We start from the raw sequence: 57,320 nt of genomic DNA, 5'->3' as shown, positions 1-57,320 counted from the left end.
ATGGGTGACATGCAGACGGAGTCCATTCGCCAGGTCAGGGACCACAGCGCCGATGTGGTGGACCGTGCGGACAGAGAGGACGAGCCCACCGTCATCACACGGAAGGGGAAAGAGGTCGTGGCGGTCGTGCCGATCGAGATGCTCCGCCATGACAAGCGCCTCGAAGAACAGGAGATCCTCGCTCTGGTCGAGGAGCGGATGTCGAGCAAGGCGCCCGGCATCCCGATGGAGGACGTCATGGCCGAGGTCCTGGCGGAGGGCGGGTGAGCTACCGCACCGTTTTCCGTCCGGAAGCCAGGGCCGAGATCCGCAGACTTCCCCGGAACGTGGTCATGAAGCTGACCGAGTCGGAGAACGATCCCTGGGCGTTCGGTGTCACGGTTCTGGTGGGAAACCCCGCGGTGCGACGCTTGCGTGTGCTCGACTACCGGGTGATCTACACGGTGGAACAGGGGCGGATGATCATCTGGGTCGTCCACGTGGGACACCGTTCGGACGTCTACGGCTGAATCGGGGCCGACTTACGGCGAATGCAGGCGCAGCACGGCGTGCTCGGCCCACTCGGGCGGCCGGGTGAACCGGGAAATGACCATCATCGTGGTGAACGCCAGCGGGATCGTCCACGCGGCGGGCTGGGCGAGCAGCACGTCGATCAGGCCGCCGGGGGTGGGCAGCAGCACCGACCAGCCCACCGCGCCGGTCGCGGTCACGGCGCCCACGACCAGGCCGGTGGCCGCACCGGGCAGGGTCAGGCGCCGCCACCAGATGCCGAGCACCAGCAGCGGGCAGAACGTCGAGGCCGCCACGGTGAAGGCCCACACCACAAGCACGTTGATGTCGGTCATCTGCGCGGGCAACGCGAGCAGCACCGCCACACACGCGCCCACCGCCACACCCAGGCGCAGCCGGGGCACATTGCTCTGGAACAGGTCGTGCGAGAGGCCCCCGGCCAGGGCCAGCAGCAGCCCCGAGGAGGTCGACAGGAACGCACCGAAGGCGCCGGCCGCCACCAACGCGGTCAGGAAGGTCCCGACCGACCCCGACACCGCGTGGTCGGGGAGCACCACCGCGACGGTGTCGGTGCCCTGCAACAGCACCAGTTGGGGCGTCAGCACCCGGCCGAGCAATCCGTAGACCGTCGGGAACAGGTAGAACATGCCCAGGAGCGCGATCACCACCACCGCCACCCGGCGTGCCACCCGCGCCGTCGGGCTGGTGTGGAACCGCATGATGACGTGCGGCAGCCCCATACACCCGAACGTCAGGGCCAGCAGCGTCGACCACGTCTCGAACAACGGGTACCCGCCCTGGTTCAGCAGGGGTGTGCCCCACCGTTCCCCGCCCAGCTCGGGAAGGCCCTCCGGCCGGGGCACCGACGCTCCCTCGGGGAACACGTACTCGGTGCCCTCGGTGACGGTGTGCGACCCCTCGCCCAGAACGACCTCCTCCCCGGAGGTGTCGGTGACCGTGACGGGCTCCTCCAGGGTGAAGCGGGTGTCGACGGCGAACTCCACCGGGACCGTGTCCGGGAAGTGTGTGCCCCACTCCGGGTGCAGGACCTCGGCGCGGGTGTCGGCGCCCGCGTGTACGACCAGGTAGATCGCCGGTACCGCCAGGAACACCAGCTTCACCACGTAGTGGAAGGCCTGGACGTAGGTGGCCGAGCGCATCCCGCCGGCCGCGATGGACCCGCTGACCACGAGGCCGGCCAGCACGACCCCCACCCAGTACGGGGTTCCGCTGACCAGGCTCAGCACCACACCGGCGCCCTTGAACTGGGGCACCAGGTACAGCAGCATGATCAGCAGCACCACACAGCCGCACAGTTTGCGCAGGCGGGGCGCGCCCAACCGGTACTCGGCGAAATCGGGGACGGTGTAGGCGCCCGAACGCCGCATCGGACCGGCCACGAGCGCGACGACGGCCACGTATCCCGCGGTGAACCCGACCGCGTACCAGATGGTGCCCAGACCGTTCTTGAGCAGCAGCCCGGCCAGGCCCAACACCGATGCGGCCGACAGGTACTCACCGGCGATCGCCAGGGCGTTCCAGTTGGGGGAGACCCGGCGGGAGGCCACCAGGAAGTCGGAGGCCGAACGCGCCGCGCGCACACCGTAGACACCGATGAGGAGGCTGATGACCAGGAGCAGCCCGATGGCCGCGACCGAGGTCACGGCCCCACGTCCCGTTCCTGTCCCGGGTCGCCGGACACCCCGGAGCGCTCCTTCACCGGCTTCGAGCCCCGCTCCCGCTCGGCACGCTCCTCCACCCGCTCGGCCGAGCGCATGTGCCAGAGCGCGAGACCGAACAGCAACGGGTAGAGCGCCGCCGTCAGCAGCAGCCACGACAGCGGGACCCCGGCCACCCGTACTTCACCCAGCTGCGGGAAGGCCACGAAGGCTCCGCTCACCCCGAACAGCAGCAGCGACAGCAGCACGATCGTGCGCAGCGCCCTCCACCGCTGTGCACGGAACACCCGCCGTGCCGCCTCGGTGTCGACGGGGCCGGGGATCGGCAACAGGTGTTGGGCGGGCCGGTTGCCGCGTGCCAGGGCGACCCGGGTCTGGGGGCTGGTGAGTTTCTCGCGGCGCGGGCTCATGAGGCCTGCCGCGGATCGTGCTCTCCGTCCCTGGGCCGGGCCGCACGCCCCAGCTGGTCGCGTTTGGCCGCCTCCAGGAGCTGTTGGCGCAGGTGGCGGCCGTGGCGGCGGCTCACCGGGACGTCACCGGCCGGGGTGCCGGCGACCAGCCCGGAGGAGGAGGTCACCCGCAGGTCCCGCACCCAGGGGATGGCGACGAGGAAACCCCGGTGCGCACGCACGAACCCGGCCGAGGCCCATACCTCCTCCAAGTAGGACAGCGGCAGCCGGATCAGGTGGCCGCCCTCGGCAGTGTGCAGGCGCACGTAGTCGCCCTGGGCCTCCACGAACTGCACCTCGTCGCGTTTGACGAACACGGTGCGCCGCCCGGTGTCGATCTGCACCACGTGCAGGTCCTCGGCCGGCGACCCGCCGTTCTCCGGGCGCCGCAGTTGCGCGATGCGTCCCACCGAGTCCGACAGGCGTTCGGGCCGGATGGGTTTGAGCAGGTAGTCGACGGCACCGATCCCGAAGGCCTCCACCGCGTGCGCCTCGGAGGCGGTCACGAACACGATCGAGGGCGGCTCCGACAACACACTCAGCACCCGGGCCACGTCCATGCCGTCCAGCCCGGGCATGAGGATGTCGAGGAAGGCCGCGTCGATGGTGGTCGTACCGAGGAGCCGCACCGCTTCGGCCCCGTTGTCGGCCGAGTGCACCTCGGCGACCTCGGGCATGTCCGACAGCAGCGCCGCCATCTCCTCGCGGGTCGACGACTCGTCCTCCACGACCAGGACTCGGAGATCACCGCTCACTGGGCCACCACCCCCCTCATGAATCTGGGAATCCGTACGGTCACCTTGGTGCCCTCACCGAGGCCCGTCTCGATCACCAGACCGTACTCGGGCCCGTACACGGCACGGAGACGCTGGTCCACGTTGGCCAGCCCCACACCCCGGGCCTCGGGCCCGGTCCCGGCCAGCAGAGACCGCGCCAGATCGGGATGCATACCGACCCCGTCGTCCTCGACCTCGATGACACACAGCGGGCCCTCGCCGTACCCGGACACCCCGATGTGGCCCTGCCCTTCCTTGCGCTCCAGCCCGTGCCGGACCGCGTTCTCCACGAGGGGTTGCACGACCAGGAACGGGACCGCCACCGGAAGCACCTCCGGCGCCATCTGCACGGTGATGTCGAGGCGGTCGTGGAAACGGGCGCGCTGCAGCTCCAGGTAGGTCTGCACGGCCTCCAGCTCGTCGGCGACCGTGGCGTAGTCGCCCTTCTCGGAGAACCCGTAACGCAGGTAGTCGGCGAAGTCCGACAGCAGGTGGCGGGCCCGGTCGGGGTCGGTGCGCACCAGGGCGGAGATGACCGCGAGCGCGTTGTGCACGAAGTGGGGGGAGATCTGTGCGCGCAGGGTCCGCAGGTCGGCGGAGGCGATCCGGGCGCGCGCCCGGCGCAGGGTGGCGTGGTCGAGGCAGTCCGAGACCAGCGACGCCGAGGCCTCCACGTCGGCCTCGGCGGGGTCGCCGATGGCGATCAGCGCGCCGGAGAGTTCGTCGGCCACGGTCAGGGGGCAGGCGTAGACCTCGGCGCCGTCCGGGAGCCGGGTGCGGGAGCAGGCGCCGTACTCGAAGACCTGGGAGAGCACCGTCCCGACCTCCTCGGCGGTGGGTCTGCGCCCGTGGGAGGCCACACAGCCGTCGAGGTCGGCGAGCACGACCCCGTCCACGCCGAGCATCCGGCGCAGGCGTTTGGCCGCGGTCCGTACGGTCCGGCCGTGCAGACCGTCGCGGAGGTCGAGCCCGAGCGCGTGCACCTGGCGCATCAACTCGGCGCTCGCCCGATGGTCGCAAGAGCCCGGGCGCCGGGTGGGGAGGATCCACGACAGCCACCGATTCGACACGAAACGACACTATCCCAGCTGGGTGTGTCGCCGATCACGCGTGGATCACCTTTCGGTTCGGACCGGAAACGGGCTTCCGGACACTCCGCCGCCCTCTTTGCGGGGCGGACACGGGCCGGGCCCGCCCTCCCCAGCGGCAGGGAGGACGGGCCCGGTCGCGGTGCGGGCCGCCGGCGGTGGACGGACGGGGACCATCGCCGGCGGGCGCGCACCGAACAGGCCCTAGTGCTTGGCCGCCGTCTCCGCGCCCGCGCCGGTGAGGGCACGGACCTGGAGCATCGCGAACTTCTCGAAGTCGCGCTCCTTGGACGCGTAGGTACCGACGATCGCGCAGAGCAGACCCAGCGGAACCGACACCAGGGCCGGGTTCGGCAGCGGGAACCAGGAGAAGTCCGCGTTCGGGAACAGGGCCGTCTCCGAACCCGAGACCACCGGGGAGAAGAGCACCAGGACCACGGCGCTGACCAGACCGCCGTAGATACCCGCGAGCGCACCGGCCGTGTTGAACCTCTTCCAGAAGAGGCTGAGCAGCAGGGTAGGCAGGTTCGCGGACGCAGCCATGGCGAACGCCAACGAGACCAGGAAGGCCACGTTGAGGTTCTGGGCGAAGACCGCGAGGACGATCGCGACGATGCCGACCCCGAAAGCGGCGAACTTGGCGAACCGGACCTCTTCGGTTCCGGTGGCCTTCCCCCGGCGCAGCACCGAGTTGTAGAAGTCGTGGGCCAGGGACGAGGACGAGGCGATGACCAGACCCGCGACCGTGGACAGGATCGCCGCGAAGGCGGCGGAGGCGATGACGGCGAGCAGGACCGCGCCGGCCATCTCACCGCCGATGCTCGTGCCGACGGTCTGTGCCAGTTGCGGCGCCGCGGTGTTGCCCGCCGCGTCCTGGTTCGTGATCGCTTCGTGCCCCACCAGAGCAGCGGCACCGAAGCCCAGGACCAGGGTCAGCAGGTAGAAGACGCCGATGAGGCCGATGCCCCAGTTGACGGACTTCCGTGCGCTCTGGGAGTCCGGGACGGTGTAGAAGCGGATCAGGATGTGCGGCAGGCCCGCGGTACCCAGCACGAGCGCCATGCCCAGGCTGATGAGGTCCAGCTTGTTCCACAGCGTCTGGAGGGGATCGCCGGCCACCTCGACACCGTAGTTCAGGCCGGGCTCCAGGAAGGCCCTGCCTTCCCCGCTCGCCTGGGCGGCGTCCTCCATGAGGGCACCGAAGTTGAACCCGTAGATGGACAGGGTCAGAACGGTGAGCAGCGCGGCGCCGCCGAGGAGGATGGAGGCCTTGACGATCTGGACCCAGGTGGTGCCCTTCATGCCGCCGAAGGCGACGTAGACCGTCATGAGGAGGCCGATGACCACGATGCCGACGATCTTGGCCGTGTCGGCGTCCATGCCCAGGAAGGTCTCCCCGGGTTGGATACCGAGGAGCAAGGCGATGAGGGCGCCGGCGCCGACCATCTGCGCCAGCAGGTAGAAGATCGAGACCACGACCGTGGAGACCGCGGCGGCCGTCCGTACCGGGCGCTGGTTCATCCGGTAGGAGAGGACGTCGCCCATCGTGTAGCGGCCCGAGTTCCTCAGGAGCTCGGCGACGAGCATGAGTGCGACCAGCCAGGCCACGAGGAAGCCGATGGAATAGAGGAACCCGTCGTAGCCGAACAGGGCGATGGTCCCGGCGATCCCCAGGAAGGACGCGGCGGACATGTAGTCACTGCCGATCGCCAGCCCGTTCTGCATGGGGGAGAAGCTGCGTCCGCCGGAGTGGAAGTCGGTGGCGGAGTGGGTGTTGCGGCTCGCCCAGACGGTGATGCCCAGTGTCGCGGCGACCATGAGGACGAACAGCGCGATGGTGACGAAACGGCTGCTCTCGTTGACCGCTTCCTGTGCGAGGATCATCGGTCACCTCCGCCGTTGCCGTTCTGCAGTTCCTCACGCAGTGCGACGGCGTTCCCGTCGAGCTTCTTGCGTGCGTAGCGCGTGTAGAGGATCGCGATCCCGAACGTGGAGACGAACTGGAGGAGGCCGAACACCAGGGCGACGTTGATGTTGCCGAACAGCACCGTGCCCATGATGTCGCGGCCGAAGGCGGACATGAAGACGTACAGCACGTACCAGGCCATGAAGGCGATGCTCATCGGCACGATGAACGCGAAGAGCCGCCTCTTCAGTTCGACGAACCGCGGGTCGCCGTGCATGGCGACGTAGGCCGAGTCCGGGGCCTGCCGGCCTCCCTCGTTCGCGGGGTCCGGTGGTGCACCGGATCCGCCGCCGGCGGAGCTGTCCTCTGGCATGGTGATTCCTCCGGGGGATGGACGGGACGGGACATGGCCGCTGGGGCACGCCCTACGGGGGCCGGGCAGGGCGGGGCCCGTCATGTGAGATGCGTTACTCGGAACTGTAAGGAGCGACACTCCCCACAGGCAGGGGTGGCGCATCCACGCGCGCCGAACGCTGGAGGGAAGCGGCGAACGGACGCTCACCGTGCGGTGAACGGTCCTCTCACACGACGAACGGACGCCCGATGGTCGGGGTCGCTCCGTCCCGTTCGGCAGGGGACGCGCCGGACCGTTCGGCACGGGGCGTACAGGCCCGTTGGGCAGGCGGTACGTCGTCCCGTTCGGCAGGGGCCGTGCGGTTCCGCTCGGCGCGGGTACGCCGTTCGGTCCTGGAGGGCGTCAACGGCACCGCCCTCGCCGGCACGGTCTTTCTCGGCGAGGGGCTCAGCGGGTCCGGGGCTCTGGGCCCGCTGCTGATCGTCTCGGGCGCGGACGCCTCAAGGCCTGGGGGCGAGGCTGCCCGCGGGGAGTTCCACCCGTTCCGCGACCGAGTAGACGTTCATCGACGCCCCGCGCAGGAAACCCACCAACGTGACACCGGCCTCCTGCGCCAGCTCCGCCGCCAGGGACGAGGGCGCCGAGACCGCGGTCACCACCGGGATCCCCGCCATCCACGCCTTCTGCACCAGCTCGAAGGAGGCCCGCCCCGACAGCGCCAGCACGGTGCCGCGCAACGGAAGCGCGCCCGTGCGCTGGGCCCACCCGAGCACCTTGTCGACGGCGTTGTGCCGTCCGACGTCCTCGCGCACCACCAGCGCCCGGCCCGAGGGGTCGAAGAGCCCGGCCGCGTGCAGCCCGCCGGTGCGGTCGAAGACCCGCTGGGACTCGCGCAGCCGGTCCGGCAGGGAGGACAGCAGTGAGGTGTCCACACGCAGCGGGTCGTCGGCCACCGTCCACCGGGCCCGGGTGCGTACCGCGTCCAGGCTCGCCTTCCCGCACAGGCCGCACGAGGACGTGGTGTAGAAGTTGCGCTCCAGCGAGGTGTCCGGGGGCGGCACGTGCGCGGCCAGGGACACGTCCACGACGTTGAAGGTGTTGCGGCCCTCCTCGTCGGTGCCGGCGCAGTACCGCGTGGACAGCACGTCCTCGGTCTCGGTGATCACGCCCTCGCTGACCAGGAACCCGGCGGCCATGTCGAAGTCGTGGCCCGGCGTACGCATGGTGACCGTCAGGGGAGAACCGTCCAGCCGGATCTCCAGCGGTTCCTCCACCGCGAGGGTGTCAGGGCGTTCGTCGACCACGCCGTCCCTGATCCGCAGGACCTTCTGCCGCGCCGTGACCCGTCCCACCGACACCACCGTCCTGTGCCCGAAGTGCTCTGTTCTCGGGTCCAACGCTATCTTGACATGGGCCTTTCCGCCCCGCCTGCCCCTCCGGCCGACACGATCGGTGCTCTGTTCACGCGCGGTCGAGGATCTCCTCGACCATCCGGGCCACACCGTCCTCGGCGTGCGACGGGGCGCTCAGCAGCCCCGCGGCCGGGTCGGTCAGGGCCGGGTGGCCATTGGCCATCGCGTACCCCGCCCCCGCCCAGGTCAGCGACGACAGATCGTTGGGCATGTCCCCGAAGGCGACCACGTCCTCGGCGGCCACGTCCCATTCCCCGCACAGCAACGCCAGGGTGCTGCCCTTGTTCACACCCGCGGCGCTCATGTCCAGCAGCCCGGCCCGGCCCGCGAAAGTGATCTCGGCGAGTGAAGCGGCCGCATCCACGGCCGCGCGGTGCATCTCCTCGACCGGCACCGTCGTCGAACGCGCCACCAACTGGGTCACGGGCGCCGCGTGGGCGAGCAGGGCATCGGGGGTGTCCAGGACCCCCTGGACGTACGCGGGGCTCAGCCAGGGCTCCAGCTCGTAGGAGCGCTCGTGGAAGAAATGGGTGCCGGTCTCCACGGCGAACCCGACCTCGGGGATGGAGGCCCGCAACCGCTCCACGACCTCGGTCCCGGTGGCGCGGTCCATGGCGCGCACCAGGGGATCGGGGCGGCCGTCGACGTGTGCGACGGCGCCGTTGCCGCACACGACGGCCGAGCAGGGGAACTGTTCGGCGTAGGCGGCCGCGGTACGCAGCGGGCGCGCGGTCACCACGACTACACGCACGCCCGCGCGAGCGGCGGAGTGCAGGGCCTGGCGGTTGCGGGGGCTGATACGGCCTTCGGCGTCGAGGAGGGTGCCGTCCAGGTCGGTGGCGATGACACGGGGAAGAGGCATGTGTCGGATTATGTCCTCGCGGCCGTCATGGGGGAAGGGAGGGCCTCCCGCGGCCCGGGCGCGGTCGAGGCCGAGGGCCCGGCCCTCCCTCAGTCCGAGGGGAGCGCCTGCCGGTGCGCCGGGGGCGGCGACGGGTCCGCTTCGGCACCGCAGGGCTGTTCCCAGCGGCGCTCGTGCGGGCAGACCATGCCTTCCTCGACGATCTGCCGGGCCTCCCGCAACCGGGCCATGCGTTCCTCCAGTTCCGCGAGGTGGGAGGTGAGGAGAGCCCGACGCTCCTCCACCCGCGGGCTGTCCATGACCTCGCGGATCTGCTGCAGGCGCATCCCGGCACGCTGGGCCAGCAGGACCACCGCGACACGGTGCCGTTGCTCCTGCGTGTAACGGCGTTGCCCGCCCCGTCGGCGCGCGGGGACGAGTACTCCGACGTCCTCCCAGTGCCGCAACACGTGTGTTGCGAGGCCGTACTCGGCGGCCAGATCTCCGATGGACAGTTCGCCGCGCTGCTCCGCTCTTGACCTCATGTCCACATGAAGTTCGAGACTGGCAACGATGTCAAGGGTTGGGAGCCGGCATGGACGAACGGACCGATCGTGTGCGCGGTGAGTGGGACCGCGCGGCGGCCTTCTACGACCGGCAGGAACGGCTGCAACGCCTCCTCCTCGGACGGACCCGCGCCCGGTTGAGCGCCCGGGCACGGGGCTCGGTGCTGGAGGTGGCCGTGGGCACCGGGCACAACCTTGCCTATTATCCGGACGGGGTGGAGCTGACCGGTGTCGACCTGAGCGCGGGCATGCTCGGCCGGGCCCGGGAACGTGCGTCCCGGCTCGGGCTCCGCGTGGACCTGGTCGAGGGTGACGCCCAGGCACTGGGGTTCGCCGATGCCGCCTTCGACACGGTGGTGTGCGCCATGTCACTCTGTGTCATCCCCGGCCAGCGCCGAGCGCTCACGGAGATGCGGCGAGTGCTGCGCGAGGGCGGGTCGCTCCTGCTCGTCGACCACATCGAGTACACCCGTCGGCCCTTCCGGGGGCGGGAGTCGCGCAAGCCCCGGCCCCGCCGACTGCCCCGGGCCGTGGCCGAGGAGGTGGGTTTCACGGTCCTGGAGCACGGGCGGGTCGGCTTCGGTCTGGTGGAGTACGTGGTGGCCCGCAGGTGAACCGGGACGCGGGAGAAACACGGGCCCGGCGCGCGAGAGAGCCTCACCACTGAGCTCCTCACCTGCCGACTGCGCGCCTGAGGCCTCTGCCGCACCCGTATCCTCACTCGGGCAACGGGAGGCAAATACGCAGGGCGGCGGCCGCCGTCACGGTACGGTTGTCGTTCGAGCTGCCCCGGAAGCCAGGATTGTGGGGACCTGCCCCTTCCGGAACGGCGCACGTCTGGAGGGGACTTTGCGACGCTCCACCATCGTCAGGGCCACCAAGTGGGGGCTGGCCGGTGTGCTGGCCACCCAGGTGGCCGTGGCCGCCGCGCTCACCGGCATCAACCGCTGGCGCCGACGCGTACGCCCGAGCCGGAGTGTCTTTCCGCGCACACCCCCCGAAAAGCTGACGGTCGGCGACAACGAAGCCATGGTCTACACCTACGGCGTCGATCTCTACGACGACATGCTCACGGCGATCCGGGGCGCCCGGAAACGGGTGCTCTTCGAGTCCTACATCGTCAAGGACGACCGGGTCGGCCACCAGTTCAAACGCGCCCTCATCGACGCCGCCGAACGCGGGGTCGAGGTCTACGTCGTCTACGACGGGTTCGCGAACCTGGTCGTTCCCCGTTCCTTCTTCGACTTTCCCGACAGCGTGCACGTGCTGCGCTATCCCGCGTTCCGGCCCGGGGTGCTGCTGTTCAACATCCGCAAGTCCGGGCGCGACCACCGCAAGATCCTCACGGTCGACGGGGAGGTCGGCTTCGTCGGCGGGTACAACATCGGCCTCATGTACGCGACCGAGTGGCGCGACACCCACCTCAAGGTCTCCGGACCCGCCGTGTGGGAACTGGAGAACGCCTTCGTCGACTTCTGGAACATGAATCGCGCGGCCGGGCGGCCCGAGATCGACAACATCGGCGACGCGGAGTGGGACGCCCGGTTCCGGGTGCACCGCAACGTGCCCGAGCTCATCATCTATCCGATCCGGGCGATGTTCCTGGAGGCGATCGACCGCGCCAAGGAAAGTATCTGCATCACGCAGGCCTACTTCATCCCCGACCGGGAGCTCGTCAACGCGCTTATCACCGCAGCCCGACAGGGCGTGGACGTCAACGTGCTGGTGCCCGAACGTTCCAACCACATCATCGCCGACTGGCTGGCCCGCGGACAGTACTCGTACCTCCTGCAGGGCGGTGTGCGGCTGTGGCTTTACCAGGACGCCATGGTGCACGCCAAGACCGCGACCGTCGACGGGCGCTGGAGCACGATCGGGACCGCGAACATGGACCGGCTCAGCCTGACCGGCAACTACGAGATCAACGCCGAGATCTTCGACGAGGGTGTGGCCGAGCACCTGGAGAAGGTCTTCGACAACGACCTCTCCAACGCGCGCGAACTCACCGAGCACGAATGGCAGGGCCGGCCGGTCGCCGCCAAGTTCAGCGAGATCGTCCTCGCCCCGTGGCGGGGGATCCTCTGAGCCCGTTCAGCCTCAGCGCACGGTGCACGGTGCACGGTGCAGATTCTCCTGAGCCGCAAGAAATCTGGATGCTCAGCCACGTGAGGGGCAGAGCCCCAGCGCAGGTGCCTTGGGGTTGAGCCCTTCGTGTGGTGGAGCGACCCCCTTGGAACGGGGCTCGTGTCTGGCCTCTTCCCTCCCCTCAGCGGTCCGGGTCGAGCTTGGGCCTGCGGGCACCCGGAGGCGGTGTCAGTTTGCTGGTGAAGCCGGAGAAGAACGGGTCGGGGTCCGTTTTCCGGGGACGGGGCCCGCCCCAGTGCTGCGGTCCGGGGTGCGGTGTGCGGTGCAGCGCACCGGCGATGGCCGATGGCGACGCGCCGCCCTTCGAACGTCCGCGACTGCCGGGGTCCGTGTGCTCCCCGGATCGGTTCTCCTCCGCCATGGTTCTCCCCCATAGTTCTTGACCTGCGCTTTCCCATGATCCTGCGCAGTCGGGGGAGTTGTCATCACGACACGGCGCCGCCCGGGGTGGGACGCCGTACGCGGAAGGAACCTCAGACCTCCCGTCCGTCGCGGCTCAGGGGGCCGAAGCGGGCCACGACCGCGCCCAGGACGAAGTGTGCGGCCTGGTGCTCGTCCAGGGAGACCACGCCTGCGGGCAGGGTCACCCTGTAGGGGAGTTCGTCCTCGTGGCGGATCTCGAAGTCGTCGATGACCTCCTGACTCAGCAGCAAGGTCAGACCCTCGCGCACCCGCGCGCCCCTGGAATCCGATGCCCACATGACCATGGGGGCACAGTAGCCCGCCCTCGAAGGGCCCGGTGGCCGAACCCCCGATCGGGCCGGCGTGGCACCGTGGTCCGTCCCGGTTCCGTTCCGGGTTTGCAGGCCGGGCGCGACGGTTCTTCTGGTGGGTCCGCAAATAGGGGATCGAGTACCCGGAGAAACCAACATCGAAGTTCTCGAATCCGACACTCGCCCCCATTTCCTCAGTTGGATCGAGAAAGGAGCCGGTCGATCGTCCGACTTTGTCATGGTTCGGTCGACTCGACCGACCTGTCGTGCGTGTCCGTCTCGGGGTTCCGGTCGTGTGGGCAGGTGGCGAGCAGGGTAGGACAGCGCGAATATCACGAACCCTGCCGTATTCCGAGAAACCCCATTCTCGTTGCGAGCGCCGGAGCCGTGTGGTCTCTTTGTTCGGGGCCGGAGAGCGGGGGTTCTTCAGGGGCTTTCTTCTCGTTCCGGTTCCGCTGCACACATGCATTGACTGCGTTCGAAAATGGTGGTGTTTTCGGTGACGGAAACGGTCGGGTCGAACCCTGCGCAGCAGGACGGACAACAGCCGATGAGCCTGGGGACCTCGGCAGCACGGAATCTGACGACGACGACGAAGTCGTCCCCGCAGATGCAGGGGATCACGTCGAGGTGGCTGCTGCGCATGCTGCCGTGGGTCCAGGCGCGGGGCGGTGCCTACCGGGTGAACCGTCGCCTGGTGTACACGGTGGGCGATGGCCGTGTGACCTGTGTGAACACCGGCGCCGACGTGAGCGTGGTGCCGGCCGAACTGCGTGAACTCCCCACCCTGCGCCACTTCGGTGACGACTCGGTACTGGAGGCGCTGGCCTCCCGGTTCGAGCAGCGCGAGTTCGAGCCCGGCGAGACCATCGTGGAGGCCGGCCGCGCCCGCGACGGCGTGTACATCCTCGCGCACGGCAAGGTCAACCGCATCGGGCAGGGCAAGTACGGCGACCCCGTCGTCCTCGACGTCCTCGCCGGCGGAGCCCACTTCGGCGAGGACGTCCTGTCGGGTTCGGAGGAACCCTGGGACTTCACCGCCAAGGCGGTGACCCGGTGCACGGTGCTCACCCTCCCGCACCGGGCACTGGGCGAACTCAACGGGCAGGCCGAGACCCTGCGCGAGCACGCCCGGAATGTCCGAGACCGGCTCCACGACCCGGACGGCGGGCACGGCGAGTCCGCCATCGACCTCTCCTCCGGCCACGCGGGTGAACCCACCCTCCCCGGCACCTTCGTCGACTACGAGCGCTCACCCCGCGAGTACGAGCTGAGTGTGGCCCAGACGGTGCTGCGGGTGCACAGCCGCGTGGCCGACCTCTACAACGAACCCATGAACCAGGTGGAGCAGCAGCTCCGGTTGACCATCGAGGCCCTGCGCGAGCGCCAGGAGCACGAGATGGTCAACAACCGCGAGTTCGGGCTCCTCCACAACGCCGACCTGAGCCAGCGCATTCAGCCCCGCAGCGGTCCTCCCGGCCCGGACGACCTCGACCAGCTCCTGGCCACGGTGTGGAAGGAGCCCGGGTTCATGCTGGCCCACCCGCGCACCATCGCCGCCTTCGGACGTGAGTGCAGCCGCCGCGGCATCTACCCGCAGAGCGTCGACATGTCCGGGCACCAGGTCCCCTCCTGGCGCGGTGTGCCGATGCTTCCCTGCAACAAGATCCCCGTCACCAAGGACCGCACCAGCTCGATCCTGCTCATGCGCACCGGCGAGCAGAACCGCGGTGTCATCGGCCTGCACCAGACCGGCATCCCCGACGAGTACCAGCCGGGCCTCTCCGTGCGGTTCATGGGGATCAACGAGCAGGCGATCATCTCCTACCTGGTCAGTACCTACTACTCCGCCGCCGTCCTCGTCCCCGATGCACTCGGGGTCCTGGAGGACGTCGAGCTCGGCCGAGAGGACTGAGTAGGACCGTCGGACGACCGATGGGGCCGGGGACGCCGAGGCGGACCGGCTCCGACACCGGGGCCGGGCGGCTCGGGACAGCCCCTCGGCCCCGCAGCGCCCAGCAGGATTGGTGACTCTTCCATGACAGTGACCGAAACCGAGACGCCCGAGGCCCCAGAGGACCACAGGACCCCGCCCGCCCCGCTCAGCCTGGGGACACCGGCGGCCCGGAACCTGGCAACGACGACGAAGTCCGCGCCGCAGATGCAGGCGATCAGCCCGCGGTGGCTGCTGCGGATGCTGCCGTGGGCCGAGACGCGGGGCGGCACCTACAGGGTGAACCGCCGCCTGGTCTGCACGATCGGCGACGGCCGTGTGACCTGTGTGAACACCGGTGCCGACGTGAGTGTGGTGCCGGCCGAGCTGCACGAACTCCCGGCCCTCCGGGGCTTCGGTGACGACTCCGTGCTGGAGGGACTGGCCTCCCGGTTCGAGCAGCGCGAGTTCGAGCCCGGCGAGACCATCGTGGAAGCCGGACACGACCAGGACGGCGTGCACGTCCTCGCGCACGGCAAGGCCGACCGGATCGGCCGGGGCAAGTACGGCGACCCCGTCGTCCTCGACGTCCTGGCCGACGGGCAGTTCGTCGGCTCCGAGATCTTCGCCGAGGCCCCCGGGGCCTGGCAGAGCACCCTCCGGGCCCGCACCCCGTGCATCGTCATGACCCTGCCGCGGGAAACGGCCGAGCGCGCCGTCCGCGACTCGCCCGGGCTGCGCGCCCACGTCCGTGACCGGCTCGCCGACCCCGGCCCCCACAACAAACACGGCGAGGCCGACATCGGCCTGGCCTCGGGCCACACCGGTGAACCGGCGCTCGGGGGCACGTTCGTCGACTACGAGCGCTCACCCCGCGAGTACGAGCTGAGTGTGGCCCAGACCGTGCTGCGGGTACGCACACGGGTGGCCGACCTCTACAACGAACCCATGGACCAGGTGGAGCAGCAGCTCCGTCTCACCGTCGAGGCCCTGCGCGAGCGCCAGGAGCACGAGATGGTCAACAACCGCGACTTCGGCCTGCTCCACAACGCCGACCTGAGCCAGCGCATCCACGGCCGCGCCGGGCCACCCGCCCCCGACGACCTCGACGAACTCCTCGCACGCCGCCGCAGGACCCAGCTCCTCCTCGCCCACCCGCGCACCATCGCCGCCTTCGGACGCGAGTGCAACCGCCGCGGCCTGTACCCCGAACCCGTCGAGGTCGAAGGACGTCCGGTCACGGCGTGGCGGGGCGTACCGCTCCTGCCCTGCGACAAGATCCCGATCACCCCGGCCCGCACCTCGTCCGTCCTCGCCCTGCGTACCGGCGAGGAGGCCCACGGTGTGGTCGGCCTGCACCAGACCGGGATCCCCGACGAGTACGAGCCCGGCCTCAACGTCCGCTTCATGGGCACCAGCGCCCGGGCCGTCACCTCCTACCTGGTCAGCACCTACTACTCCGCCGCCGTCCTCGTACCCGACGCGCTGGGGGTCCTCGAGAACGTCGAAATCACCCGCTGAGGAGGAGACCCATGTCCGTCACCGAGGACACCGAACACGACCGACGGCCCGACGCGGTCCTGGACCGGGGCCGCACGCTCTTCGAACCCGCCGTCCGCGCCGCGGTCGACAGCCTCTCACCCGCCGTGCGGCCCGTCGCCGCCTACCACTTCGGCTGGTGCGACGAGAACGGGAACCCCGCGCGGGCCGACTCCGGCAAGGCGATCCGGCCCACGCTGGCGTTGCTGTCCGCGGAAGCGGTGGGCAGCGATCCCGCCTCGGCCGTGCCCGCCGCGGTCGCCGTCGAGCTGGTGCACAATTTCTCCCTGCTGCACGACGACGTCATGGACGGCGACACCACACGGCGCCACCGACCCACCGCGTGGACGGTGTTCGGGACCAACACCGCGATCCTCGCCGGCGACGCCCTGCTCACCCTGGCCCTGGACGTGCTCGCCTCCAGCCGGGGCGACGCCGCCCAGGACGGGTTGCGGATGCTCAGCGCCGCGGTGCTCGCCCTCATCAACGGCCAGAGCGCCGACCTCGACTTCGAGGAACGCCGCGACGTCGGCCTGGAGGAGTGCGTGCGCATGGCCGAAGGCAAGACCAGCGCGCTGCTCGGGAGCGCGTGTGCGATGGGCGCCGCGTTCGGCGGTGGGGGCGAACGCGTGGAGGCGTTGCGCGAGTTCGGCCGTTCCTTCGGGACCGCCTTCCAACACGCAGACGACCTCCTCGGGATCTGGGGCCACCCCGACACCACCGGCAAACCGGCCCACTCCGACCTGCGCAGCCGCAAGAAGACCTTGCCGGTGGTGGCCGCCCTGAGATCCGGCACCCCCGCAGGGCGGGAACTGGCCGACTTCTATCTGGACGACCGAGAACTCTCCGCCACCGAGATCGCCCGCGCCGCGGACCTGATCGAGGCGGCCGGGGGACGCCGGTGGAGCCGGGAACAGGCCGACACCCTGCTCGACCGGGCCCTGAGCGCCCTGCGCTCCGCAGACCTGGCCCCGCGCCCGGCCGAGGAACTCGCGGGGCTGGCCCGGTTCGCGGTCGACCGCACCCACTGATCCAGGAGACCCGAGACCACCGCCCGACCAGAACAGGCGCCCTCATGGAAGCGTTCACCCTGCCCGTCTTCTACCTGCCGCATCCGGCCAGGCTCAACCCGCACCTGGAGCGCACCCGCGGGCACAGCACCGGCTGGGCCCGCCGCATGNTCATGTGCGCCTACACCCCCCCCGACTGCGACGGACCCACGCTCGACCTCGTCACCGACTGGTACGTGTGGGTGTTCTTCTTCGACGACCACTTCCTGGAGCAGTACAAGTACTCCCGGGACTTCGCCGGCGCACAGACCTTCCTCGACCGCCTCGAGGAGTTCATGACCGAGGACGGCGCCCGCCCGCGCGAACCCGAGAACCCGGCGGAGGCGGGGCTGGCCGATCTGTGGCAGCGCACCGTCCCGTCCATGTCGGCCGACTGGCGGCGGCGCTTCACCACCAGCACCCACAACCTCATGGTCGAGTCGATGTGGGAGCTGGACAACATCGAACGCGACCGGGTGGCCAACCCGATCGAGTACATCCAGATGCGGCGCCGGGTGGGCGGCGCTCCCTGGTCGGCCAACCTCGTCGAGGTCGCCGTCGGCGCCGAACTGCCCGAGGGCCTGGCGGAGGAACGGCCCCTGCGGGTCCTGGCCGACACGTTCTCCGACGCCGTGCACCTGCGCAACGACCTGTTCTCCTACCAGCGCGAGGTCCAGGAGGAGGGGGAGAACTCCAACGCGGTACTCGTCTTCGAGCGCTTCCTCGACCGGCCCACCCAGGAGGCCGCCGAACTCGTCAACGACCTGCTGACCTCCCGGCTCGTGCAGTTCGAGGACACGGCGCTGGGCGAGGTACCCGAGCTGCTGGCCGAACGTTCCGTGGCCCCCGGCGAACAGGCCGGGGTGGCCGCCTACGTCAAGGGCCTCCAGGACTGGCAGGCCGGCGGGCACGAATGGCACGCACGCTCCGACCGGTACATGAACCAAGGGGCGGCCGCCCGGCCGGCCGGGGAGCTCGCCGGGCCCACCGGCCTGGGAACCGCGTCCGCGCGCCCGGCCTTCTCCTCGCTCGCGCCCGGGGTACGGCGGCGCGCCCGCCAACGCACCCAACCGACCCTCCGGCCCGTGGGACACCTGGACCTGCCCGACCTGTACATGCCGTTCACGTTCCGCACCAACCCGCAGATCGACGCGGCCCGCCGTTACGCCGTGGACTGGGCGCGGCGGATGGGTTTCTTCGACTCGCTTCCCGGGGTGGAGGCCGGCGGGGTGTGGAACGAGAGCCAGTTCATCGGTCTCGACCTGCCCCACTGCGCCGCCATGATCCACGCCGACGCCGGTTTCGACGAGCTGTGCATCTCCTCGGACTGGCTGGCCTGGGGCACCTACGGGGACGACTTCTTCCCCGCGGTCTTCGGGGCCACACGCAACGCCGCCGCGGCCAAGCTCTGCAACGAGCGGCTCCCGGCCTTCATGCCGTTGGACCTCGGGCCGACCCCGGAGCCGGCCAACCCGCTCGAACGCAGCCTCGCCGACCTGTGGCGGCGCACCGCCGCACCCATGGCCCCCGCGGCACGGGCCGAGTTCCGCACGGCGGTCGAGGACATGACCACGAGCTGGCTGTGGGAGCTCGACAACCAGGCCCACCACCGGGTGCCCGACCCGGTGGACTACCTGGAGATGCGCCGGCAGACCTTCGGCTCCGACATGACCCGGAGCCTGGCCAAACTCACCCGCTCGGCCGACGTGCCCGAGGAGATCTTCCGGACCCGGACCATGCGGGAGCTGGAGACCTCGGCGCAGGACTACGCGTGTTTCCTCAACGACCTGTTCTCGTACCAGAAGGAGATCGAGTTCGAGGGGGAGGTGCACAACCTCGTCCTGGTCGTGGAGAACTTCCTCGGCCTCGACCGGTTCACCGCCCGGGACGTCGTCGTCGACCTCATGCACGCCCGCATGGAGCAGTTCGAGCACATCCTCGCCCAGGACCTGCCGAGGCTCTTCGAGGACTTCGCGCTCGACGGTGACGCCCGCGACGCGCTGACCCGCGACGCCGAAGGCATGAAGGAGTGGATGGCGGGGATCCTGGAGTGGCACCGCAAGTGTGTGCGCTACACCGAGAAGGAGCAGCGCCGGCTGCGCACCCCCGGACCCCTGGGGGAGGGCGTCCCGGCCGACCACGCCTGGCGCCCGTCCGGGCTCGGCACCTCTGCGGCCCGCCTGGCGGCCGCGCTCGGGGGCGGCACCCGGAGTTGACCGGGTCCGGGCGCCGCCGCAGGACGGGTCGGCACGAGCGCACGGCCGTGGCCCTCGCGTCCCTTCCTCAGAACGGGGACAGGGCGTGGAGGGTTCCGGCCATGATCACCAGGAGCACGACGACCAAGCCACTGCCCAGGAACCGGTACCGGGCGGTTCCCCCGCGTGCGATGGCGACCGCAGCGACCGTGTACGCCGTCCAAGCCCCGGCAGCCGGGCCGAGCAGGAGGAAAACGACACCTCCTTCACGTGCGGCGGGCCAGACCCAGAGCAGACACACCAGCCCCACGAGCCAGACCGGAACGGACGCAGGGGCACGCTCCGTGGACAACGCCCTGGAGGCGATGGCCGCGGCGGTCCGGATGTTCGTCGCACAGTAGGAGATCGACAGAAGGAGGACCAGGACGGCGAGCGTGTACCGGACCGCGTCCGGTACACCGCCGAACGGCGACGTGTCCGCTGCGTAGTGGTGGACGGCGGCCAGTCCCGAGTAGACGGACGCCACGATCACGGACCCCAGGAGCACCCCCGCGACGGCGCGTCGTCCACGGCGCGCCTGTTCCGGGACACTCACGGTGACCGATTCCCAACCGACCCCGGCGAAGAAGAGCGCCGCCAACGTCAACCAGAAGCCGGAGGACGCCGATACGTCCGCCGTCAGTACATCCGGGTCCTCGGCGGCCGGTACGAGGGCGAACGCGCACCCCAGCGCCACGAGCCCGGTCAACCAACGCCGTGCCCTCGCCGCACGGGACCCGAATGCCGGACCCCGTACGGCGAGCAGCGACGCGGCCACGAGAACGCCGCAGGCCAACGTCGCTCCCAGGGCGGCGTGCGAGGCACGAAAGGGCACGAGCACGGGCAGTACGCACAACGCGGCGAACCAGGCGATCGCGGCCTGGCCGAACGTGAAAGCCGCCGCGTACACGGTGTCGACCAAGCGCCCCGCCGACGGGTGAAGGAGCCCGGAGACCGTCCCGGACAGCCGATCCGGCGGTCTGTCGATCACGACCACCGCCAAGAGCAGCGCGATCCAGGTGCCCAACACCAGATGGGTGCCCCAAGCCCAGAAGGAGGCGGGCCCCGTGTTCCCCCACACCACCGACGGCATGAGGAGCATGCCTGCCCCCAACACGCTCCCCGACAGGGACACGGCCACCGTCCACACACCGTGTGTGCCGTTGGTCCTCGGCACGGACGGTGAGCCGCCGGAAGGGCCGGCCTCTTCGACCGTCATCGTGCCGTGAGCGGGTAGCTGTAATGGAGCCACCGGGTCTTGCTCCCCGGGGCGGGCGCCTCGGGGAGGAAACGGTCGTAGAGGGCCTGTCCCGACGTGTTGTCGGGTGCGGTCTCCCAACTCATCGACGGGTACCCCCGTTCGGCGGCCTCGGCGGCCGCCGCTCGCATCAGCTCGGCCCCCACACCCTTGTCCCGCCCGCCGCGGTGGCTGGGCAGCACGTACAGGTCGTTGAGCAGGGCCACGGTCGTGGCCAGGGTGGAGGTGCGGACCCAGTACAGGGTCGTGAACCCGAGTACTCCGCTTCCGTCCCAGGCCGCCAGCTGGACGCCGAGGCCGTCATTGTCCACCAGTTCGCCGAAGAACCGGCGGTTGCGTTCTTCGTCCACCCCGCACTCGTAGAAGACCTGGTAGTCAGCGATCAGGGGAAGGACGTCTTCCAGGGTCGTCGCGGTCACTCGTTCGATGCGGTACGTCATCACGGCCTCTTCTTCTTGTCAGCGGTTCACATACGGCAGAGCAGGTCCTCGGAGACGATCCGCCCCACTTCGGGGGCGACCTTGACCCCCGTTCCGTTCCAGGGGCGCACGGTCCAGAGCCGATCGTCCCGGGAACGCCGGACGAGTTCGCCGTCGGCCGTGTAGCCGTCGTAGGAACGGACCACATCGATCGTCACAGCGCCTTCCAACCAGGGCAGACGGTGGGTCAACGCTTCGAGGGTCGCACCGGAGTGCTCGGCGTCGGGTTCCGTCCGACGGGTCGGCGGTACGTCCCACACCGGGTGTGGCATCCCGATGAGCGACACCCCGCCCGGAAGGGGTTTGGCGTAGGTCCCCGTGGCCAGGTCGACGAACGTGGCGTGGGAACCGGTCCCGTCGGGACGCCTGACCAGGCTCACCTGGATGGAGCGGGTGCGGAGCGACCGATGGGTGTCGGCCCAGCCGGGGGCCCAGCCGCCGGTCGCCGTCACCACCGCGCCCGCCGAGACGGTGCCCGCGTCGGTGTTCAGCTCGATCCCGTGCCGAAGGCTNCCTCCCCCCGCCACTCGCGGAGGGCAGACGTACCCCGCTCCCGGCTCGGCCACGGCCACGTCGCCGGCCAGGCGGACGCCCATGTACTCCGTCTCGGCCTCCAGCAGGAGTGTCTGCGTGCCAGGCATCCGGCATACGGTCTCCCGCAGATCCGGCGCGGATTCGGTCCGGGCGACGGACAACGCGCCCGCCCTGACCAACGGAGCCCTGCCCGTGGGCCAGGCGTCGGGGTCCGCGTAGGTAGCCAGGCCGGCCGAGGCGAGCCCGGCGACGACAGGATCCGGATCATAGGCGCGGACCATGCCGCCCGAGGCGTGCGTGGAACCGGCGGCGACGCTGCCCGCCTGGTCCACGAAGGCGACATCTGCCCCTTCGAGGGCGAGGTGGTGGCCGATGGATGCGCCGATGATCCCGGTGCCCACCACCACGACGTCCGCGGTGGTGGGCAGATGTGCGTTCCGGGTCACAGGGCCGGTCCGAACCACTCGTCCGGCCGTCGGCACGTGGTTCCGGTCGGGAGGAAGGACCAGACCTGTTCGCGCACCGGGTGGCCCGATCCCCCCAACCACTCCCAGACGCCCTCTGCGAGGGAGGGGACGACGGGCCAGGCGAGCGAGGCGAAGACCTTGGCCGCCAGGTATTCCAGGGCCGCACTCGTGCGTGCTTCCTCCTGCTGCGAAGGCACACGGCGCAGAGCCCGCTCCGCACCCCGGAATTCCTGGGCCCGGGCCAGGAACGAGTCGAGGAGCCCGATGTAGGCCCGTGCACTGAAGGACGCCGGGATCAGTGTCCCGTCCTGTTGTTCGGTCACGGAGTCCAGATACCGGTAGAACTCGCGGTGTGTGTCCGTCCACGCACCGGTGCCCGGCACCTTGCCGCTGAATTCGTCGACCAGCTCTCCGAAGCCGCGCAACCAGGTGCCCGCCGTCCGGAGGAGGGGATCCTCTCCCAAGAGGCCGGCATCCTCGGAGGGGAGGTCCGTGACCCTGGCTTCAGGGGCGCGGCGCAGGAGCCCCAGGCGGACGGCGTCGCTGCCGGCGGAGGCGAGGGCATCGTCCCCCACACCGCGTGCTCTCGACTGGTCGAGAACTTCTCCCCGTCCAGATGGAGGAACTGGTTGGTGACCAGGTCGGAGGGCAGGAGCTCGGCTTCACCGAGGGCCAGCGCCAAGGCAGGAAGCAGAACCGCGTAGTAGTAAGAGTTGTCATAGCCCAGGAAGAGTGTGACCTCGGCTGGACCGTGCTCGTCACGCTCTTCGCGTACCGCGTCCAGGTAGGTCAGCGAGAGATCGACCCAGGCGTCCATGCGCTGGTTCTCCCCCACATCCGTCCCCCAGTCGCCGTCACGCGTCAGCCGGTAGGGGGCCAACCCCTCGGGCCCGTCCAGCAGGTCGTCCAGGAGGGCACGTGTGTCGGGCGGGACACCCGCCTCCTCGAGGTAGGCGCGCAGAGCGTCGGTGTGGCAGCTCGGGTCCAGCCATGCTGCCCGCTCCTGACGGACCGAGGCCGCGCCACCGCAGGACTCGCAGTGGGCCTCGACCAGTTCCCTGGCCTCGTTGGGTCGGCCGCACGCCTCGCAGATCTCGCCGCTGCCCGGGGCACGGCACGTCGGGCACTCGCCCGAGATGAACGCCTGATGCAGTGAGACTTCGCAAGCAGGGCAGTACGCCGACTCACGCTCACACCACGTCACGGAAGGGGACTCGAGAACGCGGTGGAACAGTTTCCGCACCCGCTCCGTCCGGACCGCATCGGCCACCGGGGCGGTGAAGCGGTCGGGGCTGATCTCCGCTCCGCTCAGGGTCTTGATGATCCTCGTCCGCCAAGCGGCCGCCAGGTCGGCGGGCTCGATCCTCTCCTTCTCCGCGTTGCGGGCGACATGGGACTGGTGGTCGTCCGTACCGGTCAGGTAGCGGGCATGCCGTTCCATGGACCGAAGCGCACGCGCGTACATGTCGGCGCGTACGTACGGACCGGACAGGTGCCCGAGGTGGAGACCTCCGTTCGGGGTGACGGGAGGGCAGCACACCAAGGCCCGTTCAGGGAGTTTGGCCCGGACCTTGTTGGTCTCGAGCGCCTTCGCCACGGACGAGGCGTTCTCCCAGAAGATCGAGACGATGTCGTACGACTCATCGGACTCGTTGCGAATCTCGTGGAAACCGAACGGTTCGAGGTGCACCACGTCCCCCGCTCTGGTCAGGCGCTCCTCCCCGTCCAGGCAGACGATGGCCCCTCCTTGCAGGACGAGGAAGATCTCGTCGTCCTGGTGGGCGTGGCGCTTGGAGACCGTGTGTGCCGGCACACTGCCGAACACGGATCCGAAGGGGAGCCCGTGAACGGTCTCAGAATCCAGCATCGGCTGAAGGTACATCTCGTAGGACCAGGTCATCGAATCCCGGTCGAACCTGCGCGTGATCATCCGAAAACTCCGTGCTCGAGAGAGGAGATGGGAGGTGATGCGGGTGTGAGACGAGTGCCGTCGGTTCACGGACGTGCCCGGCTCTTCTTGACCGTTTCCATCGGCTCGCCCTGCGGTGAAAAAGGGTGGCGAAAGTCGAAAGCTCGGTGCGTGGGACCGTTGTCGTGCAGTAGCTCCAGCCGCACGGAGGCGTCCTTCCACGTGGGGGTCTCCTCCTCAGCGACCCACCAGAGGGCGTAAGAGGGCCATTCGGGACGGACGAACCAGTCGTGCCGTTGGCGAAGCGCCGACTTGTGCAGGGGAGCGGTGTAGACGAAGGCGTGCACGGACTCCAGGTCCTTCCAGAGCGAGAGGGTCGAGGCGCGGCGGTCGGTCTCCTCCGTGCGCCCCCACACGTAGAACCGGGGCACGTCGAACTCTCCCCAAGGACCGTAGTCCTTGCCGAAGTTCGTGTTCTGATCGTCGTCGTTCGGGCTGATGGCCCGGGAGAGGAAACCGGGGTGGCGCTCGGCCTCCTCGAAGGTGGGGCCGGTCAGGTCCTCGAACCCCTTGGTGACAGCGGAACCGTAGGGTTCCTTCATGACCGCGAAGGTGGTGAAGGCCAGGCGGAAGGATGTGGTCACTTGTGTTCTCCGTTCTGGGGCATCGGGTCGGATTCCGGGTGTGACAGGGCCGTCCCGCGGTCGACGGCGAGTGGCAGCAACCAGAAGAAGAGGGCCGCGACCAGACATCCCAGGACGCCGCTGACCAGCCAGGGGACCTGTGGTCCCAGCCCGTACAGGAAGACCCCGAGCGCGGGGCCGGCTGACATCCCCGTCATCTGGCAGAAGCCCAGGAAAGCTTGGTAACGGGCACCGGCGCCGGCCGGTGCCGCGTTGCTGGCTGTGGCGGCGGCCACGGGGGAAATCAGGATCTCGCCCAGGGTCCAGAAGAGGACACCGATGATGAGCACGGCCCAACCGAGGCCGAGGGCGTTGATCAAGAAGCCGCCGAAGACGCAAACTGCTCCGGCAACAATGGGCACCCGCACGGGCAGTCGCTGCACGCCCATGGCGATCGGAACCTCGAACACGATGACGAACACGGCGTTCAACGACAGCAGTGCCCCGAACACACTGGTGCTGAAGCCGGCGTCGGTGATCGCCAACGGGAACGGTCCCGTGTGCTGGGCGTAGACGAGCGACGTCACGCCGAACAACACGCACACCACCACGAAATACGGGTTCGCCAGGAGCCCGGGCCCCTGGCTCCGACGGCCGTGCGTCGACCTGGCAGCGGCGGGGGGCACCGAGCTCCCGGTGGACTTCGGGAGCATCGAGAACAACAGGAGCGAGGACAGGGCCGAGACCACCGCGTTGCCGATGAGCAGGGTGCTCATGTGCTCGGCCGCCCACAGGCCTCCGAGCAGGGACCCGCCCGCCACCCCGATGTTGAGGGCCACCCGGTACAAGGCGAAGTTCGGGACCCTGCACTCAGGAGGGGATGCCTCACCGACGATCGCCTGGGCGACTGGAGTGTACGCCTGCAACGAGGCGTTCATCGCACCGGCCAGGACGAGAGTTGTCACGTACTCCTGAACGTTCACCAGGGACAGCGAGAGTACGGCCGAGAGCGCCGTGGCGGCCGCGACCGTGCCCTTGGCTCCGAACCGGTCGGCGAGGATGCCCGACACCCCGGCTCCCGCCGCGCCGCAGACGGCGACCACGGCCAGACCGAAGGTGATCTCGTTGGCGTCGTAGCCCCGATCGGCCAGAACCAGCGTCAGAAAGATCGCGAAGAATCCACCGACACGGTTCAGGAAGACACTGAACGTCACGACGACGACGGGGAGGGGGAGGGGAAGGAACCCCTTGAGCCCGGATCGCCCCGCCCCCGTCCCGGACGGTTGTCTTGGGTCGGTATTTCTCATGTCGCGGCCTTCAGGGGGACGTGGTCGAGCGTGACGAGGCCTTCGACGAGTTCCAGACGTTCAGTGCATTCCCCGGGCGAAGCACCTTCGACGATCGCGTATCCGTATCGGGCGACGGTGTCCTCGGGGGGACAGAAGAGCTCAGCCCCCGGGGCGGCCAGGGGTGCTGCTTCGACCACACCCGGGAAATCGCTCCGGTCCGCGATCCTCACCTCTCGGACCAGACTCGGTTCGGTCGGGGCGTAGAAGCGGATGCCCATGGTTCTCGACAGGGTCCTGCGTACGGTCGGGGCCCGGCCCGTCACCACGTCGACGGCTGCCAGGCAGGCGTCGACGCCGGTCGCGAGTCTGCACACGTAAGGGAGCAGGTCGCCCCCGGGGCGGCCGTTGATCTCGACGATGACCGGACCGTTCGGCGTCAGTTTGATCTCGGAGTGCGTCGCCCCATGAGAGATGCCGAGTGCGCCGTGGGCCTTCTCGAGCATCGAGCGGATCGTCTCGTTCGACACGAGCGGGTCGTCCGCGGTCACGACATGTCCCACTTCGGTGAAGAACGGTTCGGGTCCGACCTTCTTGTGCGCTACGAAGAGCGGGATGTACTCGCCCTCGAACACGACGCCGTCGATACTCACTTCCGGCCCGGACAAGTACTCTTCGACCATGTAGTCGTCGGGTACCTCCACCCCCGGGTATCCCGCCCGCGACGAAGCTTCGAAGGCCTGTTCCATCTCGGAAGGTTCCCGGACGAGGACCACCCCTTGGCTCGCCCCGAGAGTGCGCGGCTTGAGCACGACCGGAAAACCGAATCGTTCTGCCGCGGACAAGGCCTCCTGCCAAGTGCGTGCGGTGGTGAATCCGGGTTGGGCGATCCCTTCTGCGGTGAGGAGGGCACGGGAGAGCTTCTTGTCACGGCAATTGCGTGCCGAGTCCGCGGAAAGGCCCAGGGCACCCAGGGCGTCGGTGACCCGCGCCGCCGCTTCCAAGCTCCCTTCGTCAGGACACAGGACCCCTACGATCGTGTAGGAGGCCGAGAGCCGGTTCGCCTCCGTGATCAGGGCTTCGGGAGACTGGCAATCCACGACCGTGGACCCGACCGTGTACTGCTCTTGCCACGTCGGCTCGTAGGAGTCGAACAGCCAGACCGGGAAGCGCTCGGCGGCGGCCGCGAGGAGGGGCTCGCGGTACGGTCGGCTGTCTCTGTCCTTCTGGCTGCCGACACCGATGGCCAGGATGATGTTCCTGCCCTGGGAAGGGCTACTCACTGTGGCTCGTTCCTCTCAGGTGGTGGCGGTCATATCGGAGCGCAGGGCTTTGGTGAGAGCGGTGAGGATCGTTTGTGAACGCAGGGAGAGCAGGCTGAACGAACCGGCGTCCCCGATGCCGTGCGTGTACTCGCACAAGCCGTTGAGGAACAAGGGAGGGAGGTCGGTGTCCCGGCGCTCCACCGCGTAGTCGGGGCCGACCTGGAGGAGCTCGTGGCTGTCGAACTCGAGCCGGTCGGTGATCTCTGCGAGCAGGGGAGGGAAGGGCTCCTGCTGGGAGCCGGGCCCCAAGTCGCGAAAACCGGTGGCGACCACGACCATGTCGAACTCGTCGGTCTCGGTCTCTCCCGTCACCACCTCTCGGATGCCGAGGGAGATACGGTCCTCGCCCTCCTTCAGCGTGTCCACGACACGGTTGCCGTCGACGAAGGTCCGCTGCTCCCCGTCGAGCCGCTGCTCGTGGATGAGCATGTACAGCTCGTCCAGGACGTCCTCGTCCACCGAGGAGTAGTTGGTAGCACGCATGTAGGTGTCCAACTGCCGGCGTGCCGTGGGGGAGGCCTCGTTGTAGTAGCGCGTGAACGCGGGGAAGTACCCCTCGTCGCTGAACGGGCTGGTGTCCTTCAACCGTAGGCTGTAGGAACGGACGAGGTTCCGGACACGGGCGCCCGGAAAACGCTTGGTGAGATCGAGTGTGAGTTCGGCGGCGCTCTGGCTGCCACCGATGACGGCCACGGACGCGGGCGGGCCCGTTTCCGACAGCTCTGCCACTCGGGGCAGGTAGTCGTTGAGGTGGAAGACCCTGCGATCGACCGCTTCGGAGAAGGGGGCGGGAACGTGGGGGGTCCGGCCCGTGCCCAGAACGAGCGCGCGCGCACGGTGACGCCCTCCATCGGAGGTCTCGACCTCGTACACGAGGGCGCCGTCCACAGCGGTGGTCGACACCCGGGTGCAGTACGTTCCGTAGTCGACCACGTGGTCGAAATGCTGCGCGACCCAGGATATGTATTTGGCGTACTCTTTCCTCAGAGGGTACCTTCCGGGAAGGTTGAGGAATTCAACGAGGCCGTCGACTTCGAAGGGATAGTTGACGAAAGAGAATCTACTCCTGGGGTTCCGCAGGGAAACGAGGTCTCGGATCGGGTTGTTCTGGATATCAGAGCCATCCAGCAGCATTCCCGATTGCCAAGAATTGCTTTCCTTGGCTTCCAGGAATTTCATGGTTGTTTCAGGGGGCTGCTCGGCGAGGGCGATGGCCAGAGATAAGTTTCCGGGGCCGAGCCCGATTCCTAATACATCGTGTATCTGCACGAAATTGTCCTTTTGTTGTTCCTGTGTTGCCGAGAGGTGTGGGAAATAATTCTTCCCGTCGGGTCAGGTTCGCTGTCCGAGATCGATCCGAAGGAACCTCGGACCTTCGGTCGAGGGTGTCCAGGGCAGATCGGAAGCCTCTGCTGGTACGTCGGTCACGAGCAGTGGGAGCCCGTGTGCTCCGGCGAAGGTCCGGTAGGCGTGCAGGGCTGTTCTTCCAGGGGGATCCGCGGGTGCTTCGACGTGTCGGAAGCCCGATTCGGCCATGATCTCGGAGAACCGCTCGAGCAGCCCGACCGAGACGTCGATCTCCTGAGCCGGGAGGAACCGGTCCACGATGCACAGGTCCCCGTATACGGGGGAGGGGTGGCCGAGAATGAAAGATCTGATCTCCCCGGAGGGGAGTTTGTCGGCCACCGAAGTCCTCCAGAAATCACGGCACCACGGGGTGAAGTTTCCGGGCCTGGTGGTCGGGTCCGATGAAGACATACAGCGCCAGAGCGCAGTTCTGTCTCTCAGTGTAAGTCGCTGTATGCGGTGGCCCGTTTGCGGTGAGTTCATTGGCTTCCATTCGCTGAACCAGCCCATGTGAGTGCCAGAATTTCTGTCTTTGGAACCACCAAGAAGATGCTAGCAGCCGCCGGCCCGGGAGAGTAGGAAATATTTCGGTGGGCAAGGTCGAGGGTGGCCTGGGGGGAGTTGATTTGCTATCATGGCGAATAAAGCATGAATAAAGGAAGGAAAAGTTCAGGTTTCCTGGTTTCGGGTGGTGGTCGGCGAGGAGGGCAGGGCAGATCCCCCGCAGTCGTTCAGCTTCTTCGAGTTCCTCGGCGTGCGTGTGTCCGATTGCGGACACGCGGGGACGGCGCCACGGCCCTGTACCGTGCCCTGCCGAAGGGAGATGCGCCGGCAGGCTTTCGGCTCCGGCATGCCCGGGGCCTGGCCGACCTCCACCCGCTCGGCGTGCCGCGGAAGGTCTGGCCATGCGTGAGCGCGTGCCCCACTGACAGGCGAAGGCCCGGCGGTTCCGTGTCCGCCGGGCCTTGGCATGCCACCCGTTCACGACAGCGCGACCATCTCCGTTCGGAGGGTGCGGAGCGTGGACACGAGCAGGCGGGAGACGTGCATCTGTGAGCACCCCACCTCCTCGGCGATCTGTCCCTGGGTCCACTCGTCGAAGAACCGGCGTTTGAGGATCAGCCGTTCCCGGGGCGCGAGCAACGCGCACGCCGTACGCAGCGATTCCCGGTCCACGACCATGTGGAGGTCGTGGTCCTCGCTCCCGATGCGCTCCTCCATCGGGGAGGGGGAGTCCTCGTTGTAGGAACCGAAGGAGAAGGTGTTGTAGGCCTCCGAGGCCAGCAGGATCCTCTCCACCTCTTTGTCCGAGAGCTCCATGGACTGCGCGATCTCGTGGATACTCGGGCTGCGTGCCAGCTGTTGCTCGAGCTCCTGCCGGACCTGGTTCATCCTGGGGCGGCGCGACTGGATCTCCCGCGGGATGTGCACCGCCCACGTGTGGTCACGGAAGTGCCGTTTGATCTCGCCCGTGACGGTGGGCAGGAGATAACTGATGAAGGCCTTGCCCCTCTCGGGGACGTAACCGCGGATCGCCTTCGCCAGCCCCACGTGTGCTGTCTGCCGCAGATCCTCCTCCGGCTCTCCGCGGCCGCTGTAGTGGCGGGCGATCCGGTGCAGGACCGGCCGGTAGTGCTGCATGACCCGTTCGCGGAGCCGTTCCCCCAAGGGGTCGTCCGGCTCCAGTCCCTTCAGTGCTCTCAGCAGTTCCTCGGCGGAGGAATCCGCCGAGGGCTCCCGTGCCGAGGGCGGGTCGTCGACGGTCTCCGCCGCGGGTTCGCGTGCCTGTCGGGGGATGAGCGTGGTCTCCCGCGAAGGTTCCGAGGACCGGGCCTCCACGGACGTGTCTCGGACATCGGATGTGGTGTGCACAGTCAAGAGGAGCCTCCTCACCGTCGGGCACGGGAGAGCGTCCTTGCACACGGGGACCGAGGCCGTGGTCGGTGTGTTTCGGCCCATGGTTCCGCGCGGGGGAAGTGCTCTCCACGAAGACGTGCCTGCGTAGGGAGCTGCCCTCCACTGTGACGCCGAAAAGCTCCGTGGTTCAGTCTTGATGGGTTTTTGTCAGAGATTGTCCTCTTCCCAGTAGGCGCTCGCACCGCTGCCACACCGCGTCCACCGTCAGCTCGGCCAGACCCGGGTCCAAGTGTTCGGCATGAGGCTCACCCCGGCGCCCCGACCACAGGCAGGCATGGACATCGGTGTCCACGAGCGGCCCCCACAGGGCCGGGGAGACCGGCCCGTAGAGGCGGACCGACGGGGTGACGTAGGCGGTTGCCACATGCGCCACACCGGTGTCTCCGCACACGAGGAGACGGGCACGGGAGACCAGGTGGAGCAGCAGGCGCAGGCCGGTGCGGCCCGCCACGACCGAACCGGACCACAGGCCGGCCTCCGTGGCGACCCGCTCGGCCAGAGCACGTTCCCCGGAAGAACCGGTCACCAGGACCCTGAACCCCCGGTTCTGGAGACGGCGGGCCACTTGGGCGAACCGCTCGGCCGGCCACCGCCGTGACCCCGAGGCGGCACCGGGATGCACGATCACCGTGTCGTCCCGGTCGCCGACGCCGGCCGGCCGGGTCCAGCGCACGTCCTCGGCGTCGGCGGGAACCCCGTAGTACTCCAGCAGTGCGCACCAGAGCTCGCAATCGTGGACCGCTCCGGGCCACGGCGGCCCCTGGGCCCCGGGTGCGTCCGGGTGTGCGTAGCTCCACAGCTGCCCGGGGCCGAGTGCCTCCACCGCGGCCGTGCTCTGCGGTCCCCGGCCGTGCAGGTTCACCGCGAGCTCCGGGGCAGGTCCCTCCCACTCGGGTGTACGCAGTGCTTCGGTGGGCAGGACCCGCCATCCCAATCCGGCTGATCGCACCAGGTCCCGATACCAGGCCGGCCCGGCCAGCACACGCACGTGATCGGGCAGGGCGCGCTCCAAGGCCCGCAGGGCGGGAACCGCAGTGACGAAGTCCCCCAGCCCCAGTGCGCGTACCGCCAGAAGACGCGGGGAGCGGGTCACCGCAGACATGGTTCCTCCTCGGCTGCAGCGGTCGCTCGTGGAAGGCCTCTGACCGCCGGCCTTCTGAGCCAAACATGGATCGGGTGCGGGAACCGTCCGGGGACGCAGACGAGAGCAGGCAGGTCAGAGGCGACGTTTATCCCACCTGACGCCTGGTAGTCGACTGGACGTGCTCCGAATCGACGCCTTCGTCCGGAGGAGGTTCCATGAGGGTGCTCGGTGTCAACGCGGTCTTCCACGATCCTGCCGCCGCTCTGGTGGTCGACGGCCGGACCGTGGCCGCCGCGGAGGAGGAACGCTTCTCCCGACGCAAGCACGGTAAGGAACCGGTGCCCTTCTCCACGTGGGAACTGCCGGTCGAGGCGATGCGCTGGTGCCTGAGCGAGGCAGGGATCGGCCCCTCCGAGCTCGACGCGGTCACCTACTCCTACGATCCCGCGCTGGCCGTGGAACGGGGGCCCGGACTCGACCCGGCCTGGGAGGGGCTGCGGAAGACCTACGTCGAGCGGGCCCCGCACTTCCTCGCCACCGCTCTGCCCGGCCTGGACCCGGAGCGGGTCCTGCACATGCCGCACCACGTCGCACACGCCGCATCCGCGGCGCTGGCGGCACCGGGGGCCGAGGGCGGACGCGCCGTTCTCGCCGCCGACGGCCGCGGCGAGAACACCTCGCACCTGGCGGGTTCCTACTCGGAGGACGGGCAGCTGGAGGTCCTCGCACGCCAAGGACTCCCCGAATCGCTGGGCCTGGTCTACGAAGAACTCACCGAACACCTCGGCTTCCGGCGCTCGAGCGACGAGTACAAGGTCATGGCGCTGGCCTCCTACGGGGAACCGACGATGGTCGACCGGCTGAGCGACAGGATCGCCCACCGCGGAGACGGACTGATCGTGGCCTCGCAGGTCGACTGGGCGGCCCTCGCCCCGGCCAGGGAACCCGGTACCGAGCCCACGCGCCTGCACGCCGACCTCGCGGCGAGCGTGCAGCAACGGTTGGAGGAGGTCCTTCTCGACCTCCTGGGCTGGCTCCACGAACGGACCGGGCAACGCAGCCTGGCGATGGCGGGAGGTATCGCCCTGAACTGCGTCGCCAACAGCCGGATCGTCCGGGAGAGCCCGTTCGAGGACGTGTGGGTCCAGCCCGCCGCCGGGGACGCGGGCACGGCCCTGGGCGGTGCGCTGCAGACGGCGGCCGACCTCGGTGACAAGGTCGAGCCCATGTCCGGCGCCGACCTGGGGCGCGGTTGGTCGGACGAGGAACTGGCCGCGATCCTCGCCGACGCGGAGGTGGAGTACGAGCGCCCCGTCGACCTCGCCGCGGAGGTCGCCCGGGCGCTCCGGGAGAACGCTCTCGTGGCGTGGTTCCAGGGACGGTCCGAGTTCGGGCCCCGGGCGCTGGGCCACCGTTCCTTGCTCGCCGACCCGTCCGACGCCGACAACCTCGAACGGCTCAACCGGGTCAAGGGCCGTGAACAGTTCCGTCCCGTGGCCCCGATGGTTCCGGCCGAACGGGCCGCAGAGCTCTTCTCCGGCGGGCCCCTGCCCAGTCCCTACATGCTGTTCGTCCACGACGTCGCTCCGCAATGGCGGGACCGGATCCCCGCCGTGGTCCACGTGGACGGCACCGCGCGAGTGCAGACCGTCGACCCCGAGAACGACCCGCTCACAGCCCGCCTGCTGTCGGAGTTCGAAACGCTGACCGGTGTGCCCGTCCTGATCAACACCAGCCTCAACACGGCCGGTCGGCCCATGGTGGACTCACCGAGGGACGCGTTGGAGTGCTTCGGTTCCGCACCGGTGGACGTCCTGGCCCTGGGCCCCTATCTCGTGCGGCGTTCCGAGAAGGGGCGGACATGAGCAGNCCCCCCCCCCCCCCCCGCCGAGATCGTCGTGGTCGACGACCGGCCCCTCGGAGAACGGGACACACCACTGCCCGGGCTCGGTGACCGGCTCGGCGTGCGGATCCTGTATACGGGCGGCAGAGGGCCCGCGACCGCGCGGCAGGCCGGGTGGCACTCCTGTGCTGCGCCGTGGATCGTCTTCCTGGACGACGACGTGCGGCCGCCCGCTGACTGGCCCGAGCGGCTGTGCGCGGACCTGGCGGCCCTTCCCGAGGAGGCCGCGGGCAGCCAGGGCCGGATCGTCGTACCGCGTCCGCACGGACGCCGCCCCACGGACGCCGAACGGGCCACGATCGCCCTGGAGGGCGCCCTGTGGATCACCGCCGACCTGGCGGTGCGCAGGCGGGCCCTGGAACGGGTCGGCGGGTTCGACACCCGCTTCCCCCGGGCCTACCGGGAGGACACCGATCTCGCCCTGCGGATGGAGGACGCCGGCCTCTCGCTGCACAGGGGAGACCGGGTGTGCGTCCATCCCCTGAGGGACGGCGGGCGCCGCGCGAGCCTGCGGGCCCAGCGCGGCAACGCGGACAACGCCCTCATGCGGCGGTTGCACGGACGCTCCTGGCGCGAACGGGTCGCCGAACCGCCCGGCAGTCTGCGCTCACACCTGTTCACGACCGCAGCGGCCGCCACCGCCGTGCTCGCGGCGGCCACCGGGCGGCGTGGGACGGCCGCCGTGTCAGCCGCCGTGTGGGCGCTGTCGACCGCCCGGTTCGCGCTGGCACGTATGCGTTCCGGTCCGGCCGAGCCCGCCGAATGGGCCGACATGGCGCTCACGAGTGTGCTCATTCCGCCCCTGGCATGCCTGCACCGGTTGCGCGGCGAGCTCCGGCACACCGGCGCCCGGCCCGCGCCGGGCGTGCGCGCGGTGCTCTTCGACCGGGACGGCACGCTCGTGGAGGACGTGCCCTACAACGGAGACCCCGACAAGGTCGTCGCGCGCCCCGGCGCGGCCGAAGCCGTCGCCCTCGCCCGCGAACACGGGCTCCGGGCCGGGATGGTGACCAACCAGTCCGGGATCGGCCGCGGCACCCTCACCGAACGGGAGGTGACCGAGGTCAACCGGCGGGTCGAGGAGCTGCTCGGCCCCTTCGACCTGTGGCGGATCTGCCCGCACGCCCCGGAGGAGGACTGCACCTGCCGCAAACCACTGCCGGGGCTGGTGCTCAGTGCCGCCGAGGGGCTCGGAGTACACCCCTCCGAGTGCGCGGTGATCGGCGACATCGGGCCCGACACCGACTCCGCGGCCGCCGCAGGAGCACGGGGAATCCTCGTGCCCACACCGGTGACCCTCGACGAAGAACTGCGCCGGGCCCCGGAGGTCGAGCACGACCTGCCCTCCGCGGTGCGCAGGATCGTGGGAGGTGAAGGGGCATGACCACACGCACGGTCCTGGTGGCACGCATGGACAGCATGGGCGACGTCCTGCTGTCCGGCCCTGCCGTGCGGGCGGTCGCCCGCAGTGCCGACCGTGTGGTCGTGCTGGCCGGGCCCCAGGGCGAGGCGGCGGCGCGCCTGCTCCCCGGAGTGGACGGTGTCCTCACCTGGTGCGCGCCGTGGATCTCCCCGCAACCGCCCCGGGTCGAGCGCGAGGACGTCGAGGAGCTGATGGCGGCGATCACCGCGACGGGCGCGGACGAGGCCGTCGTCCTCACCTCCTTCCACCAGTCGCCGCTCCCGCTGGCCCTGCTGCTCAGGATGGCGGGCGTGGGACGGATCTCGGCGATCAGCGACGACTACCCGGGAAGCCTGTTGGACGTGCGCCACCGGGTCCCCCGAGGGATGCCCGAGGCCGAGCGCGCCCTCTCGCTCGCCGGGGCCGCCGGATTCCCGCCCGGCCCCGAGGACACCGGACGCCTGGACCTGCGGCGCCCCCTGCCCGACACCCGGGCCCTGGTGGGAACCGGCACCTACACCGTCGTCCACGTCGGCGCCGATGCTCCCGCCCGCGAACTCCCCGACGCCCTGGGCACCGACGTGGTCGCCGAGCTCGGCGCCCGGGGGCACCGCGTCGTCGTGACCGGCACCGACCGCGCCAAGGCAGGGGAGGTCGGGGGCGAGCACGGCCTCAATCTGGCCGGCCGCACCACCACGGCCGAACTCGCCGACGTGCTCCGCAGGGCCCGTGTGGTCACCGCCGGCAACACCGGACCGGCACACCTGGCCGCCGCCGTGGGCACCCCGGTCGTGTCGCTCTTCTCCCCCGTCGTTCCGGCCTCGGCCTGGGCCCCCTACGGGGTCGCCCACCGGCTTCTGGGCGCCCAGGACGCCCCGTGCGCCGGCACACGGGCGCGCCGGTGCCCGGTTCCGGGCCATCCCTGCCTCAACGACGTGACCGCCGGGCAGGTCCTGGCCGCCATCGACGAACTGGGGGAGGCGTCATGACCGTGGACACGGGCCGGGCCACCGCCGCGTCCGCGCGGACCGAAGCGCACACGAGAGCGCCCGTCCGCCCCCGCCGCGTGCTCATGTGGCACGTCCACGGGTCGTGGACGACCTCGTTCCTGCACTCGGGCCACACCTGCGTGCTCCCGGTGACACCCGACCGGGGGCCCGACGGGCGCGGGCGGGCCGACACCTGGGACTGGCCGCCCAACGCCGTGGAACTCCCTTGGGATCAGGTACGCGGGGCCGGGATCGACCTGGTGCTGTTGCAGCGCCCCCACGAGATCGGGCTCGCCGAACACCTCCTCGGTGCGGTCCCCGGACGGGACGTGCCCGCGGTCTACGTCGAACACAACACCCCGCGCGGCGGTGTACCCGAGACCCCGCACCCACTCGCCGAACGCTCGGACGTCCCGGTCGTGCACGTGACACACTTCAACGCCCTCTTCTGGGACTGCGGCCGGGCCCCCGTCCACGTCGTCGAACACGGCGTCCCGGACCCGGGCCCCCTGTACACCGGGGACGTGGCACGGGTCGGAGTGGTACTGAACGAACCCCTGCGCCGTCGGCGTTTCACCGGAACGGACCTGCTGCCGGGGTTGGCCGACGAGGTCTCCCTGGACCTGTTCGGCATGGGTGTCGAGGCGGTCCCGCGTCGGCTGGGGATCCCCGAGGCACAGCTGCGCGCCCACGAGGACCTGCCCCAGCACGCCATGCACACCGAACTGGCGCGTCGAAGGGCCTACGTCCACCCGCTGCGCTGGACCTCACTCGGACTCTCCCTCATCGAGGCGATGATGATGGGCCTGCCCGTGGCCGCCGTCGGCGCGACCGAGGCCTACGAGGCCGTCCCGCCGGGCGCCGGTGTGGTCTCCACGAACCCCGCTGTGCTCGCGGAGGAGCTGCGCACCTTCCTGGAGGACCCCGACCACGCGGCCCGTACCGGTGCCGCCGCGCGCGAGGCCGCGCTGGCCCGGTACGGGCTCCCGAGGTTCCTCGACGACTGGGACCGAGTGCTGGAGGAGGTGACACGATGAGGATCGCGATGGTGTCGGAGCATGCCAGTCCACTGGCGCTCATCACCGGGGAGGACGCCGGCGGCCAGAACGTCCACGTGGCGGAACTGGCCACCGCGCTGGCCCGACGCGGACACGACGTCGTCGTCCACACGAGGCGCACCGATCCGACCGCACCCGACACCGTGCTCTTCCGGGACGGTGTCCGGGTCCGGCACCTGAGAGCCGGGCCGGCGGCGCCGCTCGCCAAGGACCTGCTGTTACCCCACATGGGCGAGTTCGAGCGCGAGCTCACCGAGGCGCTCGCGCACGAGCGGCCCGACGTCGTGCACGCACACTTCTGGATGAGCGGGATGGCCGCGACCGGGGCCGGATCCGCGCTCGGGATCCCCGTGTTCCAGACCTTCCACGCGCTGGGGGCGGTCAAGCAGCGTTTCCAGGGCATCGCCGATACGAGCCCTCCGGGGAGGGACCGGATCGAACCGGCCGTGGCACGGGCCTGTGACACGGTCGTGGCGACCTCCGAGGAGGAGAGGAACGAACTCCTCACCTGGGGTGTGGAACCGGAACGGATCGCCGTCGTGCCCTGCGGTGTGGACACCGAGCGTTTCACCCGCTCAGGCCCCGGCGCACGCAGGAACGGGCGGCCGCGTCTGCTCAGCCTGGGGCGGCTCGTTCCCCGCAAGGGGGTCGACACGGTGATCCGGGCCCTGGCCGCGGTGCCCGACGCGGAATTGTTCGTGGTCGGTGGTCCGTGCCCCGACGAGATGACCGACGACCCCGAGGTCCTACGGCTGCGCACGATCGCCCGGCACCTGGGCGTGGCCGACCGAGTGCGTTTCTTCGGATGCGTGGACCGTGAGGAGGTGCCGGCACTCGTCCGCTCCGCGGACCTGTCGGTCAACGTGCCCTGGTACGAGCCGTTCGGTATCTCCACGGTCGAGTCGATGGCCTGCGGGGTACCGGTGATCGCCTCCCGGGTGGGCGGCCACCGCGACACCGTGGTGCACGGGGAGACGGGGCTGCTCGTTCCCGCGCGCAGTCCCGGCCGGCTCGCCGAGAAGATCCGCCGGCTGCTGGCAGAACCCGACACACGCAGGTTCTACTCCGAGGCCTCCGAGAGGCGGGTCCGGGGCCGGTACTCGTGGTCGGAGGTGGCCCGGGCCACCGAACAGTGTTACCGGTCGCAGGCCCGGTGGGCCGTACTTCCCCGCGACCCGGAGCACGAGCGCTTCACGGAGCAGACGGCCGCGACCACGGTCGGAGGGGAAGAGAGCTGATGCACACCCACCTGCGTGAACTGGACGAGGCGTTGCACGGAACCGACGTCGACCGGGTCGAACGCTGGGCCCGGATCGCCGGCCCGGCCCTGGCGGCCGGGCACCGGCTCTTCGCGTGCGGCAACGGTGGCAGCGCCGCCGAGGTCCAGCACCTGACCGCCGAGCTGACGGGACGGTTCGAGACCGAACGGCCACCGATGTCGGCGTTGGCACTGCACGCCGACAGCTCGAGCGTGACCGCCATCGCCAACGACTACGGCTACCAACAGGTCTACGCCCGGCAGCTCCGGGCGCATGCCCGCCACGGAGACCTTCTGGTGTGCATGTCCACCAGCGGCAACAGCGAGAACGTCGTGGAGGCTGCCAAGGCCGCCCGCGAACTGGGTGTCCTGTCCTGGTCCCTGACCGGACCCGGGCCCTGCTCCCTGGAATCGCTGAGTGACGACACGGTCGCCGTGCCGGCCGGGTCCACCTCGACCGTCCAGGAGGTCCACCTGGCGCTGGTCCACGTCTTCTGCGCGGGGGTGGACCGCTGGTCGGAACGGTCGGGCACGGCTCGGGCCGTTCCAGAACAGAGGGGGAGGACATGAGTGGCGGGCGTCTGGTCGTTCTCGGTGACAGCATCCTGGACGTCGACCTGAGAGGGCAGTCCCGTCGGCGGTGCCCCGACGCCCCGGCACCCGTCCTGGACGAACCGGGTCGATGGCACCGCCCCGGCGGGGCCGGCCTGGCCGCGGGGCTCCTGCGCGAGTACAGCGGCGGGTACGTGGGCCTGGTGACGGCCGTCGGCCGGGACGAGGGTGCGGTCGAACTCGCCCGCAGCCTCGGTACGGGCGTGGTGCTCGACGGACTCCCGCTGCGCAGACGCACCCCCACCAAGATCCGGGTGCAGGACGGCGGAGCCACCGTCGCACGGCTCGACGAAGGCTGTGAACAGGTCGTGCCGGAAGTCTCGGCCGATGAGGTGCGCCGCGCCCTGCACGGGGCCGATGCCGTGTTGGTCTCCGACTACGGACTCGGCCTGACCCACAGCAGGGCCGTACGCGAGGTGTTGACCGGGTTCGCCGCGCACACACCGGTCGTGTGGGACCCGCATCCGCGCGGGGCACCGCCGGTGTCAGGGGCCCTCCTGGTCACACCCAACGCGGCCGAGAGCCTGGTTCCCGCGGGGGCGGACACCGCGCACACCCTGCGCAGAGCACGCCGGCTGGCGGACCAGTGGCAGGCCGAGGCGGTCACCGTCACCTTGGGCGAGGGGGGCGGGGTCTGGGCCGACCGGTCGGGCAACGGCGGCGAGGTCCGGGCCGAACGGGTACCGGAACCGGAAGACACCTGCGGTGCCGGGGACGCCTTCGCGGCCGCGTGCACCGTGTTCCTGACCCGGGGGTTCGGCGTCGGGAGCGCCGTCGAGGCCGGCACCTGTGCGGCCGGACGCTTCGTCGCATCCGGCGCCGCCGCCGCGTACGCGGAACCGCGGCGCGAGCGTGGACCGGCCGTGAGCATGCTCAACCCGCCACCCGAGGTGGAGGGGGCCCGACGCGACGGCAAACGCATCGTGGCCACCGGGGGCTGCTTCGATCTGCTGCACGCCGGCCACGTCGACCTGCTGCGCCGGGCCCGGGCCCTCGGAGACCACCTCGTCGTCCTGGTCAACGACGACTCGTCGGTGCGCGGCCTCAAGGGCGAGGAGCGCCCGGTGGTGCCCGAACACGACCGGGCACGCCTGGTGGGCGCGCTCTCCTGCGTGGACACCGTCGTCCTCTTCGGTGAGAGCACCCCGATGAGCATGCTCCGGCGGATCAGGCCGGACGTGTGGATCAAGGGCGGCGATCACGACGCGGACGACCTGCCCGAGGCGTCGATCGTGCGGGCCGCCGGCGGCGAGGTCGTCACACTGCCGCTGCTGCCGGGCCGGTCCACGACCGGCCTCATCGATCATCTGCGGGGCCAGGACGGCCTCCCCGCGACCTGAGACACCGTGCGTGAAGGAGAGAAGATGCGTGAACTCGGACTGACCGTCGTCACCGGAGGAGCATCCGGGCTCGGTGCCGCCACGGCTCGGGAGATCGCCGAGCAGGGCGGGCGCCCCGTGGTGCTGGACCGCAAACACCCCGAGACGGACCTGCCCTTCGAAGAGGTCGACCTCGCCGACCGGCACGCGATCGAACAGGCGATCTCCCAGGTGGTGGAGAAGCACGGTCGGCCCTCCGCGGTCGTCAACGCCGCCGGCATCGACGTGTGCGGTCAGCTGTCCGACGTGTCCGCCGAGGACTGGGAACACGTGATCGCCGTGAATCTGCTGGGCACCGTGGCCGTGACCCGGGTGGTCCTGCCTCACCTGAAGGAGACCAGGGGGAGCGTGGTCAACTGCGCGTCCACGCTCGGCCTGCGCGCGCTGAGCGACGCCAGCGCCTACTGCGCCTCCAAGTTCGGGGTCGTCGGGTTCACCCGGTCCCTGGCCGCCGAACTCGCCGGGTCCGTGGGGGTCACGCTCCTCGTCCCTGGAGGGATGCGCACCGCCTTCTTCGACGACCGGCCGGAACAGTACCGTCCCGGCCCCGACGCGCAGCTCAACGACCCGGACGACGTGGCCTCGGCCGTGCTCTTCGCCCTGCGCCAGCCGCACGGATGCGAGGTACGGGAGATGGTCGTGTGCCACTCGGGCGAGACCTCCTGGCCGTAGGCGCTCACGGCGGTCCCGTGGCACGAGTGGCGACGTCGCGGAAGAAAGGACCGAACGATGCACCATCCGAGAAGGGGTGCCGTACTGGTCACCGGTGGAACGGGCTTCGTGGGCTCGCACCTGTGCCGACGGCTGATCGGGCGGGGACAGAGAGTGATCTGTCTGGACAACCTCGTCACTGGACGCACCGAGAACGTGCGGCACCTGTTGGACCATCCGGGGTTCGCCCTGCTCCTGGCCGACGTGACGGAGCAGTGGGAGATCGACGAACCGCTGGAGACCGTCTTCCACCTCGCCTCGGCCGCCTCGCCCCGGGACTATCTCCGCATGCCCCTGGAGACCCTGGAGGCCGGGAGCGCCGGGACACGCAACGCGCTCGCCTGCGCCGAGGCGCACGGGGCCAGGTTCGTGCTCGCCTCGACGAGCGAGGTGTACGGGGACCCGAAGGAGCACCCGCAACGGGAGACCTACTGGGGCCACGTCAACCCGGTCGGCCCCCGGAGCGTGTACGACGAGGCCAAACGGTACGCCGAGTCGCTCACCATGGCCCATCACCGGACCCGGGACACGGACGTGGGGATCGCCCGGGTCTTCAACACCTACGGGCCCAAGATGCGTCTGGACGACGGCCGTATGATCCCCACCTTCCTCCGACAGGCACTGGCGGGGGAACCGATCACCGTCACCGGCAGCGGCCACCAGACACGCTCGATCTGCTACGTGGACGACACCGTCGAGGGGCTGCTGGCCCTGGCCGACGGTGACACGACGGATCCGGTCAACATCGGGAGCGAGGACGAGGTGAGCGTGCTGAACCTGGCCGACCACATCCGTGTGCTCTCGGGGTCCCGGTCCGAGCTCACCTTCATCGACCGGCCCGAGGACGACCCGCACTACCGGAGACCGGACATCAGCAAGGCCATGAGGCTCCTCGGTTGGAAACCGGTCGTCCACCTGGACGAAGGGCTGCGGCGCACCCTCGCGCACGTGCTGGAGCGCGAGGTGCTTCCGGTTCCGGAGACGAGCCGCCCTCGGGGGCGGAACGGGAGGCCGAACCATGCCGAACACGGAGTCGTCCCGGGTCTCGGTCGTGGTGATCACGCGTGACCGGGTCACCGAACTCTGCCGTACGTTGGCGAATCTGCGGCTTTTGGAACCGAGGCCCTCGGTCGTGGTGGTCGACAACGCCTCGCGGGACGGAACCGCCGAAGTGGTCCGTGCGAACTATCCCGAGGTGACACTGGTCCGCAACGAGCGCAACACCGGGTGCGCGGCGCGCAACCTCGGCGTCGGCCACACCTCCACGCCCTACGTCGCTTTCTGCGACGACGACTCGTGGTGGACCGGGGACTCGCTGGAGGCGGCCGCCGACGCCTTCGACACGCATCCTCGCCTCGGGCTGGTCGCCGCCGCCGTCCTCGTCGGGGGTGGAGAACGCGCGGACCCGGTCAACGACCAGCTGCTCGACAGTCCCCTGAAGCCGGACGAGGATCTTCCGGGACCCAGGGTGTTGGGGTTCCTCGCCTGCGCCTGTGTCGTCCGGCGGGTCGCCTTCGAGGACACGGGAGGTTTCGAACCACTGCTGTTCTTCGGCGGTGAGGAGGCGCTCCTGGCGCAGGATCTGGCGGCCCGGGGCTGGGGCCTGTGCCACCTGCCCCGGATCCACGCCCACCATCACCCGTCCGAGGCCCGCCCGCCCTCCGCATGGCGCCGCACCCTGGAGGAACGCAACGCTCTGCTCACCTCCTGGCTGCGTCGGGGACCGAGGACCGCGCTCGCGCACACGGCACGGGCACTCGGGCGGGCGCTGTGGGACCCGTGTTCCCGCAAGGCCTTGTGGGGTGCGGTCGTGTTGACGCCCGAGGCGTGGACGGCGCGCCGCAGGGTCCCGGCCTCGGTCGAACACGACCTCGAACTCCTGGAGCGCGCGTGAGGGCGCGGGTCGGCGTCGTGGTCATCACCAAGGACCGGCGCCGGGAGCTGATGCGGACGCTCTCGCGGCTGGCGGAGCTTCCGGAACGCCCTCCCGTCGTGGTGGTCGACAACGCCTCGGGCGACGGCACGGCCGACGAGGTCGCCCGCCGGCACCCGGAGGTGGGACTCATCCGGGCGGGGACGAACCTGGGCGCGGTGGGCCGCAACGTCGGCACCGACGCGTTGGCCACGCCCTACGTCGCCTTCTGTGACGACGACTCGTGGTGGGAACCCGGGGCACTGGAGCGCGCGGCGGATCTGTTGGACACCCACCCGCGTCTGGGGGCGATCACCGCGCGCCTGCTCGTCGAACCCTCCGGAGAGGAGGACCCGCTCACCCCGGAACTGCGGAACTCGCCCGTCCCGGGCCCCGAGTGGCTCCCGGGCCCCGCGATCCTGGGCATCCTCGCGGGGGTGAGTGTCCTGAGGACCGAGGCCTTCCGCGGGGCGGGAGGTTTCTCCGAGCGCCTGTGGTTGGGCGGAGAGGAGGAACTTCTCGCACTCGACCTGGCCTCGGCGGGCTGGTGGCTGTGCTGGGACGAGCGGACCGTGGCCCATCACCACGCCTCGCAGGTGCGCGATCCGCGCCGGCGCCGACAGCAGGGGATCCGCAACACCCTGTGGACCGCATGGCTGCGCCGCCCGTGGCGGGGCGCCCTCGGCCACACCCGGGAGGTACTGGGGTCGGCGCCCAAGGACCGCACGAGCGCCGCGGCCGTGGCGGAGGCCGTGAGGGGGCTGCCGTGGGTGCTCAGGGCGCGCAGGACCGTCCCGCCGCACGTGGAGGAAGGCCTGCGGCTGCTCGCCGGGCCGCGGAAGAGGTCACGTGCCCGTCGTTACGTCGGTTGAGTACGGGTGGGTCGGCTGCACGAAGCCTGAAGTGGTCGCGTCGAACGGGAATCCGACGTGTCCCTGCGGCCGTGTGTGACCGGTTCCCCCGGGCGCGGCCTGAGCTTGCGTGAGGAGGCCGACCCCTTCCGCGTGCGGTGACGGCGCGGAGCAGACCCCGTCAGGAGCGGATCTCGCGGCGGCAGGGAGGCGGCACGCACGGGCTTTCGCCAAGAACTCATACGGGGGCCTCCGCCTCCCGGACGAGTGCATGGAAGGCCCCGGTGGGACTCCCGCCGGGGCCTCTCTGCTGCCTGGCATGCCTATCGTCGACGTACCGCGTTGAGAAGAGCGCCCCACTCCTGCCCGGATACGATGAGGTGTCCCTCCAAGGGGTTCATCGAGTCACGAACCGCAGCGTCGCCGCCTGGAACGTCGGCGACCTCGACGCAGTTGTTCGGGTTGCTGTAGCTCGACTTGCGGAAGTTGAGCTCGGCGCTGTCGGTGGAGAGGTACATGGGTCGGGTTTCCTAGCTGATTCGGGACCGTAGGTAGGTGGCTACAGCGTCCGGGTCCATGGACTTCGACACGAGCAGATCGAAGATCCGGCGGTAGCGGTCCACCTGAGGCCGTTTGTCGAGGTACAGGCCGTCTTCGTCCGCTTCGACGAAGACCGCATCCATGTCGGGGTCCAGGTATTTCAGTATCGTGAACGGCCCACCCATACCCGGGTGCAGTCCCACACCCGGCTCCAGAACTTGGAGGGTTACGGAGTTCGGTTGCTCTGCTGTGGCGGCGAGGTGTTCCACCTGGCGGCGGTGCAGCTCGGGGTCTGATACAGCGAGTAGGTCCAAAGCACGCTCATCGATGATCGCCCAGAGATCGACGGGGTCCTCACGGTGCAGGAGGACTTCCTGGCGTTGCATGCGCGCTTCCACAACACGCTCGACCTCCGCCGGCTCGCGTATGAGCGTTGCATGGGTGATCGCCGCTGCGTACTCGGGGAGCTGGAGCAGCCCGGGGATGTACTGGAGCTCGAACACGCGGAGCCCGGTGACCCCCGCCTCCAGGCTTGTGTAGTCGCTGGTGAGTACGTCGTCGTATCGACTCCACCACCCCCGCTTTCTGGACTCCCTGGTGAGCTCGAGGAGCGTGTCGCGTTCGCGGGTGTCGGTGACCTTGTAGACGTCGAGAAGCAGACGGATGTCGCTCACTGCGGGGTGTTTCGACCGACCCGTTTCGATGTTCGAGACCTTGGTCGTGGACCATTCGAGCTCGGCGGCGGCCTGTTCCGCAGTTAGAGCCGCTTCGAGACGCTTCGCTTTCATTTGTGCTGATAGCTGGCGTCTAGCGACGGGTGGGCTACTCACTTCGACCTCCTCCAGTGGCGTCAATGATGGTACCGCCGCAGGACTGGAACCGGACATTTCGCAACTACTCAGTGCAATCATTCTAGTTAATGGATCTCGATTGAGAGCTTGCGAATTAAAAATTTCGAGTCCATCATGAAGAGGTGCTCATCCACACGCCGCTCTCATCCAGCGGCACTCTCACGGGAGGTGCGCGATGCCGCGCTACCGATCGAACCGGGCCCGCCGCGTGCGGGCCTACGTCCACCGCCCCGACGACCTCGCGCCCTTGGCGGCCGTGGTGCGATCCTGGCTGATGCTGCGGAGGGCGATGTGAATGCCCGCGCCCATGCCCCTTGCTCCTGCCGCCGTCGACCCCGAGCTCGCTGTCCTCAATGCCCAGTTCGGTGACCGGTGGACCATCACCCGCCGCATCGACCACGGTGGCGCCCTCGGCGCCTGTCACGCGGTGCGCCACGATCCCCGTCCCAGCCTCCAGGGGCTGAGCGCGCACACCGCCGCCGGTCTGTGGGCGGCGATCGAGTACGCGGAGGCGATACCCCGATGACCGGCGACCCGGATCTGGACCGCCTCCAGTGCGCCTACGGCCAGGACTGGCGTATCTGGCGGACCCCGAACTGGTGGATGGCCAACCCACGCAAAGCGGGGCCGCCACCGACGTTGGTGGAGCGCACCCCCGAGGAGCTGGAAGAACGCATGAAGGACCCCGGCTGGGCGATCGGCCGAGTGGTGGTCCCGCGACCGCGGAGCCGCTGACCGACCCTCTCCTGCTACCGCGGAACTGGAATGCCCTGGTGAGGTGGGCGCGGAAGCGCCGGGCGGACCGCCTCCAGGGGCTGAGCGAGCCCCTCAGCCCTGCCCGGCTCCGGCACGGGTCTTTCGGCGGCGGGCCGCGGCGGCCCCCACCCCGGCCATGGTCACGAGCAGGACCGTACCTCCGAGCAGGGCGAGAACACGGCCCTTCGTCGGCTCCACCGGCCGGTCCAGTGCCAAGGTCTCCTCCGGAATCCCCTCACCGGAACGGGGGCCCGAAGTGCGGGACAGCGCCCCCACCGGGTCGACTGATGCGGCGCCGAACCCCCCACCGGTGTGCGGATAGGCCGAGGACGTGAGGCGCATCGCCGTCTGTGCCGCGCTGAGATCGGGGTACTCGGAACGGACCAGGGCCGCGGTACCGGCCACGAACGCGGCGGCGACCGGGTCTCCCTCGGCGACGGCGTGCCCGTCACCGCCGGGGGCGAGGCCCAGCACGGCCTCGCCCGGGGCCGAGACGTCGGGCGCCGCGGGGTTCTCGCCGCTTTCCGCCGGTGCCTCCCCGAACGTCGTGCCGTCGGTGCCGTTGGCCACCACCCCCAGAACCTCGGAGCGGGTGGCGGGCACGGCGGCGTGCACCTCGTTCTGGACCTGTGCCGTGGAGGGAGCGACCACCAACACGTCCTCACCGACAGCGGTGTCGACCGCGGATTCGAGTTCGGGGCTGCCGAGCGGGAGCGCGACGCCCACGAGGACGATGTCGGCGCCCCCGGAGACGGCCTCGGCCAGGCCTTCGGCCAAGGCGTCCGCGTCGCTCCGGCCACGGTCATCCGTCACCGGGACCGCCGTCACCCGTGCCTCGGGAGCCACCCCGACCAGACCGCTGTCCGACTGCGGGCGTGCGGCGACGACCCCGGCCAGGAAGGTACCGAAACCGGTGCAGTCCTCACCGCCTCCGGCCACCGCGCCCGCCAGGGCCGCAGGCGTGTCGTCGACGCCGCTGCCGAGGACGGCGACGTCCGTTCCCTCCCCCGAAGAGGTGGTGCGCGCATCCGGGAGGCCGAGAGCGCTCTCGGTCCAGACCTCCTGGTCGATCACCTCCTCCGAAGCGGGCACGCACGTGTCGGAGGAGAGCTCGGGCACGACCTGGGGAAGTGCCGGGGGCGCTCCCCCGTCCGCCGAGGCGGGAGCCCCCGGGACCAGGAACAGGGTGAGGGCACACACCGACGCCCCGGCCCGCAGCCGGCCCCGTTTCCTGTCGAACGAGACCGCGACCCCTGTTTCCGGGCCGTCCGCCCCTCGGACCGCTCGGTTCCTCACGTACGGTCCTCGGCTTCCTCGGTCTCCGGATCGAGGGCCAACTGCACCTTCACCGGATCGCGGCGGTCGAAGCGCAGGGCTCGGCCCGGAGGCAGCCGTTGCGGACGCAGGGAGCCGAACAGCACACCTTCCGAGGGCGGGCAGGACAGCACCATGCTCGGGGTGTTGGCGTCGATGAGCTTCCGCAGGACCGGTTCGCCCATGGCGCGGCTGAAGCCGCCCGCCCCCCGCGCCAGCACGAGGTGGAACCCGATGTCGGTGCCCTGGGTGAGCATCTCCGCCAACGGTGCCAGGGGCCCGCCGCTGCTTCCTGTGCTCAACAGGTCGTAGTCGTCGATGATCACGAACAGCTCGGGACCGCTCCACCACGAGCGGTCACGCAACTCCTCCGGGGTGACCTCCGGGCCGGGGAGCCGGGGCTTGAGGGCCTGGGCCGCCGCCTGCATCATCTCGCGGGCGCTCTCCCCGGTCACCGCGTACCCGAGGCGCTGCTCCTCGGGGATCGCGTTGAACAGTCCGCGCCGGGGGTCCACCACGACCACACGCGCTTCCGAGGAGCTGTAGCGCTCCCGGATGGTACGGGTGATCCTCCGCAACAGGTTGGTCTTGCCGCTCTCGGTGTCGCCCACCACGAGCATGTGGGGCAGGACCGAGAAGTCGTGCCACAGCGGTTCCAGCCGCCGTTCCTCCAGGCCCAGGGCGATCTTGGGCCCCTCCTCCGCGGGCGGGAGGTCCGCGGCCGGCAGCGAGAGCGGGAGCAACCGTACCGGTGGGGCCGGAGGTCCGTCCCACGCCCGGTCGACGGCCTCCACCACCCCGGCCACCGAGGCGCCGGGGCCCTCCTCGACGTGTGGCAGGGCGGAGAGGAAGTGTTTGTACTCGGAGGTCAGACCGCGGCCCGGGACCCTCGGGACCTTCTCGGCCTGACGCATGTTGATCGTGGAGTCCACGGCGTCTCCCAGGCGCAGTTCGAACCGGGTGACCAGCAGGTCGCGAAGGCTCGACTGCACGTCCGCCCAGCGCGGAGAGGCCACCATCAGGTGGATGCCGTAGTTGAGGCCGCGCTGGGCGATCTGCACGATGTCGTTGACGAGGTCGAGCATGTCCGCGCGCACGGTGGCCCAGCCGTCGATGACCAGGAACACGTCTCCGTAGGGCTCGTCGGGGAACTCGCCGGCGGCCCGCCGACGCCGGTAGGCGCCGATCGAGTCGATGCCGTGGTCGGCGAAGAACCGCTCGCGCCGGTCGAGGAGCGCGGTGATCTCCGCCACGGTCCGGGTGATGCGTTCGGTGTCGACGCGCCCGCAGATGCCGCCGACGTGCGGCAGGTCCGCCACGCCGCGCAGTGTGCCGCCTCCGAAGTCCAGGAGGTAGAACTGCACCTGCTCGGGGGTGTTGGTGAGCGCGAGCGCCGTGATCAGCGAGACCAGCATGGTGCTCTTGCCGCTCTGGGGGCCTCCGATGACCGCCGTGTGCCCGCCGGCACCGCGCAGATCGGCCGTCAGAGGTGTGCGCAGCTGCTCGAACGGACGGTCCACCAGCCCGATCGGAACGGACAGGACCGGATCGCTGCTCCAGGCGGGCAGACCCTCCGCGCCGGCCTCCCGCAGCAGTCCGGCGACGGAGGGGGCCTCACCCAGAGGAGGCAGCCACACCTGCCGGGCAGGGGGACCGGACGTACGCATCGCCTCCAGCGCGGTCTCCAACAAGGTCTCGGTGGGTTCCTCCTCCGGTTCGGGTTCGGGCTCGGAGGAGACGGTGACCGGTCCGGCCACGTGTCCGGCCAGGAAGGGGGCGATCTCGCGCGCGGCGGTCGAAGCGTGTGCGGCGCGGCGCTTGGCCCGGTAGGGGCCCGAGACGTAGGCGGCCTTGAACCGCACCAGTTCCTCGGTGTCGGACCTGAGGTAACCCGAACCGGGGGCGGGCGGGAGCTGATGGGCGTCGGCCACCCCGAGTACGCCGCGACTCTCCATCGCCGAGAACGTACGCAGTGCGATCCGGTAGGACAAATGGCTCTCCAACTGGTGCATACGGCCCTCGTCCAGGCGTTGTGAGGCCAGGAGCAGATGCACCCCCAGACTGCGTCCCAGGCGTCCGATCATCACGAACAACGTCATGAAGTCGCGATGGGTGGCCAGGAGCTCACTGAACTCGTCCACGACCACCAGGAGGGTGGGGAGCGGCTCCATGTCCGGATTGTTTCTGCGCGCCTTCTCGTATTCGTGGATGGAGCTGAAGTTGCCCGCGGCGCGCAGCAGTTCCTGTCTGCGTACCAGTTCGCCGTGCAGCGCGTCCTGCATGCGCTCCACCAGAATCGTTTCGTCGGCGAGATTCGTGATCAGAGCCGAGGTGTGGTTCAACCCGTCCAGGCCGATGAACGTGGCGCCGCCCTTGAAGTCCACCAGTACGAAGTTGAGCGTCTCGGAGGAGTGGGTGAGGGCGAGGGACAGCACCAGCGTTCGCAGCAGTTCGCTCTTTCCCGAACCGGTGGCGCCGATGAGCATCCCGTGCGGGCCCATCCCGCCCAGCGCGGACTCCTTCAGATCCAGTTCCAGGGGCGTGCCCGATGCCGAGATGCCGATGGGCACCCGCAGGCGGCTCTCGGGGCGCTCGCGCTCCCACTCGCGGACCGGGTCCCACGTGTGCAGGTTCTGGATCCCCAACAGCGTGGTGAGGTCGAAGTCGGTGGTCAGCGGTTCCCCCACGTCGGTGGCGATACTGACCCGGTAGGGGGCCAGCATGCGTGCGAGGGAGCGGGCACGGACGTGGTCGAGCTTGTCCGGGCGGCCCAGGGAGGAGTGGACCTCGCGGCCGGACCGGTCGAGTTCAGCCATCTCCACCGAGTCCGGCGACACACGCAGGGCGAGGCTGTGGGGGGCGCCGTCCCAAGGGCGTTCGGGAGACACGTCGATCACGACGGTGTTGCGAAAGCCGCCGCTGAGCAGTCTCGATCCTTGTGGCACGATTCCACCGTCGACGATGATGATCGTGAAGGGCTCGTCGCGGCCCGGTTTTTCCTGCGGGTCGAACGGTGGCCGGTCGGCCAATTCCGGGCCGACGAGACGTTCCAGCTCAACGGCGTCGGAAGCAATGAGGCGCAATGGTCCGGCGCCGTCCCGTTCTGTCGGGTGCATGCAGTGCGGAAGCCATTTGAGCCATGCCCATTCTGCCATGCCCGAGTCATTCACGCAGGCGGCGATCCGCAATTCGTCCGGGGCGTGGAAAACGGCTGCCTGGGACACGAGGGCGCGCGCCATTCCGAGAGAGGATTCTGTGTTTCCGTGCAATCCCACATGTGCGAATCCACGCAGATAGAGGGACACCGGAAGGCCGTCGACGGTCGCGTAGGCGTTGATGAACCGGCGGAGCGCGTGTGCGGACAGCGGTTCGAGGTCCTCCACGGGCTTGGTCGACAGAGGGGCCATGCGGGTGCCGAGCGGTTGCTCGCCCAGGGCGATACGTACTTCGGCGAAGTCGTCGTGTCCTCCGCGGCGTTCCCAGAGCCGGCTCGTGCGCACCAGCGACCACAGTGAACCCGGGTCGGGCCCGTTCCAGGCCTGGGCGCCGCGCTGGGCGGTGACGACCTCGCGGACCTGGGAGCGCATCTGGCCGAGGTAGCGCAGATAGTCCCGGCGGTCTCCGGTGAGACGGCGGCTGCGCTCGAGCCGGGTGCGCAAGAGCTGGCCCCCGATCATCGCCACCGCACCGACGAGCATCATGCCGCCGGCGATGAAGGGCATGGCCGTCCCCATCGTGCCCGAGCCCGGGCGGAGCACCATCATCACCATCGCCAGGGAGCTCAGCGCCATCGGCAGGTACATGAACACGCTGGAGATGTTGGTCTCGTGTTCAGGTAGCGTCGGCGGCTCCTGAAGGGCGAGCTCACCCTCGGGTGACTCCGGGCCGGGGCGACGAGCCGGCCTGCGGATGAGGATCGTGCTCATCAGCGAATATTTCCTTCCAATTCACTCCGGTTCGCTCGGGCCCCGGTAGGGTGCCGGCTGGATTCTCCCTGCGTAATTCGGGTCCGTTCGGCCGAGCAACTCTCCAGAACAGGATTCGGTTCTTGGGGTCCGGACGGGGTTGCTCGTGCGAGCGCGGACGGTCCGGGGGCGGAGTTCACTACCTCCATGGGTGAAATTTCCGAAGTGATGCTATTCTATCCCAGCATTTCGAGCGCCCAGTGTGCTGTTCCTGCCCGGCATGAGCCGTCGCGGAATGGCACGTCATGGCACTCCCCCTCGTCGAGGTCGTTCGTCATGCGCCGTCATTCGTTCAGCTTCCTGTTCAGCGAGGAGTGCCGATGTCGGACGCCGTCGAGGCGGACCTGTGCCGTCTGATCGTCCGCGCTCCCAGCACCGCGTTCGAGATCGCGGTACCGCGTGACCTGCCGTTGTCCGAGCTCCTGCCCACCTTCGTCCTCTACGCGGAGCAGGAGGAAGAGGACCTGGACGAAGCCGGTCTGGAACACGGCGGATGGGTGCTCCAACGGCTGGGGTCCTCAGCGCTGGAGGAGGCCGAGACGGTGGAGACACTCGGTCTGACCGACGGCGAGACGCTCTACCTGCGCGAGCGCGCCGATCAGATGCCGGAGATCCACTTCGACGACATCATCGACGGGGTGGCCGACTCGATGGGCGACCGTCCGGGTCTTTGGAACCCGGATCTCTCCCGCCGCGCGCTCACCCTCACCGCCGCCGGGGGGCTGGCCGGAGCCCTCGGACTCGCTGCCACGCTCGGCTTCACCTGGCTGCCCGGAGCCATCGCGGCAGCCACCGGGGTGCTCCTGCTGCTCACCGCCGGCGCGGCGTCCCGCGCGTTCGACGCACCCTCGGTGGGCGCCGTCACCGGTGGTGCAGCCATCCTGTTCATGGCCCTGGCCGGTGCGTCGTTGCCGAACGGCGACCCCGGTACCGCCCTGACCGGAGCGAGGATGCTCTCGGCGGCGTCGACGGGCACCGGGGCGGCGGTGTTGGCGACCGCCGCAGTGGCGGCCTTCCTGCCCTTCTTCGTCGCCGTGGTCGGAACGGCCCTGTTCACCGCTGCGGCCGGTGCCCTCCTCATGTTCTGGGACGCGGCTCCGCCCCAGGGCGTGGCTGCCGCGGCCGCCGCCCTGGTGCTGCTGCTCGCTTCCTACGCTCCGGCCCTGGGCTTTCGGCTGTCCGGGATGCGGCTGCCGCCCCTTCCCGGCGGTGTGGCCCAGTTGGGTGAATACATCGCCCCCCACCCTGCACACGACGTACGTACGCGCAGCGAGCGCGCTCACCAGTTCCTCGGGGCCTGCCTGGCAGTGGTCGGGGCCGTGTGCATGGCCGCCCTCACCGTCCTGGCCCTGCATCCCGGCTGGCCGGCCTCCTCGGCCGGGGTGTGCGTGTCGGTGATCCTGCTGCTGCAGTCCCGCGGGCTCACCAGCGTCTGGCACAGGATGAGCTTCCTGGTGCCCGGGGTCTACGGTCCCGTCGCCCTCGCGGTGGGCGGCGGGCTCCTGGGCGGCGACACGGCCGCGATGGTCCTCTTCGGCCTGCTCCTGGTCACCGCGCTCGTCCTGCTCATGGTCGCGTGGTCGGTGCCCGGGCACCGACCGATCCCGCACTGGGGGCGCGCAGGGGAACTGATCCAGAGCCTCGCCGCGATCGTCCTGGTGTGCCTGGTCCCCGCCAACCTGGGGCTGTTGACGTTGCTCCGGGGGATCGGCGGATGAGGCGGCACGGAAGGGGGAGGCCCTGATGCAGACCCGTCGCGACCAGGTCCAGGCGCACTCGTTCATGGTGAGCCGGCTCTCCACGGCTATGTCCGCCGCCGACCCCGACGCGGCCGAGGCGCCGCTACGGCGCACACGCAACGGCGCCTTCATCGGTCTGGTTCTGGGGGCGCTGCTCTGTGTCGGTTTCCTGGTCTTCGGGCTCCTCTTCCCCGGGGGCGCCACCCATTGGCGTACGGAGGGCACCATCGTCTCGGTGAAGGGTGGCGGCGGACAGTACGTCTTCTCCGACGGTGCCTTGTGGCCGGTCGACAACCACGCCTCGGCCCTGCTGCTGGCCGACTCCTCCGAACCGGTGGACGTGTCCGCCGACTCGTTGGAGGGCACCCGGGTGGGGAGCCCGGTGGGCATCGCCGGCGCCCCCGACGCGCTTCCGTCCCCCGAGGCGGAGGGAGCGCTCAACTGGCAGGTGTGCGCCGCCACCGTGGACGCCGGTCGGGGCGAGGAACCCTTGACCTCCTTGGCCCTCCTCCGCTCACCCGAGGGCAGCCCGGTCGAGGACGGGGACGCCGTCCTGGTCCGCGGCCCCGACGGGGGAGACCACCTGGTCTGGGACGGCCGCCGGCTGGCCCTGGACGGGGAACACGGTGCCCTGGAGTCCTTGGGGTACGGCACGGCCGCGCCCCATCCCGTCTCGGGGGCGTTCCTGGACAGCCTGCCCACAGGGCCCGCGCTCGCCCCACCCGACATCGAGGGCCGCGGTGAGCCCGCCCAGGAGATCGATGGTGCGAGGGCCGGAGTGGGCCAGGTCTTCCTCGTTCCGAGCGCCCAGGACGGCACCGACCAGCACTACGTACTCACCCGGGACGGCCTCGCCCCCGTGGACACGACCCGTGCCCATCTGCTGCTGGGCGACCCGCGTACGGCGGAGGAGGCCTACGGGGGAGAGGACGTGGAACCGGTCCGGATCACCGTCTCCGAGCTGCGTGAGCACCTGGTGGACGAGGACCCGATGGCGGACGGTCTGCCCGCGACCCCGCCGACCCTGACCGACCCGCAGGGGGCGGCGCTGTGCACCGTCGAACGGGGAGAGGAAGACCCCGCTCTCGTGTTGGCGGCCCCCACGGACATCACCGGGAGGGCCGCCCGCCCCCCGGCCGGCAGCACGGCCGCCTGTACCGCCCCCGACATGATCGACATCCCGTCCGGGGAGGGCGGCCTGGTCCGAGCCTCCCCCGCAGGGGGTTCGCCGTTGAGCGGTTCCTACTTCCTGGTCACCGACACCGGGGCCAAGTACCCGGTTCCCGACTCGGAGGCGGCCGACCTGCTGGGCTACGACCCCGGAAAGGCGTCCACCGCTTCCACCGCCCTGCTGGACATGCTGCCCACAGGACCGGGCCTGAGCCCGGATGCCGCCGCCGAACCCGTCGGCGCCACCCCGGAGCCGGGGGAACCCAGCTGCCCCCAGGACTGACACGCAACAGAAACAGGAGTGAGCCCCATGTCGATGATGCGCAGTACCGACCAGGCCATGCGTACCGGCCACGACGCCATGGAGACCGCACACAGCACGTGCAACGGCGTCTACACCACGGTCGACGCCGTGCGTGACCAGCTCGGCGGCAGCTGGCGGGGCGGTGCCGCCACCCAGTACGACACGGCGTTGGTCAAGTGGCTCGAAGAGCTGCGCCTGATCACCAACGACATGAACGACATGATCGGCATCCTCGGTGGTACCGAGCGCAACTTCCACGAGATGGAGGACGAGAACCTGGTCATGGCGAACTGGATCAAGGACCTCAACCCGAACCAGAGCGACGCCGCCGCCCGCTGACCCCGGCCATGACCGCCCCCACGGACGGGGGCCGAAGAGAGGAACAGTGCCATGAGTTTCGACGGATTCGAGATCACCTACAGCGGCGCCGACGACGCCGGGCTGGACCTGCGCAGGCAGACGGAGGTGATCGCCGAGGCGATCGAGGAGCTCGACGCCAAGGTCCGCTCCGTCAAGTCCGAGTGGGTCGGTGAGGCCGCGGAACAGTACGACGAGCGTGTGGCGGCCTGGCGGCGCAACGTGGCGGACATGCGTGCGCTGTTGGGCAACGCCCAACTCTCCTTGGACGACATCACCGACCGTTACCGCCGAGGAGACCTGCAGGAAGCCGGCAACTGGGAAGCCCGTCGCTGACCGCTTCCCCGGTCAGCCGCGGCACGGGTCCGGTCCACCCGTGCCGCGGCACGAGCCGTGTGCGGACCGCAGAGACCGAAGGCCATGAGAGGAGCGGGTCATGTCGGAGGACAAGACCAAGGTCACCTTGGAGTACTTGCGGGAGCTCCGCACGAACAAGGTGGAGCCCTTGCGCGAAAAGGTGTCGGAGATGAAGACACGGGCCGCCCAGAACTACCCGGAGAGCGGCGGGGACTCCTCCCAGGAGATCAACGTGCCTTTCGGCAACGGGGAACTCCTGCCTGCCGCACGTGAGCTCTCCGCGGAGGTCAGAGGGGCACTCTCCCAGTTCACCACCTCCATCACCGAACTCGAGACACGTCTGCTGGACATGTCCCAAGGCATTCGTTACAGCGAGTTGCTCTTCGACGATCTGGAATCGGACGCGGAACTGGACGCCGCCCAGGTTAACCAGATCATCTCCGGAAACGCCCCTTCCGACTCCGGAGGCCCGTCCTCGAGTGCCGACCCGGAGGACAGCACAGGTTCCTGAGCGCTTCCTGACCGCCCGTACAGTGCCCGACCCGGCTGATCAGCAGTTTTCCGTCCCCGACGTTTCGCTCTGAGGAGTTTCCATGGCCGATGAGGACCTTCCGGAGGAAGAAGGCTCCGACCCCGACGTCCCTGCCGGCGGTGGAGTCGTCGAGAGCGAGGAGATCGCTCATGCCATCAACGTCCTCGCCGACAGTGAGGGCAGCGAGGGCGGATCGGTTCCCCCGATGGGCACGGCCGAAGCGGTGCGGGACACGAACTGGTTCACCAACTACTTCTACAACGCCGGCGACCCCGGGGACGCCGACGAGTGGTTCGGGTTCGAGAGCCGGGCCTCCGACGCGGACATGCTCGGGTCGCACGAGGGGGGTTTCTCGGTCTTCTCGGGTGTCCACATCAACGAGGCGATCAAGGACACCGGTGACACGGTGTGGGGCCGTTTCAAGGAGCGGATGGAGACCGTCCTGGAGGCCGCCTCCGACCCCTCGAAGGGCAGCGACAACTACAACGGGAGCGTCCTCTCCCGCATCGTGGCCGACCTGGAGGACTTCCGCGAGTTCGCCGAAACGAGGTACGGGGACCTCTCGGAGCTCTTCGAGACGCTCAAACCGGGAAACGAGCAGTTCGAGGGCGCGGGGGCCGAGGCCCTCGCCCGGTACGTGCACACGGTCTCCCTCGAGTTCAAGAACCTGGCCGATTACCTCGAACCCGCCGAGCTCGCCGTCGAAGCAGCGCGGCGCTCCTCCTACAACGACTTCATCGAACCGGCTTCCGCGGCCGTCGACACATGGACCAAGGACTCCGATCACGCCCCACGGCGCCTGATCCGGACCTGGTGGGAGGAACAACGGGAGCACGTCACCCGTGAGGACGGCGTGATCAAGATCCGCGGGATGCGGACCGATGAGAAGGACACCTGGCTGACCTTCGAGAAGGAGATCAAGGAACGTTGGTGGGAGGGCCTGGCGGACGTACGCAAGGCCGCATCCGACGGGATCTCCGACGTCCACACCACGTACACCGGTTCCTCCTCCGACATCCTGCCGTTCAGACCGGTCCCCACCTCCAGCGAGCCCCCTCCCGGCGGCGGTGGTGACAGTGGTGGTGAAGGTTCCGGTGACCGGAGCATGGAGGACATCTTCGACGACTACCTGAACGGTGGCGACGGCGACGGTTCCGACGGCGGCGACGGTTCCGGTGGCCGGAGTGTCGAGGACATCGTCGACGACTACCTGAACGGTCTGGGCGCCGAGAGCGGCGGTGGCGATCTGCCCGACAGCTCGGGCGGAGATTCGGGGGCCGGGGGCCCGGAGAACCAGGACGGCCCTCCTGATCCCTCGGTATGGCAGGACACCGATGCGCTCCCGGACCCTTCGGGTTCCGGAGGTGACCCGTCCTCCTCCGGGGGCGGGACCTCCGGTGGCTCGGAGCCGCCTCCTTCTCCGGGTGGCGGGAGCCTCGGCGGCCCCGGCGGCGGTGACCTCTCCTCCTCCGGGAGCGGGACCTTCGGTGGCTCGGAGCCGCCTCCTTCTCCGGGTGGCGGGAGCCTCGGCGGCCCCGGCGGCGGTGACCTCTCCTCCTCCGGGAGCGGGACCTTCGGTGGCTCGGAGCCGCCTCCTTCTCCGGGTGGCGGGAGCCTCGGCGGCCCCGGCGGCGGTGACCTCTCCTCCTCGTCGGACGGGGGATCGCCGGACGGAGGAACGGGTGCTCCGGTACCGCCTCCGCTGGTTCCGGGCGCGGGTGGTCCGGGAACCAGCGGAGGCGGTTCCGTGCACTCCGGACACAGGGACCGGAACGGTGCCTCCCTCACGGGCTCTCGGGGCGAGGACGGAGACCGGCCCTCGCCGGGAGACGTCCCGGGCGGCGTCGAGACGCCCTCGGACGACACGAGTGAGCGGGACGGTTCGGTCCCCCCGCCGCCCAGCCCTGTCGTGACCGGTTCCGGTGATCTCGGTGGC

The 57,320-nt window shown here is 69.8% G+C and carries 53 protein-coding genes and 2 pseudogenes; 28 read left to right on the top strand and 27 right to left on the bottom strand.

Annotated elements, in window-relative coordinates:
- Together D473_RS0100415 and D473_RS0100410 are read left to right on the top strand one after the other, a co-directional pair.
- Positions 1–267: a type II toxin-antitoxin system Phd/YefM family antitoxin gene (locus D473_RS0100415; protein WP_026126468.1), complete on the top strand. Its 267-nt coding sequence runs from the start codon at positions 1–3 to the stop codon at positions 265–267.
- The gene (locus D473_RS0100410; RefSeq protein ID WP_017607115.1) at positions 264–509 is read left to right on the top strand and encodes a type II toxin-antitoxin system RelE family toxin; all 246 of its coding nucleotides are present in this window, start codon (positions 264–266) and stop codon (positions 507–509) included. Before D473_RS0100415 ends, D473_RS0100410 begins: the two co-directional genes overlap by 4 nt.
- A 12-nt stretch (positions 510–521) precedes the next feature.
- On the opposite strand, the gene D473_RS0100405 is transcribed toward D473_RS0100410, so the two are convergent.
- The 9 genes from D473_RS0100405 to D473_RS0100365 form a co-directional block, all read right to left on the bottom strand.
- A complete protein-coding gene (locus D473_RS0100405) occupies positions 522–2,174 on the bottom strand; it encodes a sodium/solute symporter (RefSeq protein ID WP_017607114.1) in 1,653 nt (550 codons plus the stop codon).
- Positions 2,171–2,599: a hypothetical protein gene (locus D473_RS0100400; RefSeq protein WP_017607113.1), complete on the bottom strand. Its 429-nt coding sequence runs from the start codon at positions 2,597–2,599 to the stop codon at positions 2,171–2,173. Before D473_RS0100400 ends, D473_RS0100405 begins: the two co-directional genes overlap by 4 nt.
- The gene (locus D473_RS0100395) at positions 2,596–3,393 is read right to left on the bottom strand and encodes a LytR/AlgR family response regulator transcription factor (RefSeq protein WP_017607112.1); all 798 of its coding nucleotides are present in this window, start codon (positions 3,391–3,393) and stop codon (positions 2,596–2,598) included. Before D473_RS0100395 ends, D473_RS0100400 begins: the two co-directional genes overlap by 4 nt.
- Entirely contained in the window at positions 3,390–4,406 is a 1,017-nt protein-coding gene (locus D473_RS0100390; RefSeq protein ID WP_017607111.1) for a sensor histidine kinase, read from the bottom strand. The genes D473_RS0100395 and D473_RS0100390 overlap by 4 nt, the downstream gene beginning before the upstream one ends.
- A 300-nt stretch (positions 4,407–4,706) precedes the next feature.
- Positions 4,707–6,386: a solute symporter family protein gene (locus D473_RS0100385; protein ID WP_017607110.1), complete on the bottom strand. Its 1,680-nt coding sequence runs from the start codon at positions 6,384–6,386 to the stop codon at positions 4,707–4,709.
- Complete coding sequence (locus D473_RS0100380) at positions 6,383–6,781, bottom strand: DUF485 domain-containing protein (RefSeq protein WP_017607109.1); 399 nt, start codon at positions 6,779–6,781, stop codon at positions 6,383–6,385. Before D473_RS0100380 ends, D473_RS0100385 begins: the two co-directional genes overlap by 4 nt.
- Before the next feature lie 482 nt (positions 6,782–7,263).
- The gene (gene fdhD / locus D473_RS0100375) at positions 7,264–8,115 is read right to left on the bottom strand and encodes a formate dehydrogenase accessory sulfurtransferase FdhD (RefSeq protein WP_026126467.1); all 852 of its coding nucleotides are present in this window, start codon (positions 8,113–8,115) and stop codon (positions 7,264–7,266) included.
- A 109-nt stretch (positions 8,116–8,224) separates the two neighbouring features.
- Positions 8,225–9,037 (bottom strand): HAD family hydrolase, encoded by an 813-nt coding sequence (locus D473_RS0100370; RefSeq protein WP_017607107.1) that lies wholly within the window; start codon positions 9,035–9,037, stop codon positions 8,225–8,227.
- An 89-nt stretch (positions 9,038–9,126) separates the two neighbouring features.
- Positions 9,127–9,561, bottom strand: coding sequence for a MerR family transcriptional regulator (locus tag D473_RS0100365; protein ID WP_033352351.1), 435 nt, complete (start codon positions 9,559–9,561; stop codon positions 9,127–9,129).
- Positions 9,562–9,611: 50 nt separating this feature from the next.
- Between D473_RS0100365 and D473_RS0100360 the strand changes: the two genes are divergently transcribed.
- Complete coding sequence (locus D473_RS0100360) at positions 9,612–10,196, top strand: class I SAM-dependent methyltransferase (RefSeq protein WP_017607105.1); 585 nt, start codon at positions 9,612–9,614, stop codon at positions 10,194–10,196.
- 235 nt (positions 10,197–10,431) lie between these two features.
- Positions 10,432–11,667 carry a phospholipase D-like domain-containing protein gene (locus D473_RS0100355; RefSeq protein ID WP_017607104.1) on the top strand — a complete coding sequence of 412 codons (1,236 nt, stop codon included), beginning with the start codon at positions 10,432–10,434 and terminating at the stop codon, positions 11,665–11,667.
- A gap of 181 nt (positions 11,668–11,848) precedes the next feature.
- Here the strand turns inward: D473_RS0100355 and D473_RS26180 are convergent, their stop codons facing one another.
- A complete protein-coding gene (locus D473_RS26180) occupies positions 11,849–12,088 on the bottom strand; it encodes a hypothetical protein (protein ID WP_017607103.1) in 240 nt (79 codons plus the stop codon).
- 112 nt (positions 12,089–12,200) lie between these two features.
- Positions 12,201–12,434: a hypothetical protein gene (locus tag D473_RS0100350; RefSeq protein WP_017607102.1), complete on the bottom strand. Its 234-nt coding sequence runs from the start codon at positions 12,432–12,434 to the stop codon at positions 12,201–12,203.
- A gap of 505 nt (positions 12,435–12,939) precedes the next feature.
- Here D473_RS0100350 and D473_RS0100345 point away from each other — a divergent pair.
- The 4 genes from D473_RS0100345 (at position 12,940) to D473_RS0100330 (ending at position 19,177) form a co-directional block, all read left to right on the top strand.
- Complete coding sequence (locus tag D473_RS0100345) at positions 12,940–14,355, top strand: family 2B encapsulin nanocompartment shell protein (protein WP_394296753.1); 1,416 nt, start codon at positions 12,940–12,942, stop codon at positions 14,353–14,355.
- 123 nt (positions 14,356–14,478) lie between these two features.
- Positions 14,479–15,894, top strand: a complete 1,416-nt coding sequence (locus D473_RS0100340) for a family 2B encapsulin nanocompartment shell protein (RefSeq protein ID WP_193373231.1) — start codon at positions 14,479–14,481, stop codon at positions 15,892–15,894.
- Positions 15,895–15,905: 11 nt separating this feature from the next.
- A complete protein-coding gene (locus D473_RS0100335) occupies positions 15,906–16,943 on the top strand; it encodes a family 2 encapsulin nanocompartment cargo protein polyprenyl transferase (RefSeq protein WP_017607099.1) in 1,038 nt (345 codons plus the stop codon).
- A gap of 44 nt (positions 16,944–16,987) precedes the next feature.
- Positions 16,988–19,177, top strand: a complete 2,190-nt coding sequence (locus D473_RS0100330; RefSeq protein ID WP_017607098.1) for a terpene synthase family protein — start codon at positions 16,988–16,990, stop codon at positions 19,175–19,177.
- A gap of 67 nt (positions 19,178–19,244) precedes the next feature.
- On the opposite strand, the gene D473_RS0100325 is transcribed toward D473_RS0100330, so the two are convergent.
- The 12 genes from D473_RS0100325 to D473_RS0100275 all read right to left on the bottom strand — a co-directional run bounded on the left by D473_RS0100325 (position 19,245) and on the right by D473_RS0100275 (position 31,433).
- Complete coding sequence (locus D473_RS0100325; protein WP_017607097.1) at positions 19,245–20,414, bottom strand: APC family permease; 1,170 nt, start codon at positions 20,412–20,414, stop codon at positions 19,245–19,247.
- A complete protein-coding gene (locus D473_RS0100320; RefSeq protein ID WP_017607096.1) occupies positions 20,411–20,893 on the bottom strand; it encodes a GNAT family N-acetyltransferase in 483 nt (160 codons plus the stop codon). Before D473_RS0100320 ends, D473_RS0100325 begins: the two co-directional genes overlap by 4 nt.
- A 26-nt stretch (positions 20,894–20,919) precedes the next feature.
- Positions 20,920–21,867, bottom strand: coding sequence for an FAD-dependent oxidoreductase (locus D473_RS0100315; RefSeq protein WP_449406437.1), 948 nt, complete (start codon positions 21,865–21,867; stop codon positions 20,920–20,922).
- Between the two features lie 41 nt (positions 21,868–21,908).
- A complete protein-coding gene (locus D473_RS27810) occupies positions 21,909–22,256 on the bottom strand; it encodes a hypothetical protein (RefSeq protein ID WP_206539004.1) in 348 nt (115 codons plus the stop codon).
- The gene (locus D473_RS25385) at positions 22,253–23,863 is read right to left on the bottom strand and encodes a class I tRNA ligase family protein (protein ID WP_206539003.1); all 1,611 of its coding nucleotides are present in this window, start codon (positions 23,861–23,863) and stop codon (positions 22,253–22,255) included. The genes D473_RS27810 and D473_RS25385 overlap by 4 nt, the downstream gene beginning before the upstream one ends.
- A gap of 65 nt (positions 23,864–23,928) precedes the next feature.
- Positions 23,929–24,486: a DUF3291 domain-containing protein gene (locus D473_RS0100305; protein ID WP_017607094.1), complete on the bottom strand. Its 558-nt coding sequence runs from the start codon at positions 24,484–24,486 to the stop codon at positions 23,929–23,931.
- A complete protein-coding gene (locus D473_RS0100300; protein WP_017607093.1) occupies positions 24,483–25,679 on the bottom strand; it encodes an MFS transporter in 1,197 nt (398 codons plus the stop codon). The genes D473_RS0100305 and D473_RS0100300 overlap by 4 nt, the downstream gene beginning before the upstream one ends.
- 89 nt (positions 25,680–25,768) lie before the next feature.
- Positions 25,769–27,034 (bottom strand): ATP-grasp domain-containing protein, encoded by a 1,266-nt coding sequence (locus D473_RS23870; protein WP_017607092.1) that lies wholly within the window; start codon positions 27,032–27,034, stop codon positions 25,769–25,771.
- 15 nt (positions 27,035–27,049) lie between these two features.
- The gene (locus D473_RS0100290) at positions 27,050–28,345 is read right to left on the bottom strand and encodes a lysine N(6)-hydroxylase/L-ornithine N(5)-oxygenase family protein (protein ID WP_033352340.1); all 1,296 of its coding nucleotides are present in this window, start codon (positions 28,343–28,345) and stop codon (positions 27,050–27,052) included.
- Positions 28,346–28,408: 63 nt separating this feature from the next.
- On the bottom strand, positions 28,409–28,762 hold the full coding sequence (locus D473_RS0100285; RefSeq protein WP_017607090.1) for a hypothetical protein: 354 nt from the start codon (positions 28,760–28,762) through the stop codon (positions 28,409–28,411).
- A gap of 642 nt (positions 28,763–29,404) precedes the next feature.
- Positions 29,405–30,301, bottom strand: a complete 897-nt coding sequence (locus tag D473_RS0100280) for a SigB/SigF/SigG family RNA polymerase sigma factor (RefSeq protein ID WP_017607089.1) — start codon at positions 30,299–30,301, stop codon at positions 29,405–29,407.
- 166 nt (positions 30,302–30,467) lie between these two features.
- Entirely contained in the window at positions 30,468–31,433 is a 966-nt protein-coding gene (locus D473_RS0100275) for a glycosyltransferase family 9 protein (RefSeq protein ID WP_017607088.1), read from the bottom strand.
- A 206-nt stretch (positions 31,434–31,639) separates the two neighbouring features.
- Here D473_RS0100275 and D473_RS0100270 point away from each other — a divergent pair, with 206 nt between their 5' ends.
- The 12 genes and pseudogenes from D473_RS0100270 (at position 31,640) to D473_RS0100220 (ending at position 43,520) form a co-directional block, all read left to right on the top strand.
- The gene (locus D473_RS0100270) at positions 31,640–33,289 is read left to right on the top strand and encodes a carbamoyltransferase family protein (RefSeq protein WP_017607087.1); all 1,650 of its coding nucleotides are present in this window, start codon (positions 31,640–31,642) and stop codon (positions 33,287–33,289) included.
- 24 nt (positions 33,290–33,313) lie between these two features.
- Positions 33,314–33,772, top strand: a pseudogene (locus D473_RS28480) (glycosyltransferase family 2 protein); the annotation flags it as partial.
- Complete coding sequence (locus tag D473_RS28300) at positions 33,755–34,711, top strand: D-glycero-alpha-D-manno-heptose-1,7-bisphosphate 7-phosphatase (RefSeq protein WP_394296754.1); 957 nt, start codon at positions 33,755–33,757, stop codon at positions 34,709–34,711. The pseudogene D473_RS28480 and the gene D473_RS28300, both read left to right, overlap by 18 nt.
- Positions 34,708–35,718, top strand: coding sequence for a glycosyltransferase family 9 protein (locus tag D473_RS0100260; RefSeq protein WP_017607085.1), 1,011 nt, complete (start codon positions 34,708–34,710; stop codon positions 35,716–35,718). Before D473_RS28300 ends, D473_RS0100260 begins: the two co-directional genes overlap by 4 nt.
- A complete protein-coding gene (locus D473_RS0100255) occupies positions 35,715–36,755 on the top strand; it encodes a glycosyltransferase (protein WP_017607084.1) in 1,041 nt (346 codons plus the stop codon). The genes D473_RS0100260 and D473_RS0100255 overlap by 4 nt, the downstream gene beginning before the upstream one ends.
- Positions 36,752–38,014 carry a glycosyltransferase gene (locus D473_RS0100250; protein ID WP_017607083.1) on the top strand — a complete coding sequence of 421 codons (1,263 nt, stop codon included), beginning with the start codon at positions 36,752–36,754 and terminating at the stop codon, positions 38,012–38,014. Before D473_RS0100255 ends, D473_RS0100250 begins: the two co-directional genes overlap by 4 nt.
- A complete protein-coding gene (locus D473_RS0100245; protein WP_017607082.1) occupies positions 38,014–38,604 on the top strand; it encodes a D-sedoheptulose-7-phosphate isomerase in 591 nt (196 codons plus the stop codon). Before D473_RS0100250 ends, D473_RS0100245 begins: the two co-directional genes overlap by 1 nt.
- Positions 38,601–39,986 carry a PfkB family carbohydrate kinase gene (locus D473_RS0100240; protein WP_017607081.1) on the top strand — a complete coding sequence of 462 codons (1,386 nt, stop codon included), beginning with the start codon at positions 38,601–38,603 and terminating at the stop codon, positions 39,984–39,986. The genes D473_RS0100245 and D473_RS0100240 overlap by 4 nt, the downstream gene beginning before the upstream one ends.
- Positions 39,987–40,010: 24 nt before the next feature.
- Entirely contained in the window at positions 40,011–40,697 is a 687-nt protein-coding gene (locus D473_RS0100235) for an SDR family oxidoreductase (RefSeq protein WP_017607080.1), read from the top strand.
- 57 nt (positions 40,698–40,754) lie between these two features.
- Entirely contained in the window at positions 40,755–41,804 is a 1,050-nt protein-coding gene (locus tag D473_RS0100230; RefSeq protein ID WP_017607079.1) for an NAD-dependent epimerase/dehydratase family protein, read from the top strand.
- Complete coding sequence (locus D473_RS0100225; protein WP_017607078.1) at positions 41,755–42,630, top strand: glycosyltransferase family 2 protein; 876 nt, start codon at positions 41,755–41,757, stop codon at positions 42,628–42,630. The genes D473_RS0100230 and D473_RS0100225 overlap by 50 nt, the downstream gene beginning before the upstream one ends.
- Entirely contained in the window at positions 42,627–43,520 is an 894-nt protein-coding gene (locus D473_RS0100220) for a glycosyltransferase family 2 protein (RefSeq protein WP_017607077.1), read from the top strand. The genes D473_RS0100225 and D473_RS0100220 overlap by 4 nt, the downstream gene beginning before the upstream one ends.
- A gap of 302 nt (positions 43,521–43,822) precedes the next feature.
- Here D473_RS0100220 and D473_RS0100215 read toward each other — a convergent pair whose 3' ends face one another.
- Positions 43,823–44,017 (bottom strand): DUF397 domain-containing protein, encoded by a 195-nt coding sequence (locus D473_RS0100215; RefSeq protein WP_017607076.1) that lies wholly within the window; start codon positions 44,015–44,017, stop codon positions 43,823–43,825.
- Between the two features lie 12 nt (positions 44,018–44,029).
- On the bottom strand, positions 44,030–44,926 hold the full coding sequence (locus tag D473_RS0100210; protein WP_275040632.1) for a helix-turn-helix domain-containing protein: 897 nt from the start codon (positions 44,924–44,926) through the stop codon (positions 44,030–44,032).
- A gap of 271 nt (positions 44,927–45,197) precedes the next feature.
- On the opposite strand from D473_RS0100210, the gene D473_RS0100200 reads away from it, so the two are divergent.
- Positions 45,198–45,416, top strand: coding sequence for a hypothetical protein (locus D473_RS0100200; protein WP_241474665.1), 219 nt, complete (start codon positions 45,198–45,200; stop codon positions 45,414–45,416).
- On the top strand, positions 45,413–45,625 hold the full coding sequence (locus tag D473_RS0100195) for a hypothetical protein (protein WP_017607072.1): 213 nt from the start codon (positions 45,413–45,415) through the stop codon (positions 45,623–45,625). Before D473_RS0100200 ends, D473_RS0100195 begins: the two co-directional genes overlap by 4 nt.
- A 93-nt stretch (positions 45,626–45,718) precedes the next feature.
- On the opposite strand, the gene D473_RS0100190 is transcribed toward D473_RS0100195, so the two are convergent.
- Together D473_RS0100190 and D473_RS0100185 are read right to left on the bottom strand one after the other, a co-directional pair.
- Positions 45,719–46,942: a S8 family serine peptidase gene (locus tag D473_RS0100190; protein ID WP_051042900.1), complete on the bottom strand. Its 1,224-nt coding sequence runs from the start codon at positions 46,940–46,942 to the stop codon at positions 45,719–45,721.
- A complete protein-coding gene (locus D473_RS0100185) occupies positions 46,939–50,886 on the bottom strand; it encodes a type VII secretion protein EccC (RefSeq protein ID WP_017607070.1) in 3,948 nt (1,315 codons plus the stop codon). The genes D473_RS0100190 and D473_RS0100185 overlap by 4 nt, the downstream gene beginning before the upstream one ends.
- A gap of 359 nt (positions 50,887–51,245) precedes the next feature.
- Here D473_RS0100185 and eccD point away from each other — a divergent pair, with 359 nt between their 5' ends.
- From eccD to D473_RS23860, 6 genes and pseudogenes are all read left to right on the top strand, one after another.
- Entirely contained in the window at positions 51,246–52,643 is a 1,398-nt protein-coding gene (gene eccD / locus D473_RS0100180) for a type VII secretion integral membrane protein EccD (RefSeq protein WP_017607069.1), read from the top strand.
- A gap of 25 nt (positions 52,644–52,668) precedes the next feature.
- Positions 52,669–54,117 carry a type VII secretion protein EccB gene (gene eccB, locus D473_RS0100175; RefSeq protein ID WP_017607068.1) on the top strand — a complete coding sequence of 483 codons (1,449 nt, stop codon included), beginning with the start codon at positions 52,669–52,671 and terminating at the stop codon, positions 54,115–54,117.
- Positions 54,118–54,144: 27 nt separating this feature from the next.
- Positions 54,145–54,477, top strand: a complete 333-nt coding sequence (locus D473_RS0100170; RefSeq protein ID WP_017607067.1) for a WXG100 family type VII secretion target — start codon at positions 54,145–54,147, stop codon at positions 54,475–54,477.
- Between the two features lie 51 nt (positions 54,478–54,528).
- On the top strand, positions 54,529–54,831 hold the full coding sequence (locus tag D473_RS0100165; protein WP_017607066.1) for a WXG100 family type VII secretion target: 303 nt from the start codon (positions 54,529–54,531) through the stop codon (positions 54,829–54,831).
- A 100-nt stretch (positions 54,832–54,931) separates the two neighbouring features.
- A complete protein-coding gene (locus tag D473_RS0100160) occupies positions 54,932–55,363 on the top strand; it encodes a hypothetical protein (RefSeq protein WP_017607065.1) in 432 nt (143 codons plus the stop codon).
- A gap of 82 nt (positions 55,364–55,445) precedes the next feature.
- Positions 55,446–57,320 (top strand): annotated as a pseudogene (locus D473_RS23860) (hypothetical protein); the annotation flags it as partial.

The organism is Nocardiopsis xinjiangensis YIM 90004 (genome assembly GCF_000341145.1).
GTDB classification, from domain to species: domain Bacteria; phylum Actinomycetota; class Actinomycetes; order Streptosporangiales; family Streptosporangiaceae; genus Nocardiopsis; species Nocardiopsis xinjiangensis.
The sequence above is the reverse complement of the archived record's forward strand: the minus strand, read 5'-3'. Positions and strand labels throughout refer to the sequence as shown.

Bases quoted from the DNA above. Each gene is read 5' to 3' on its own strand.
- D473_RS0100415 (WP_026126468.1), top strand. From the start codon at position 1: ATGGGTGACATGCAGACGGAGTCCATTCGCCAGGTCAGGGACCACAGC.
- D473_RS0100400 (WP_017607113.1), bottom strand. From the start codon at position 2,599: ATGAGCCCGCGCCGCGAGAAACTCACCAGCCCCCAGACCCGGGTCGCC.
- D473_RS0100390 (WP_017607111.1), bottom strand. From the start codon at position 4,406: ATGCGCCAGGTGCACGCGCTCGGGCTCGACCTCCGCGACGGTCTGCAC.
- D473_RS0100385 (WP_017607110.1), bottom strand. From the start codon at position 6,386: ATGATCCTCGCACAGGAAGCGGTCAACGAGAGCAGCCGTTTCGTCACC.
- D473_RS0100380 (WP_017607109.1), bottom strand. From the start codon at position 6,781: ATGCCAGAGGACAGCTCCGCCGGCGGCGGATCCGGTGCACCACCGGAC.
- D473_RS0100370 (WP_017607107.1), bottom strand. From the start codon at position 9,037: ATGCCTCTTCCCCGTGTCATCGCCACCGACCTGGACGGCACCCTCCTC.
- D473_RS0100365 (WP_033352351.1), bottom strand. From the start codon at position 9,561: ATGAGGTCAAGAGCGGAGCAGCGCGGCGAACTGTCCATCGGAGATCTG.
- D473_RS0100360 (WP_017607105.1), top strand. From the start codon at position 9,612: ATGGACGAACGGACCGATCGTGTGCGCGGTGAGTGGGACCGCGCGGCG.
- D473_RS26180 (WP_017607103.1), bottom strand. From the start codon at position 12,088: ATGGCGGAGGAGAACCGATCCGGGGAGCACACGGACCCCGGCAGTCGC.
- D473_RS0100350 (WP_017607102.1), bottom strand. From the start codon at position 12,434: ATGGTCATGTGGGCATCGGATTCCAGGGGCGCGCGGGTGCGCGAGGGT.
- D473_RS0100340 (WP_193373231.1), top strand. From the start codon at position 14,479: ATGACAGTGACCGAAACCGAGACGCCCGAGGCCCCAGAGGACCACAGG.
- D473_RS0100335 (WP_017607099.1), top strand. From the start codon at position 15,906: ATGTCCGTCACCGAGGACACCGAACACGACCGACGGCCCGACGCGGTC.
- D473_RS0100325 (WP_017607097.1), bottom strand. From the start codon at position 20,414: ATGACGGTCGAAGAGGCCGGCCCTTCCGGCGGCTCACCGTCCGTGCCG.
- D473_RS0100320 (WP_017607096.1), bottom strand. From the start codon at position 20,893: ATGACGTACCGCATCGAACGAGTGACCGCGACGACCCTGGAAGACGTC.
- D473_RS25385 (WP_206539003.1), bottom strand. From the start codon at position 23,863: ATGATCACGCGCAGGTTCGACCGGGATTCGATGACCTGGTCCTACGAG.
- D473_RS0100270 (WP_017607087.1), top strand. From the start codon at position 31,640: ATGAGGGTGCTCGGTGTCAACGCGGTCTTCCACGATCCTGCCGCCGCT.
- D473_RS28300 (WP_394296754.1), top strand. From the start codon at position 33,755: ATGGAGGACGCCGGCCTCTCGCTGCACAGGGGAGACCGGGTGTGCGTC.
- D473_RS0100260 (WP_017607085.1), top strand. From the start codon at position 34,708: ATGACCACACGCACGGTCCTGGTGGCACGCATGGACAGCATGGGCGAC.
- D473_RS0100255 (WP_017607084.1), top strand. From the start codon at position 35,715: ATGACCGTGGACACGGGCCGGGCCACCGCCGCGTCCGCGCGGACCGAA.
- D473_RS0100250 (WP_017607083.1), top strand. From the start codon at position 36,752: ATGAGGATCGCGATGGTGTCGGAGCATGCCAGTCCACTGGCGCTCATC.
- D473_RS0100245 (WP_017607082.1), top strand. From the start codon at position 38,014: ATGCACACCCACCTGCGTGAACTGGACGAGGCGTTGCACGGAACCGAC.
- D473_RS0100240 (WP_017607081.1), top strand. From the start codon at position 38,601: ATGAGTGGCGGGCGTCTGGTCGTTCTCGGTGACAGCATCCTGGACGTC.
- D473_RS0100235 (WP_017607080.1), top strand. From the start codon at position 40,011: ATGCGTGAACTCGGACTGACCGTCGTCACCGGAGGAGCATCCGGGCTC.
- D473_RS0100230 (WP_017607079.1), top strand. From the start codon at position 40,755: ATGCACCATCCGAGAAGGGGTGCCGTACTGGTCACCGGTGGAACGGGC.
- D473_RS0100225 (WP_017607078.1), top strand. From the start codon at position 41,755: ATGCCGAACACGGAGTCGTCCCGGGTCTCGGTCGTGGTGATCACGCGT.
- D473_RS0100215 (WP_017607076.1), bottom strand. From the start codon at position 44,017: ATGTACCTCTCCACCGACAGCGCCGAGCTCAACTTCCGCAAGTCGAGC.
- D473_RS0100210 (WP_275040632.1), bottom strand. From the start codon at position 44,926: ATGTCCGGTTCCAGTCCTGCGGCGGTACCATCATTGACGCCACTGGAG.
- D473_RS0100200 (WP_241474665.1), top strand. From the start codon at position 45,198: ATGCCCCTTGCTCCTGCCGCCGTCGACCCCGAGCTCGCTGTCCTCAAT.
- D473_RS0100195 (WP_017607072.1), top strand. From the start codon at position 45,413: ATGACCGGCGACCCGGATCTGGACCGCCTCCAGTGCGCCTACGGCCAG.
- D473_RS0100185 (WP_017607070.1), bottom strand. From the start codon at position 50,886: ATGAGCACGATCCTCATCCGCAGGCCGGCTCGTCGCCCCGGCCCGGAG.
- eccD (WP_017607069.1), top strand. From the start codon at position 51,246: ATGTCGGACGCCGTCGAGGCGGACCTGTGCCGTCTGATCGTCCGCGCT.
- eccB (WP_017607068.1), top strand. From the start codon at position 52,669: ATGCAGACCCGTCGCGACCAGGTCCAGGCGCACTCGTTCATGGTGAGC.
- D473_RS0100170 (WP_017607067.1), top strand. From the start codon at position 54,145: ATGTCGATGATGCGCAGTACCGACCAGGCCATGCGTACCGGCCACGAC.
- D473_RS0100165 (WP_017607066.1), top strand. From the start codon at position 54,529: ATGAGTTTCGACGGATTCGAGATCACCTACAGCGGCGCCGACGACGCC.
- D473_RS0100160 (WP_017607065.1), top strand. From the start codon at position 54,932: ATGTCGGAGGACAAGACCAAGGTCACCTTGGAGTACTTGCGGGAGCTC.